The organism is Yeguia hominis (assembly GCF_014384705.1).
In the GTDB taxonomy this organism is placed as follows: Bacteria; Bacillota; Clostridia; order Oscillospirales; family Acutalibacteraceae; genus Yeguia; species Yeguia hominis.
The window spans coordinates 1-57,671 of sequence record NZ_JACRSN010000011.1 but is presented as its reverse complement, the minus strand read 5'-3'; the positions used below and the strand labels follow the sequence as shown (position 1 = coordinate 57,671).

Genomic DNA, 57,671 nt, shown 5'->3' with positions numbered 1-57,671 from the left:
GCCAATCGTCAAAATTCCGCATGCTGCCAAATCTTCATGCCGGCTCCTTCCAGGCTCGAACGGAAGAAATATAGACTTGTCCGGTCTTTGGTGTTTCCTGCAGCGTATATTCCATCCATTTATCCGGCTCATGCTGTGAAACACCAGAAACGCATCCCACTTTTAAGCGAATGGTCTTCCCGTTTGTTTCGACCGTTTCGACCTTCGCAGTATATCCAGCCGAATTCGGAAGCGGCGTGACCAAAAACAGGTTTTGCGCGGCGTCATACGTATAAAAGGCGCCGTCCTGCGGCTGTAAAGCAGCATCCGGACCAAACAGTTTTTTGCAAGCTGATTCCGCATCTGCAAAAGGGACAAGCACCCGGCCCAATTCATCGGTTTCCGGTTCCGACAGAGCCTGCATGGCGTTTCGCACCGCGCAGGCACAAAGATCCCCCGGTGCGGCATCGGAAAGCTGCTCGAACGGTGCCGGGTCATTCCACACCACGGCGTCCAAAAGCGGATCCCATGCATGTAAATCGCCGGTGTTTTGCGCCGCATCCGCAATTTTCCCGCCGACTGCGCAAACCAGCAACACAACGCCAGCCAATGCTGCCAATAGGACTGCGACTCCTGCAGCAAATCCATATTTGTGAACCACAGGCCGTACCGCTTGTTTTCCTTGCGGCTGTTTTTCCGGTTCTTTTGTCTGTTCCGGCGCAGAGAAAGACGCCTCTGTTTTGGGCGCTTCTTTTGGCGCTTCCAACACAAGCGCCGCAGCTGGCTCCTCCGGCTGTTTTTCCGCAGAAACAGGCTGCACCGGAAGCGGTTCGGCGTGCAGGCCCGCATTCGGTTTTTCCGGATAAAAATCCCGGTAATCCACTCGTACTTCCGAAACGACCGGTTCTGCGCGCGGGGTATCCTCTTCGGGATTCATGGTTTTCCCTCCGTTAGCGCGTCTGCCCGTTTCCGCAGACAATAAATTTGGTAGAGGTCAGCTCGCCGACACCCATCGGCCCTCTTGCGTGCAGTTTTTGTGTCGAAATTCCGACCTCTGCGCCGAGACCAAACTCGCCGCCATCTGTAAACCGCGTGGATGCATTCACATATACTGCGGCAGAATCCACCTCGGCTGTAAATTTTTCCGCTGAAGCATAGCTTTCCGTAATGATCGCTTCACTGTGTCCCGTGGAGTACTGCGCAATGTGTGCAATCGCCTCATCCACAGAATCCACCACTTTAACCGCCAGGATATAATCCAGAAATTCGGTTTCCCAGTCTTTCTCCGTTGCGGGAACTGCCTGCGGAAGGATGTTCCGCGTCCGGTCGCAGCCGCGGATTTCCACGGACTTTTCCGAAAGCCGGGCGGCAATCGCAGGAAGCGCCTTTTCTGCAATACCCTGATGGACAAGCAGTGTTTCCATCGCATTGCAGACAGAAGGCCGCGACGTTTTAGCGTTGTAGACAATCTCCGCCGCCATGTCGATATTTGCGGTTGCATCTACATAAATATGACAGTTCCCTTCCCCGGTTTGAATCACCGGTACGCGTGAATGCGCGACAACCGACCGGATCAGTCCGCCGCCGCCGCGCGGAATGAGCACATCGAGATATTCTGTCAGCTCCATCATTGCAACCGCGGATTCCCGGCTGGTGTCCTCGACGATCTGCACTGCATCTGCAGGCAAGCCCGCACTTTCCAGGGCGCCCCGAATCAGCCCGGTGATACAGCAGTTGGAGCGGAACGCTTCCTTTCCGCCGCGCAGGATCACGGCATTTCCTGCCTTCAGGCAGAGCGCCGCCGCATCAGCCGTGACATTGGGGCGCGCCTCAAAAATAATCCCAATGACGCCAAGCGGTACCCGGACTTTTTTCAGCTGCAAGCCGTTCGGAAGCGTTCTGCCATCGACGACTTCGCCGATCGGATCTGTCTGCGCCGCCACTTTCCGAATTCCTTCCGCCATACCGCGAATCCGTTCCGGCGTCAGCATCAAGCGATCCCGAAAGGCTTGGCTCAGCCCGTCCGCATTTTGAAGATCCAACGCATTTGCGTCCAAAATCTCTGCCGCGCCCTGTTCAATTGCATCGGCCGCTGCCAGCAGCGCCGCATTTTTTCGCGCACCTGCTGTCAAAAGGCTCCTCGCCGCAGCCTTTGCGCGTTTTCCCATTTCCTGTAAGTCCACCATACGGCACCTTGTCCTTTCTTTGCAACACCCTTATGATATGCCACCTGTAGGGCTGAAAATTGTCCCAATCTGTACGCCATCAAAAAGTTTATATAAATTTTCCGGCGTTACGCCGCTGAGGACACAGCAGGTAATACCCGCTTCGTTCGCAAGCGCCGCCGCGCGGACTTTCGTATACATACCGCCGGTTCCGCGATTTGAACCCGCTCCGCCTGCAAGCGCAAAGACCTCTTCTGTAATCCCTTCAATATACGGAATTCGTTTGGCATCCGGATCCTTTTGCGGATTTTTGTCATAAAGCCCGTCAATATCCGTCAGGATGACCAGCAAATCCGCATCCAAAAGTGTCGCAACCGTCGCCGACAGCGTATCGTTGTCGCCGATATTTTTTCCGATCAGCTCATCGACGCCAACCGTATCGTTTTCGTTGACAACCGGCACGATCCCCATATTGATCAGTTCCCGAAAGGTGTTCCCGACATTCTGCATGGCATGCTGATTGTGCACAACGTCGCCTGTCAAAAGCACCTGTGCGACCGGCTGGCTGTATTCGCCAAAAAGCTTATCATAAATAAACATCAGCTCACACTGCCCGATCGCCGCCAGCGCCTGCTTCTTTTCGGTCTCTGCCGGACGTTCCCGCAGACCAAGTTTGCCCATTCCTACACCAATCGCGCCGCTTGATACCAGAATGATCTCTTTTCCGGATGCCTGCAGATCGCTTAGCACCCTGCAAAGCGCCTCAATCCGGCGCAGATTGGGTTTTCCGTTTTCATAGGTCAGCGTAGAGGTGCCCACCTTGACAACCACTCGCTTGGCCTGTGTAATTTTTGACATAATTCTCCCTCCAAGATCAAGATCCTACACCATTTGATTCTGTCTGCTGCTGTCCTGCAGATGGATTCCGCGGCAGCAAAAACACCAGCGCTGCTCCGACAAAAACGATTCCTGCCGAAAGCAAAAAACCGCCGGTTAAAGCGTTATCTGAACTGCCCGGATTTCCGATTGCGAGCGGTCCCAGAAAGATGCCAAGGCTGTAAAGCGCCTGAAAAAATCCCATCGCGCTGCCTTTCCTGGTGTCTTCCACCCCGGCAATCGAAAGATTCATGCAAATTGGGAACACCAGATTCCGGGCAAATCCAGAGAGGAACTGAACGAGGTATACGCCCCACAGTGTCTGTACAAACGGAAAGGCCGCACAGGATGCTGCATTGATCAGCAAGCATATGAGCATCACGCCTCTTGTGTTCCGGCGCCGGATTGCCGCAGTCCCGGCGAGCAACGTCGCCGGAATTCCGGAAGCCGCCATGATAGCCGCTAAAATTCCCAATTCTGTATCACTGGCACCCAGCTTTTGCTCTGCCAGCAACGGAGCGAATGTCGTCCCCGCGCCGAACGCCGCAAACTGCAGTAGCGCCGCAATCAGAGAAACCGTCAAAACGGTTCGGTCTTTGCCAACGGAAAGCAATTCCCGTACCGTGACAGCCTTTCCTGCCGTCGATTTTTGTTCTGGAATCCAGAACATCACAAGTCCGCCGATAAGTGAAATTCCGAGCGCCATCCAAAACGGTACCGACGGCCCCAATGTTTCTGACACCGCGCCGCCTGTAAAATTGGCAATCAGGGGTCCTATGACGCTTGTCAGCGTCATGATCGCAATGGCCTTTTGCCCCTGCTCTGCATCGTAATACCCTGCATACAAAATCGTAAAGCTCACCCAGGCGCTGGCGGAAATTCCACTCAGAAGCCTGCCTGCAAACAAGACGCCCGGTGTCGGATACAGTGCCATTGCGGCCGCCGCAATTCCAAGGCATCCGAATCCCAACGTCAGAATAAACACCTTTTGTCGGCCGATCCGGTCGCTGACCATTCCCAGCGGAATGCGTACCAAAAGCTGCGCCAGGCCATATGCGCTCGCGATCACGCCAACTGCCGCAACCGAAGCCCCCGCCGACCGGCAATATGTCGGAAAAGTCGGCACAAAGAAGTAGTTTCCCAGCCAAAACAAAACAGCAGCCAAAACCAGAGCCCGTCTTTGACGCGGCACGCTTTTTTTCAAAATTTCCATCTCCTTGGTCACAGAAGTCATCTCTCTGCGGCCATCGTTTCATTCTACAAAAATCGGAACTTTTTTCAGTATAAACGGCTTTCCACGCCTTTTCCATGCATTATGTAATCAAATTTATACAAAAATTCATGCAAAATCGAAAAAGAACCCATCAACAGGCGGAGTCTAAGAACTTTTTATTTTGTTATTATAGATTATAGCATGAAAGTCCGCGCTTCACAATCATTCTGCAATGCAATCCTTTCGTTTTTTGATGGAACGGTACAAGAAAGGGAAAGACGCCCTTCGGTCCAAGCGTCATAAATCCGGCACACGGATTTTCGTCTGTTACGCTAAGTGACGCAACCAATTTCGAGGGATCCTCTTTTAATTGATTATGGATCGCTATCTGCATTTCGGCTTCCTTTTTTCGATCCTCTCTATCCGTTTCATTTGGCGAGGAATAACATTTTCACTTTCGACTTCGAAACAACTACAAAACTTTCCGATTCTTTTTTGTTGACATAATTGCAACCCACAGGGGCATGTGGTAAAATAACGGTATCAACAGGGGGTGTTCTTTTGAAAAAAGCGATAATCTCTATTTTATGCGTTTGCCTTCTACTTTCCTTTTGTGCCTGTGGGGAAAAACGCCCGGAAGGCGCCGACAAGGAGTTTTTTTACGCGCTTTCTTCGGAACCACAGACCCTGGATCCGCAGGTTGCTTCCGACGCTGCAAGCCTGACGGTCATTACGGCTCTTTTTGAGGGACTTGTCCGCCTGGATGAAAACGGCGATCCCTACCCCGGCGTCGCGGCAAGCTGGAGCGCCAATCGCGATTCCACCGTTTTTATCTTTTCGCTTCGCGAGGATGCCTGTTGGTCCGACATTTCTTCGGATGATCCTGCCGAACCTGTTACGGCTGAGGATTTTGTCTTTGCTTTTCGGCGTGCTGTAAATCCCGATACCAAATCGCCAAACGCTTCCCAATTTTTCTGTATCAAAAATGCACAGCAGATTTATTCCGGTGCAATGCCGGTTGACGCGTTGGGAGTATCCGCCTCTGACACGCATACGCTTACGGTTGAGCTGGAATATTCTCTCCCAGACTTTCCTACCCTGACCGCCTCTGCCGCATTTATGCCCTGCAAAGAACGGTTTTTTAATGAAACAAACGGCCGTTACGGTCTGGAGCGCAAATATGTCTTGGGAAACGGCCCCTTTGCGTTTTCCGGCTATTATGCTTGGGAACATAATGATCATCTTTCGCTCACGCGTTCCGCTGTCTATCACGGCGAAACGGAAGTTCTCCCTGCAAGTCTCTATTTTTACGTCGGTGAGGATGCCGTTGATCTTTCCGACCCGATCAATGCGCTCAGCTCCGGAACCGTGCAGCTTCTGACCATTCCGGCCGCAGCAGCCGCACAGGCAGAATCGGCGGGCATGGTGCTTACCCGAATGAATACTTCGACCTATGGATTGTGTCTGAACACCGCGGATGACCTGATGAAGCACCCGGAAATCCGAAAAGCGTTTTTGCAAACGCTGGATCGGGAGACACTCCTCTCTAAAATTCCGGATGGAATGACGGCTGCTGACGATATTATTTCCCCGGAAATGACCCTTTCCGGATCCAATTATCGAGAAGCCGCCGGTTCCGGCTTCCTTTTGCCGGAAGACCTAGAGGCCGCTGCCAGCGCAAATACCGTTCTGCAGTCGCTCGATTATGAAACCATGCCTTCTGTCTCGGTTCTTTGCGAAGACCGCCCGGAGATCACCGCACTTGTAAATGAGCTGATTGTTTCCTGGAACCGCACCATGGGAAATTATTTTAATATGACGCCAGTCTCCGCAGACGAACTGGAAAATCGGGTTTTCTTCGGCGAGTATCAGATCGCTTTTTATGCGCTTGCGCCAAATGGAAGCACGCCCATGAGCCTTCTTGAACAGTTTTCCTCCGCTTACAGCGGAAATCCCGCACATCTGAAGGATTCTGCCTATGATGCATTGGTCCGTTCGTTCTATACAGAAAGCAATTTGCTTTCTGCCTGCAAATCCGCCGAGACGTATCTGAATACAGAAGGCATTTTTTATCCCGTCTGCTATGACAATGCAGTTTATGCTGCGGCACCTGGCGTACAGGGGATTTCCATCCATCCTTACGGTACGGGAATTGACTTTATTCACGCAGTGATAAAATAAGTGAGCACACAGATCATCATGAAAATTTTGAAAAGGGGGAACTCTTTTGTCTGATCGTGCATCGTTACCGTCCGCTCCAACGCCTTCTGCATCGCGCCCCAGAATCTGGCTGATGGACGAAATCCGCGGATTTGCCGTCTTTTGTATGGTATTTTATCATGCCTTTTACACGCTTGCATTCTTGTTCGAGGTTCCGATCGCCATGACGCTGCTGCGGTTTTTCCGTCCGTTGGAACCGTTTTTCGGCGGGGCATTTATTTTTATTTCCGGAATCTGCTCTCAGCTTTCCCGCTCCAATCTTAAGCGCGGCATAAAACTGGTCCCGATCGCGGTGGCCATTACGCTGGTGACTGCCTGGATTGCGCCGGATTCTATCATTATTTTCGGCGTCATTCATTTCTTTGCTGCCAGTATGATTCTTTTTAGCCTGTTAAAGCCGTTGTTTGACCGCATCCCGACCATATGGGGACTCATCGGCTGTGTTCTCCTCTATCTCATGACCATGTCGATTCAAAAGGGCATTTTCGCTTTTGCAGTTCATTTGCCCGCTTCACTCTATCAGACCGACTGGCTCTGTCCTTTTGGCATTTATTCGCCGACATTTGTTTCTGCGGACTATTTCCCCTTGTTTCCCTGGCTGTTTGTGTTCCTGTTTGGAACGTTTCTCGGCCGATTTGCCGCTGCCGGACAATTTCCGAAGTTTACGTACCAAAGCCGGGTTCCTTTTTTCTCCTGGCTCGGACGCCACGCACTGATCATTTATGTCGTGCATCAACCGATTATTTACGGCATTGCAGAGTTACTCTCGCTCATTTTTAAAAAATAAGCCGGATTTTTCGCAAAAAATCCGGAGAATTCATAAAATTTTATAGAAATGCTCGCGATTTCGATGTAAAATAAAAAGATAAGGCGATTCCAATCCATCGTTTTGCAGCCACATGGATTTTGGCTTTGCGATTCCGATCCAAAAGCATCAAAACAGCAGGGGCTTCGCCGCACGATGGGAAACAAATAAAGGAGGTCGAGCCCTGATGCTCCCCAAAGTCAAAAAGCTGCTGGCAATCTGTTTTGCCGTATTCCTGGTGGTTGCCTGTGTCGTTCCGGTGTCCGCCGCAACAAAGTCCTATGAAATTGAAAACGCACACCTGAACATTGAAATTCCGGACAACTTCTATGCGTTTACGCCGGAAACCAGCATTTTCGATGAAAGCTGGATGCTGATCGGTGTTACAGATCCCACCTCGAAATTAAAGGAATACAAGGAGATGGGCACGCTTGTTCATCTGGCAACCGCAGGCGGAAAGGAAAATATCCTGATTTCTACCAAAACATCTTCTTATACAAAAGAAATCTTTTCCTTTGTCGGTGCGGATGAAGAGACCTTCCGCACCTTTATGGACGACATGATCTCTGCGCAGGACGAAAACGAAAATCTGACTGCAACCGCAGAGCGTTACAATGACGCCGCTTACCCATTTGTCCGCGTGGAATTTCTGCTGGATTCTGACAGCGACTATTTGAGCGAGGTCTGCTACGTCACAGTAATCAACGGATCCTCCTACAGTTTCGACATGTATTCCGCCGGCAAAAAGCTCGGAGAAGACGAAGAAGCGATTTTGCGCGAGATTGTCAACAGCGCAGAATTTACACAGATTCTCGATAATACACCGGTTGATTATACCCCGAAGCAGATCTTCCTTGCCCTTTTGCCGCTGATTATGCTCATTCTGGCTATAATTGCGCTGATTGTCGGATTTGCAATCCGCCGGAAACAGCAAAAAAAGAAACGGGCTGATCTGGCCGCACGCCTTTCTGAGTATCGGATTCAAAAGAAAAAGGAAGCAGAAGAGAATCCGGATGCCCCGGAACCGGAAGAACGCTTCCGGAATTCCACCATTCACTCGGATCAGGCGCTGCACACATTCAGCTACTTCCACTCCTACTGGAAAAACCCGCTTACGATTCCGGTTTTTGCACTCTGCGGACTTGCCGCAATTTGGCTCGCGATTACCTCCACGATGGGCGACAGCATTATTTTCCGTCTGCTCTTCGCTGCTGCTGGAATTTACCTGATCGTGCATATCTTTACGATACCGGGAACGATCTACAAATCGCTGTTCCGGACGTATAAAAAGATGCCGAACCGGATTGCGGTGTTTTCTTTCCGGGATGAAGATTTCCGACTTTCCGGATTGCAGGCAAGCGGTGTTTTCCCGTATTTCCAGATTACAACCGCCTATGAAACAAAAAAGTACTTTTATCTGTATTTTGGACGCGAAAACGCGTATTTCGTCGCGAAAGACAACTTCAAGGTCGGGGATGCCAAAGCCTTCCGCGCCTTCCTGAAAGAAAAGCTTGGAAAAAATTTCAAACGCCGTACGTTCTGAACCAAATTTTCTCCTGTCGGGTAATCCGGCAGGGCCCGTATCACAAAGGAGATGATGACTGTGCATACAGCGAAACGTCTCGCTGCCATTCTGCTTTGCCTTGCTTTGCTTGCTGCGCTTTTTTCCGGCTGCAAATCGAAAGAAAAGCCATCCAGCGAGGACGAAACCACGAATTATCCGGTAACGATCGGGGACTTGACGCTCAGCGAAAAACCGGAACGTGTTGTTGTTCTTTCTGAAAATCTTGCCGATATCATTTTGGCGCTGGGATATGAAGCTTCCTTAAAAGGCAAAAGCCCCGAATGCACGCAAAGTGAGCTTTCGATTCTTCCGGAGGTATCCCTTTCTGACCTTAAGACATTAAAGGATCTGGAGCCGGATCTGGTGCTGGTCGATACAGAACCGGAAAATGCAGAAGAACTTGCCCTGCAAGGCATTCCGGTCGCAGTGGTTCCGCCTGCAACCGGCCGAAGCGATTTTGAACGGGAATACTCCGATGTCGGTTCTTTGCTGAACGGAAAAATTGACGGCGCGGCCTTCGCGGTCAAGCGCGCACAGGATATCTTCCTGGCAATTGACGACATCACCCGAATGGCGCCCTCCTCCAACATCGTGATTACAGCCTGTTATCTCTACGATATGGACGGAACCGCCGCAACGGGCAACACGCTTGCCGGGGCACTAATTTCGGCAACCGGCGCCACAAACGCCTTTGAGAACACCGAACAGGGCGATACCACCTTGGCTGCGCTAAAACTTTCCAATCCGAATTATATCTTTTGCCCAACCGGTTTAAAGGAGCAAATTTTGGCTTCTGAAGAATTGTCCGGTTTGAGCGCTGTAGAAAACGGCCTGGTCTACGAAATGGATCCCACTTATATGATTCGGCAAGGCAGAACGGTGCTGCAGGCTGTCAACTTTATGTCCGGTGTTCTTTATCCGGAGCTTTTGGACAATGCAGCCTCCGACCCTGCCTCTTCTGCGCCTTCCTCCGGAGATGGTGAAAACGGCGATTCCTCTGCCATAGAGCCCAGCTCCAACTCCAGCGATCCGGATTCCTCCAGTGAGCCGTCCTCCAGCAGTTCCTCGGACGCCAGTACGACTTCCGGATCTTCCGATTCGGATTTAAAAGTAGGGGCTAAAGGCGATGATGTTCTGAAACTGCAAAAGCGCCTTGCTGAACTTGGTTATTTTGTATTAGAGCCCACCGGAGAGTTCGGCGAGGGCACGGAACAGGCCCTGATGAACTTCCAGCTGTACAACGGTCTGCTTGCCACCGGTGTTGCAAACGCCGAAACGATCAAAACGCTGTATTCTTCCAGTGCTATTCCTGCTGATCAAACCGGCAGTAACGAGGCTTAAAAGTCTTCTATAAAAACCCAAAAGGCATCCGTTTCGTATACGGATGCCTTTTTGATATGCGGAAACATTTTTGCGGATTGCCCTTTTGAACAGCTGGATTTCTGTTGGTCGTACTTTCCAATTTTAGAAAACTTTTTTTGGCTGGCCTTGCTCTTTTCATCTCATTTTTTTCGCAGCAGCGCAGCCCTCTTTTGCACCCGTATTGCACCAAACGACGCCTTGGCCGGTCCTTATTATATAAAGTCTTCGGGAAATACTCTTCTGGGCCTTTGTATGGCAACCATAAAACGAGGCGCTGTAAGTTAGTTTTCTCAAAAGAAGGACGCTATGCAGCAAAAGACCGCTAAACGTCCCTTTCAGCAAATCCAAATGCCGATTTTTTGTATTGCCGCATTTTATTTCTTGGATTTCAAAAGAGTCCGCGAAATCAGGATATTCTCCATCAAGCTGTTATGGAGACTGTGCAGCTTTTTTGATGGAATCTGTCCGTCTATGGGTTTACAGTTTCCGCACCAAAACATCTCCCTTCCCTACATAGGCCAAAACAGGCCATAAAAATGCACCTCCTGCTTTTCGGCAGAAAGTGCATTTTTTACTGCAAGTTTTGATTTTAGGGCCGGTCGTTACGCGCCGACGTTGACATCGTTTTCCATATCCTTTGCGTTGCTGAGGAGCGATTCCAGAGTAGTCTTTTTGACGACACCGTCTACCGCGCCGTTTACAACCGCCAGATAGGTACGGTCAGATTCTTTGCTCTCATAGAATTCCACCACATCCGCTTCGCCGCTGTCATAGTAACGGTAAGTCAGCGTCAGATACGGTTTGCCTTCCGGCTCTTCTTCTGTCGCATCAAAAAGCTGTACGCCGATCGCAACCTGATAGAATTTCCGGAATGTATCAATCGTCAAATCCTGACCAGCCGTTCCTTTTACCGTCAAAATGTAGCTGGGATCGTCTTCTGTGGATTTTTCCTCGTCCAACGTCCGGCTCAGCGTAAACGTATGCGATACATCCGCGGTTTTGATTTCGACCTTTTCCACATTGTCAATATACGGAAGTAGCAGGAACACGCTCCGCAAATTATGGAGCGTGACATCTGCCCAGCCGGAGGCCGTCGCATTGTCCACAACATAAACGACTTGTACATCGTCGACCATTACGTATGTGCCTGCATCGGTACGGTTTCCAGTCCGCAACGTGTGATGTTCCGTATCGTTGGCCGTAAATTCCAACACGCAAACCGGATTCTCAAAGCCGTATTCCTTCAGAACCGCTTCATCCGGATAAACCGCCGCAACAGAACTCGCAGAGAGCGATTCCAGAGACGTAGTGATTTTTCCGACGTTTTCATCATTACAGCCGAGCTCTCTCGGCTTTTTGATGAGATATGTGCTCATTATTGTGGAATCCGGCTCGTTGACGATTTCAATCGGTTCTGCAAAATTTGCACCGCTGAATTTCAGCGTATTGAAGACATTGGTTGCCGCTGTACCAGCTGCTGCTTCTTCCTCCGTTTGCGGCGCCGTGATCGAAAGGATCGTCGTATCAACCAGCTCCAGCTTTTTCTTTAGAAGGTTTGTCCCCAGCGTCGAGACATAAAGATTGTCCGAATCTGCTGTTTTGATATAGTATCCGCCGTTCGGCGTTTCGTCGCCAACATCATAGGCAAACGTGCTTCCGTCCGTAAAGGTCACTTTTACGGAAATCTGCGGATTGTCAAGGCCATATTCCGCTTTGTTTTCTAATGCGCCGAGATCTTTGGTCGCAGTCAGGGAATGCCCAAAAGACGCAACGGATTTCAGTGCGCTTGTTTTCAGCGAAATAGTTTCCAAACCCTTGATGGTAAAGACCGGTTCGTCGCCATCCGATGCTTCCTGCGGCAACAGCGTGTAGGAACCGTCCGCGTCATCTCGGAATGAAATTTCCATAGAGGCAACATCCGCCGCTTCCTTGGAGACCAAACTGATGGTATCGGCCGATGCGTTGGAGGATTCCTCCTCTGCTGCGCCACGGTTCGGGTCTGTCAGAACCAGAACCAACACCGCTGCTCCGAGCACCAGAACGACTGCTAAAATAATCAAAAGATATTTTATGGACTTCTTCATGCCTTACAGGTGCCTCCTCTTCAGAAACACGACAACACCCGCAACCAAAATCGCGATCGGGATCAGCAGGGTAAAGACGCCGATTCCCAGGAACAGCCGCGTAGAGGTCGGAACCGTGACATCCAGCGTGGTGGTTTCCACCTTGTTCGTATAGACGCCAATGCTGCTGTCCGTTGTTCCCGTGGTGTACCGCGCAAGATCCACAAGATATACTGCGTTGCCGAACGTATTGCTGGAGAGATACGAATCCAACATCATCATCGAGCTACCGAATGCCACAACGCTCTTGTGATAATATTCGCCGTTGACCTTTACCTGCTTGGTTGCAAGCGCAGCCGTATTATAAGACTGCTTGGTTGCAGTTTCCGAAATATCCTCTTCGCTGGTAGCGTCCTGAATATAAGAGGTATCGGAAGAAGTGGCCAGCGCATAGGTGACGACGCTGTTGTTCGATTTGAAAATCGTATTGACCGGACGGCTCTGCGGCGTGACAAAATATTTGTAGCTATCCTCGCCACCCAGATCCACTTCATCGGTCAGCGACGAAATAAAGAACGTCGAATCTGCCGCGATCATATTGTTTTTGTCACTCTCGCGGATGACTTCTGTCGGAACCTCTAAGCCCCACTCCTCAAGGAATGCGGAAAGGTTCGGCAGATCAATCTGGGAAGGATGGAAGGTCACCCAGAGAGACCGGTTGCCCTCGGTGTTATCGTCTAGGAAGGCATCCAGCTTTGCAAGCTCTTCCGCCGTATAATCGGTGCTCGGCGTCGGGAGCATCACAATCTGCGTATCTTCCGGAACTTCCTCTGTCATCGGATCAAAGGTTTTAATTTCGAACTGATTGTTCTCCATCAGCGTCTTGAACGAGGACAGACCGTTTGCAAGCATTTCAGAATGGCTTCCGGCTGCAATCGAAACGACCGGGACATTTTCTGCCGTTACCTGCATGAGCGCCGATGCCAGTGCGCTGTCGACCTGCATATAGTACGTCGCCGCGCCGGTTGTCTGATCCTGCGTGTAGGAATAGAGGTCCGTAATGCCCAGCACCCGGATTCTACGCTCATTTTCGACCAACACGGAACCGGTCGTCAGCGTATAGTTTGCGTACTTGGAATCCGATGCAAAGGTCGGATTCAAATCCAGATCCACATATTTAACGGTAATATTGGAGTTTGCTTCCTGCATTTTTTCTGCAAGCACCGAAACCTGGCTGTACTGCAGACCATAGCTGGAAAGCAACGTATCATTTTTCGCAGCTTCTTCGCCCGCCAAAATGTAAATCGTGGTTGGAATATCTACTTTTTCTGCAGCTTCCAAAGCGTCGTCTGAAAGCGAGAAAATCTTATTCGTAGTCATGTCGATCTGCATGGAGGGGAACCGTGTTTCCAAAATCGAAAACACAACATTGAGCAGAACCACAATCACAATAAAGCCGATGCTGGCCGCTGTTGCCAGCCCGCCGCGTTTAAACCGCGTGCTCTTAAAGAAATTCCCGGTATGTTTTTTGCTCTTTTCTGCTTTTTTCTCTGTTTTGGATTCCTGCGGCTCTTCTGCAGCAGCTGTCTGCGCTGCATCCGTCTCCGGCGTTTCTGCCGCGGCAGCCGGAATCTCTTCCTCACTGGGAATCAGATTTTTATTCTTCTCAGACATGTTTTATCCTCCCTTAACTCCATCTTCTGCTTTCGAGTTTGCGGGCCGTAAGGAAAATAAAGATCGCCGCCACACTCAAAAAGAACACTGCATTGGAAATGCTGAACAGGCCTTGCGTGAACAGGGAGTACCGGGTATTAAAGGAGATCCAGGTCACGACCTTGGAGAGGAACGCACTGCCGGTCGCACCGCCGAGCGAATCAATGATCATTAGAAAAATCGCCACTGCAAATGTACCGATTGCCGCAATGATCTGACTGACCGTCAGGCTGGAAATAAACACGCCGATTGCAATCATCGCCGCGCCGTAAAGCAACGAAGCAAGGAAGTTTCCAAAAATAATGCCCCAGTTCGGATCGGCAATGAAGGTCATTATGATGCAGGGAATCAGGCTGCCGATCATGATGATTGCATAAACTGCGAAGGAAGCCAGAAATTTGCCCATCACAATCGCGGTTACGCTGACCGGCGCCGTCAAAAGCGCCTGATCCGTCTTGTTTTTGCGGTCTTCACTCATGCTGCGCATGGTGATGATCGGGATTACCATCATGCACCAGGTGAACATCACGCCGTACACAGAAGAAATGTACGAAGTCGAGCCGGACATCAGCACCTGGAAGTAAAAATATCCGAAAAACGCCAAAATCAGCGCTACACAGACATAGCCGATGGGGGAAGAAAAATAGGATTTTAAGTCACGTTTTGCAATAGCCAGCATTATTCTTTCCCGCCTTTCTCTTTTTTGCTGCCGATATAGGATTCCGCATCACCGCTTGTCAGGCGCAGGAACACCTCTTCCAGCGTCAGGTCTGTGTTCCGCAGACTCAGCAGCGGCCAGCCCTTCCGCGCCAAAAGCGCAAACAGATTTCTGCGGACATCATGGTCTTCGTCCGTTTCAATGGAGAACTCGAAGACACCTTTTTCTTTTTCACCATAGCAGAGAACCTCTTTGACGTTCTCCATTGCGATCAATGCGTGCTCCACTTCTTTTTCCGGTCCGTCGATCCGCGCGATCAAGCGGAAATCCGTGGAAAGGTTATGTGCCAGCGTATCGGTGTTCCCGTCCGCAACCAGCTTTCCGCGGTTGATGACGATGACTCGTTCGCAGACTGCCTGTACTTCCGGAAGAATATGCGAGCTGAGAATGACTGTGTGGTTCCGTCCGAGACTTTTGATCAGGTTGCGGATTTCAATAATCTGTTTCGGATCCAAACCAACCGTCGGTTCGTCCAGAATCAGCACCGGCGGATTTCCAATCAGCGCCTGTGCAATGCCGACACGCTGTTTATAGCCCTTCGACAGGTTTGCAATCAGACGATTGTACACGTTATCGATTTTGGTCAACCGGCAAATTTCATCCAGGTGCTTATCCTTCGGAAGCGTCGTCTTCTTGAGATCATACATGAAGCTCAGGTACTCTTTGACCGTCATATCCATGTACAGCGGCGGCAGTTCCGGCAGATATCCGATCAACTTTTTGACCTCATTCGGATTATCCAACGTATTGTATCCGCCAACAGTGACAACGCCTTCGCTGGCAGACAAATACCCCGTAATAATATTCATTGTGGTCGTTTTTCCCGCGCCGTTTGGTCCCAAAAAGCCGAGAATGTTTCCTTCCTCTACCGAGAAGCTGATATTATCCAAAGCGATATTGGAACCATAGCGCTTTGTGAGGTTTTTAACCTCTATCATCTCGATCCCTCCTATGTCTTATTTTTTATTTTTAAATGCACCGAAACATTCAAATTGTAGCGCATTTAAGGGTTCAATGCAAGTATTTTGCTATAAAAAGGGCAGAAACCATCCGTTTTCTTTTCCTAAAATGCATAAAACGGGCAAAATTCAACTCTCTTTTTCATAGTATATCGCCCTTTTGTGAATACCACGTGAAGGTCTTCAAAAGTTTTCCCTTTCCAGATGCCTTCTTGACGGAATCCGGATTCCTGTTTACAATAGAAACCGTAATCCCGGCATTTTCCATCTTGCCGGCAACCTTACGTCGAACGGAGTGATCATTTTGGCAGAAATCAAGCCCTTCCGCGCACTGCGGTTCACGGAACAGGCAGGGCCGATTGAAAAGTTGACCTGTCCGCCCTATGACATCATCAGCCCGGAGCAGCGCCGGCAGTATTTGGAGACCAATCCCTATAACATTGTCCGGCTGGAACTTCCGGTCGGAGAGCACCCTTATGAGGAAGCCGGGGAAACCCTAAAAAAGTGGGAAGAATCCGGCATTCTCAAACAGGACACCGCGCCTGCTTTGTACATCTATGAGGAAACTTTTACCGCATACGGACAGAAAAAAAGCTTTAAAGGCTTCATCTGCCGCGTGAAAGCAGAAGACTTCTCAAAGGGCGTCGTGCTGCCGCACGAAAATACACTTAGCAAGGCAAAGGCCGACCGCTTTGAACTGATGAAGGCAACCGGCTGCAATTTCAGTCAAATTTATTCGCTTTATATGGATGATGAACACACGACACTCTCGCGGATCGAACGCCTCTCACAGGGCACACCCAACGTGGAAATGGATGACGGAGAGGTTCTTCACCGGCTTTGGATTGTCAACGATCCTGTGGCAATTGCAGCAATCTGTGAGGATTTTAAAGACCGAAAGCTTTATATCGCAGACGGTCATCACCGCTATGAAACAGCCCTGAATTTCCGGAATTACTGCCATGAAAACGGCCTCTACCAGGAAACCGGAGACTGTGATTATGTCATGATGATGCTCGTGGATATGCAACACGACGGACTGGTTGTCTTTCCGACGCACAGGCTGATCCACAACCTGCCGAACTTTGACAAAGAGGCGCTTCTGAGCAGCTGCCGGGAACACTTTGAAGTTCATGAAATGCCGCGGCTTTCTGAACTTTCCGCCTCGCTCGACGCACTCTTCCGGCAAGGCAAAAAAGCCTTTGCTTTCTACTGCGGCGGAGACTCCTGGACGCTTCTTGTCCTGCGCGACCTATCCATCATGGATCAGGTGCTCTCAGAAGAATGCCCTGCAGTACGCACACTTGACGTTTCGGTTCTGCATACGCTTATCCTCGAGCGCGCGTTCGGGATCGACAAAGAAAACATGGCAAACCAGAAAAATCTCTCTTACACCCGTTCGTTCGACGAGGCGATCCAGGCCGTGCAATCCGGAAACGCACAGGCGGCCTTTTTCCTCAATCCGACACGGATCAGCGAAATTCGGGATGTCGCCGCTGCCGGTGGAAAGATGCCGCAGAAATCGACCTATTTCTATCCAAAACTGATCACCGGACTGGTTATGAATCAAATGAACGAAACTGCTGAATAAACACTTCTTAAAGCTGCCCCGCTTTGACGAGGCAGCTTGTTTTTAAAATAGCCACCTGTGTCTTGGCATCCGGAATTTCATTGCGGAGCACCATCTCCACCGCCGTCTCCAGCGGTACGTACTCAGTCTCCAAGAACTCCCCTTCATCCAGCTTTAACGCTCCATATTGGGAAATCCGGCACGCCCAGATCCGGATAATTTCATCTGTATAACCCGGAGAAGGATACATCTCACCCAAGAACTGATACGCTTCAGCCCGAGTTCCTGTTTCCTCCAGCTGCTCGCGCTTGACGGCCTCAAATGGATCCTCACCCGGCTCCAGTTTTCCGGCCGGAATCTCCAGAACCACCTTCGAATACGGATACCGGAACTGGCGTACAAAAACCATCTCGTTTTTCTCGTTGAGCGCTGCAACACAAACACCGCCCGGATGCTCGACGACCTCGCGCGTTACCTGACGCCCGTTTTCGAGTTCCGCGTCATCCCGGCGCAGATTTAAAATTTTTCCCCGATAAAGATAATTTTTTTGCAGCGTCTTTTCTGTCAGCTTCATGCAAAACGCCTCCCAAAGCAAAACGGTACGATACCAGGAACTCCTGTGATCGTACCTTTTATTATAGCTGTTTTCTGCCCGCCGCTCAACACTTTTCCAAGAAGAAGATGCTCATATCCTGTCCTTTTTTCGCATAGGATAAAGCAAACAAAGCGATTGCGGAGGACATAAGATGGAAGATACGGAATATACCTACCAAAAACTCTGTGAAGACGTTTTAACCCTGCAAAAACGCTTTCCGTTTTTGCAGGTTGACTCGATTGGAAGCAGCTTATGCGGCCGGACGCTCTATCGTCTGGGGATCGGCTCCGGAAGGGACGCGGTTCTATTTGCCGGTGCATTTCACGGAATGGAACGAATTACCTCTGCCCTGCTCATGCGGTTTTTCTGCGCGCTTGCAGAAGCAGTTCAGACTAACGGCGCCCTGCAGGGCGTCCCCGTCCGGCAGCTGCTTGCGAAACGGCATCTCTGCCTTTTGCCCTCCATCAATCCGGACGGCGCGGAGATTTCCATTTTCGGGGCATATCGGGCCGGCGAATATGCTGCTTTTGTACGGGAACACGCAAATGGAAACCTGTCCTGCTGGCAGGCAAATGCCCGCGGCGTGGATCTTAACCACAATTTTGGCGCAGGCTGGACGATCTTACGAAAGTTGGAAATCCAAGAAGGGTACTGCGCGCCTGGGCCAACCCGATTTGGCGGATACGCACCGGAAAGCGAACCGGAAACCTTTTCGCTTACACAGCTCTGCCGGAAAGAACCTTTTCTTTATGTGCTGGCTTTTCATACACAGGGGGAAGAAATTTACTATCGCTACGGAGACCAGACACCGCCCTATGCGCGGAAAATGGCCAAAATTCTTTCAGAAACTTCTGGATACGCTATTTCCGAGCCGGAAGGGATCGCTTCTATGGGCGGATTTAAGGACTGGTTTATCCAAACATTTCAGCGGCCGGGCTTCACCATCGAGGCAGGTCTTGGAAAGAACCCGCTTCCGCCGTCCGATCTGCCGGCGCTTTATCAGCGTCTGGAGCCGATGCTGGTCGCGGCGCTGGAATTACCGATTCCAGTCTCTTCTGTATCATAAGTCCCGCCTTTTTCTCAAAATTGCCCTGTTGCATGAATGCGCCGATTATGGTAAAGTAAAGAAAACGCTTTTTCCATTTGGATCAAGGAAAGGATGATGCATCGTGATCGCTCATCATGCAAACAGGAACTTGAAATTGTTTTACACCGGCATTGTACTGCTGACGTTTTGTCTGCTTTTTTCCGGATGTCAGCTGATTTCTTCCGGAACTTCTTCCTCCGAAACATCCAGTGATTCGGCTTATTCGGAGGTCTCTGGGGATCCCGCTTCGGAAGCTGCGTCTCAAGAACCGGAATCTTCCGAGGTCGTTTCGGAGCCTGCAGAGCCGGAGCATTCCAGCAACGAGGATCCTTCTATTCCGGAGGAACCGGAGGATTCCTCTTCATCCGAAAGCCTGCTTCCGCCCGCTGACACAGAGAATGCGGCGTTCAACGAAAAATTCTCGACCAATGCCATTGACGCCGCCTACGCGGAAGAAATCGACGTCGCCACTTCTATTTCTGAAATGGTCCGCATCTGCGGTGAATACACAGATCTTTGGAGCAAAGAAGTTGATAATGCGTATATGCACCTCCTTGCTGCATCGGATGAAGAACACTATTCCGATTACAAAGCCGATCAGGAAAGCTGGGTTTCCGAAAAAGACGGAAAAATTGCAGAAATCACCGCCGCAGCACAGGAGCAAGGCGGCAGCATGGCACTTTTAAACGGTTCCAGTCAGGTCATGAATTTTTATCGGGCGCGTGCCATGTACCTGTACGAGGAATTGTATCAGTATGATCCAGAGTTCTCGTTTGCGTTCCAGGCAAACGGCTGATTCATCGCGTTCTCTCTATAAACATATGAAAAAGGATACGCCTTTTGGCGTATCCTTTTTGTTTCTCGTTCTTTTCTTTTTTGGTATGTAGCAGAAATGGACAAGGCGGTTTTGTTTTCCACCAGCCTCTGCTTCTTTTGTTGAAAACACGACCGAGAGGACGATCGCATTTGCGCGAATAACGATTTATCCTTCTTCCCAGCGATAACGCTTCATATCCACATGGAATGCATCCCGAAATCTAATGCCTTCTCGTTCCAACAAAAGCGCCTGCTCCGGCCATCCCGGTACCAGTCGGCCATCCTGTGCCACCACGCGATGACAGGGATACTCCCCATAATACGCTGCGTTCCGCAAAACCCTTCCTACGAGCCGTGCGTTTTTCTCCCGCCCGATTAACTTGGCAATCTGTCCGTAGCTTGCAACTCTGCCCTCTGGGATTTCTTCCACAACAGCCAGAATTTCATAGGCCAAATCCTCATCCATCCGCTGTCTCTGCTCCTTTCTTTCCCGTCACGGTGCCGCTTTGATCCCGATCAGGAGAATCCAACGATGATCAAATCCAATTTTCTCATCTTTGCAATAAGGGTAAAAGCCGGTCTTCTGCCCGCCTTGCAGTTCTTCCTGCAACCGGCGGGTAATCTCTTTCTGGATATCGGACGGCGTTTGCGTCAAGTCCAGCCAATTCTGCAGCACGACCGGCATTTTTGTCATCTCACAAGTGGGGATTGTCATTCCATAATACGCGTACATCTCCTGCATTTCCGCCAGGCTTAGGTTTCGGACATGTGAGGGAGCCCGCATCTGTTCCAGCTCATCCTCAACCGCCCGTAAAGGTTCCTCTGCCGCTTCCATATCAATCATAACCAGTTTTCCGCCCGGTTTTAAAACCCGAACTATTTCAGCAAACGGCTTTCCACGGTTGGGAAAATGATGAAACGCCAAGCGCGAGAGCACAATTTCAAAACTGCAATCCGGAAACGGCAATGCTTCCGCATTCCCCATCACATCGGTGATATTTTACAGTCCCGCTTTTTCCGCTTCCTTTTTTCCGGTTTTCAGCATTTGCGGTGTTAAATCCAGACAGGTTACCGCTTGTACAAATGGGGAAATCGCTCGCCCGCAGGCACAGGTTCCCGCTGCAACCTCCAATACGGTATCGGTTTTCGAAGGCGCGATCCGCGAAACAGCCTTCTCCAAATACGGTTGATGCAAAAAATTCATCTTTGTACTTTCGAAATTCTCCGCCTGCTTGGAAAATGACTCCTGAATCTTCGCATCATTTTCAAATCGCATATTTGTCCCCTCTTTCTTTTACGTTTCAAAATACCGCCGTCTGCGAATCAGGGCCGTACAGTTGAAACACATTGACGTTTTTTAAAGTTCCTGCTATCATAATATCACGATTTATGTTTTTTGTATAATAAAGCAAAAAGATATTTTTATCAATAGCTTTGCAACAAGCAAAATGGGTTGGAGTGAGGTTTTATGAAAAAAGGTATATATTGGTTCGGAGTGTTTATGTTAATCCTTTTGGGTGCTTTTTTTTGGTTTGGAATGGTGTGATCATATTAAACGGGTTTTCTTCCGAAAAATATCCTGTTAAGGGAATCGATGTTTCATCGTATCAGGGAGAAATTAATTGGGAAGAGCTGTCAAGAGAAAACATATCATTCGTTTTTATAAAAGCCACCGAGGGAAGCTCGCTTGTTGATAATCGATTTGTTTATAATTTTGAAAATGCGCAAAAGACGCACCTTGCTGTTGGCGCATATCATTTTTTTAGCTATGATAGCCTGGGGGAAACGCAGGCTCAAAACTTTATTGATACAGTAAAACCTTTTAAAGGTATGCTTCCGCCTGTTATCGACCTTGAGTTCTACGGTGATAAAGAAAAAAATCCGCCGAAGCGGGAAGATGCCCAAAGAGAGCTTAATATAATGCTTAAAATACTCGAAGATCATTACGGTCAAAAGCCGATAATTTATGCTACGGAAAGATCCTATGAGCTTTATTTATCAGGTGATTACGAAGAATATGATATCTGGATCAGAAATGTTATTACAAGACCAAAACTTTTGGATAACAGAAAGTGGGTTTTCTGGCAGTATACAAACCGAGAAAGATTAAAAGGTTATAATGGGGATGAGAAATATATTGATATGAATGTTTTTAATGGATCTGAATGTGATTTTTATGTTTGGCTAGAGGATAGGGCAATTGATACTAGGTATTAATATAGAAAGATTTATATTGCTTTAAGGTTAATCTCCTGTTATATAACAAGAGATTAACCTTTTTGTTTATAAATAAAATTAAATAGATCTATGCGAATCGTTTTTCTATAAGGAGTAGAGTAAAATATGATTTCTAGAATAATTGCAATATAAAATGTTATATTACTGAATATTAACACTGGGCAGAAAGTCTGTTCTATCGTATATATATTTAACATAATGTTGATTGAAGGTGTTAAAATTAACAGTAAAAGCACGGTTATACAATAACCGTGCTTTTTATTTCCGTTACTAATTCAGTAAATTTAATTGTGCGTGTTTATAAAGTCCTCATTTTTTCATGTAGTTTTTAAGGTGGATGCAATATAAGGCACGAGTTCTCCAGAGGATAGTTCTACGTCCATAGATATCGTTCCGTGTACCGCATAAGGAATATCTTCACGGTAACACATTATATCAATATATTCTTTGCCATTATAGGTGTAGTTCCCTTTTCTCAATAAAAGTCTTCCATATTTACCTTTTAAGAAACTGTATTCCCACTCGGCATCTTCCACTACTGTTTCTGGCTTCTTAGGGAATTTACCGTTAAAGTAACTTTCATATTCTTCTTTGATATTTTCACTGTTTCCAGGATTATAATTATAGATAGACAAAGTATGCGGTATAGTTTCAAGAGCAGAATCCAAAACATCAAAATCCGATAAGTCAATTGAATTACTGTCATATATCTCAAAAACAAATCCTGATGTACTATAGGGAATCCATCCTTTTGGTAATTTGGCTTCTATGTCGATATAACCATCTGTACCTTTTATCGTTACTGTTTGCATAGGTACATGAGGTTTGTCGACCTTTTCGCTTTCCTGACATGATGTCATACACATTAAAGTGATAACAACTAATATCATGATTAATATTCTTTTGCATCTCATAACACAGCCTCCTTTTTAACGCTTCTTATATTTCCTATGCTGCTGCGAATGGCTTTTTTTATCCTCTTGTTCTTTCCAGAAAAGCACAAGAGAAAGAACGATACCAAATCCTAAAATCACCGGCCACAGCTTCTCAAATCCTCTCCAATAGCTTCCGATAGAAAAGCGCAGCGGTAAAACTCTGATGGCAAGGTAATAAATGAGCATAACGATCATAAGAAGCCAACCTTTTTCAGCTGAAAACAGATTGTTCTTCTTTACCACACTTCTTCCCCAAAGAATAGCAAATACGAAAGGAGCAACAACTGTTATACCCAGCAGATAGACATAGATCAGATAGTTTATCAAAGCATCATTTGCTTCATCAAACAGATACACAAGCGATTGCACCGAAATAATACCGAGCACATAGAGAAAATAAGGCAGCAATATACGCATAACCTTTGAGAAAGGCAGAGTTTTAGTGATTTTTATAAATGCTAAAATCAGGAGGGCAAGAATACCTGCACAGACAAAAGGCGTTGCAAAATACATCTCTTTTCCGTCTTTAAAAAACCAAGCAACACGAAGGTTTATTCCGTTTACCGTATAAAGTTTGACATTGCCGTTTATATCAATATCAGCTTCTTTTACAAATCCTTCCGAAAGACTCATTCGGGAAAATTCCTGCGTGATACCTTGCGGCATCTGAGTGAATTTTCCGTTCAATAAAACATATTCATCCGACGAAAAAGCAACCGTATATTCTCTTCCTGCAGGAAATACCGTTGTTATGTTTTCGGCATCATAATCATAAGTAATATCTATACCGCTGTTTGTTTCACAGAAAATCTCTTCTGGTTTTTCGTTATAGCGAGGAGAGCCGTCAGGATTTACAATAATCGTTTCATGCCTTATAAGGGGCGAAGCTTTTGCGATAAGTGTATCGTTTGAATCGTAAACTTGTATACTCACTAACCCGTCGGCAGATAATATAAGTTCATCATATTCGACTGCGCTGTTTTCTTTACAACCGACAAGAAGTAAAAGAAAAAACAGTGTGGATAAAAAGTAAAGAAGTTTTTTCATTGTTCTTTCCTCCTATTTTTCTTTTATCTTACAAAAACATTCTGTTATTATCGTAAAATCGTCAAGCTTGGGGGAGGCATCATGGATTCAGAAAGTTTCATCAACTCTGTAAACTTAAATCAGGCGTCCGAGTTCCCTTATTTGGTTCTCGATGTCACCAACGACCACAGCGATCCGAGAAATCCGGACTTTCGGGTCATGCACTGGCACGAAGATCTGCAATCTATTTATGTCCTGGACGGCACCGTTCAGATCAAAACATTGGAGTCGACCTTTTCGGCGCAAAAGGGTGATGGCTTTTTTCTCAACCGAAATACGGTTCATTTGGTGACGCGCATTGGGGCATGCCAATATAAAAGCTTTTTGTTTCCGGAATATTTTTTAAAATTCTATTTGGGAAGCCCAACAAATGCACTGGTAGAAGATCTTGCCGGAAAAAGAACCCTGCCGGTTTCTCTGCTTTCTCAGCAAACCGCAAAACATCAACCAGCGCTGGAACAACTGAAGCGCCTTTCCGAACTGACTCCGGATTCATCCGTATTTTACTATTACGAGGTTTTGACGCTTCTTTGTACCCTGTGGCTTGCATTTCGCAAAAGTATTTCCTTTTCGGCAGAAAAAGGAGATCCCATTCTTTCCGGTAGAATGAAACTTTTTTGCAATATATTGAAACACATTACGGAGAACCCGTTTCCCTGGAAGTACTGTCCCGCAGCGCAAATATCAGCAAATCAGAATGTCTGCGCTGTTTTAAAGCCGCGCTGCAAACGACACCCTATCAGTATCTTACGGGATACCGCCTTTCAAAAGCAGCAGCGTTACTGGAAAATACCGATCTTCCGATTACGCAGGTCGCAGACCGCGTCGGTTTTTCACAGCTCAGTCACTTTGGAAAACAATTTAAGGAAAAAACCGGTATTACGCCCAGCCAATATAGAAAAAAATCGTGCGGCAGCTGTTTCTGACGCACGATTTTCGTTTTTCAACTGTTGCTCGTAGTCTGCTGCAAGTTTCGCTTATTTCGCAACCACTTTTTTCAGATGGGCAAAGCGCGGCATACCGTTCTCGTACTTCATCTGCGGAACGCCCTGAATCAGCGGCAATGCATAGTCGATGAACGCATCCGTGATGCCGTTTCCATCTGCATTGATCATCTCATCCGGAACTTTCTTTTCTGTGTTTGCAACGTCAGAAAGATCCATCAGTTTGATTTCGCATACATAGTTGCCGTTTTCATCCTTGCTGCGTGCAAAACCAACCATCTTGTCGGTAATGCCCGAAACTGCGCACTCTACGGCAGCCTTACCGGAACGGAAGGATTCCTGTACGTCTGTTTCAGATGCGCAATGTGCAGCGCAGCGCTGCATCAGAGAAAGCTCGATTGCACGTACTTTTGCGTCAAATTTGCCTTTGATGATATTGGCGAGCGTTGCAGCCAAGCCGCCAAGCTGTTTGTGGCCGAAGGAATCAACTGCAGCATCTGCGGCGCCATACTCGACAATAAACTTGCCGTCTTTATCATGGATGCCTTCCGAAACTGCAATGATGCACTTCTTGTTGGCGTCATAAACGCGCTTGACATCTGCAAGGAACTTGTCCATATCGAAGTCGCGTTCCGGCAGGTAAACCAGATCCGGCCCCTGTCCAAAATGCGTTGCAATGGAAGCAGCAGCCGTCAACCATCCAGCATGACGTCCCATGCATTCGATGATGCAGATCATGCCGGTATCATAAACGCGCGCGTCGTGGTAGATTTCCATGCAGCTTGTCGCGATGAATTTTGCAGCAGAAGCAAATCCCGGGCAGTGATCGGTGCCCCAAAGGTCATTGTCGATCGTCTTCGGCACACCCATGATACGGCACTCATAACCGGCTTTCTGCATATACTTGGAAATTTTATTGCAAGTATCCATCGAGTCGTTGCCGCCGTTATAGAAGAAATAACGGACATCATATTTTTTGAAGATTTCCAGAATGCGCTTGTAGTCGGTATCATCCACTTCGCTGTCCTTGAGCTTATAGCGGCAAGAACCCAGCGCAGAAGACGGCGTATGCAGGAGCAGTTCCAGCTCTGCCGGATCTTCCTGACCCATATCATACAGAACATCGTCAAGTACTCCGCGGATACCATGCGCCGCACCGTATACTTTCGTAATGTTCGGGTTTTCCAGAGCGGTTTTGATGACGCCGTATGCACTTGCGTTGATGACCGAAGTCGGGCCGCCGGACTGACCGATGATGCATGCACCTTTCAGTTGTTCTGCCATAGAAATGACCTCCTTAAAATATCGTTTTGGGGATTCAGAATGATAAAAATAAAAAAAGCGGAAAGCGGGGCAACCATTCCTGTCACCGGCGCGTCCGCCTTTTTGATTTTATTGTCGCGAACGCCCAACACACGGAACGTTCTTGTTTGCGCCGCTACGCAAGTTTTTCATAAAAAACACCTGCGGTGCGCAGCTGCCCACCGCAGGTGTGGTGGACACAAGGGGACTCGAACCCATGACCTCTCGCGTGTGAGGCGAGCGCTCTAACCAGCTGAGCTATGCGTCCCTGTAAAAGAGGAAAATCATCATTGCGTCCGGACAAATCGGCTTGTCCGGACGCAATTCAGAAGTGGTGACCCGGACGAGATTCGAACTCGTGAACCCGCCGTGAAAGGGCGGTGTCTTAACCACTTGACGACCGGGCCATTGGTAGCGGCAAATGGACTTGAACCATCGACACTTCGGGTATGAACCGAATGCTCTAGCCAACTGAGCTATGCCGCCATATCATGCTCCGTATTTATGCGGAGCAGTGATTATTATAGTACATAACCATGGTGTTTGTCAATCCCTAATTCAAAAAAAGTTCTATAAAACAAGATTTTTTCTCATGGCTCTCTTTGCAACTCATTTTGAATTTGTTTTTCGCAAACACAATTCCGATTTTTTACTCAACCGGAGAAAGAATAGTTCGGTGCTTCCTTCGTGATCTGAATATCGTGCGGATGGCTTTCCTTCAGGCCGGCACCTGTAATCCGGACGAACTGAGCTTTTTCGTGCAGTTCTCCAATCGTCGCACACCCTGTGTAACCCATTCCGGAGCGCAATCCGCCGACAATCTGATACACCGTATCCGACAGCGGTCCCTTGTACGGAACGCGTCCTTCAACGCCTTCCGGCACCAGTTTCCTGGCATCTTCCTGGAAATACCGGTCTTTGCCGCCCTTATTCATCGCGCCCAGGCTACCCATGCCCCTGTACACTTTAAACTGACGGCCTTGGTACAGCTCATAATCTCCCGGAGATTCCTTGCATCCTGCGACCATCGAACCGACCATAATCGCACTTGCGCCTGCTGCCAACGCCTTTACAACATCGCCGGAATATTTAATTCCGCCGTCCGCAATGACCGGAATGCCATATTTCGCGGCAACACATGCCGCATCATAAATTGCCGTAATCTGCGGGACACCGATTCCGGCCACCACGCGCGTTGTGCAGATAGAGCCCGGGCCGATTCCCACCTTAATGCAATCTGCGCCAGCATCAATCAATGCCTCCGCAGCAGTAGCCGTCGCAATATTTCCCGCAATCAACTGCAACGACGGATAGGCCTTCTTGACCTTTTTGACCGTCTCCACGACGTGGCTGTTGTGGCCGTGCGCAGAATCGAGTGTTACCACGTCGACCTGCGATTCCACAAGTGCCGCAACACGGTCCAAAACATCATCTGTTGCACCGATTGCCGCGCCGCAAAGCAGACGTCCGTCTCCGTCTCTCGCAGAGTTTGGATACTGTACCGCCTTTTCGATATCCTTAATGGTAATGAGGCCCTTCAAATTACCGTGTGCGTCGACAATCGGAAGCTTTTCAATCCGATGCTTGCGGAGAATCTCCTGTGCTTCTTTGAGTGTTGTGCCAACCGGCGCCGTCACAAGATTTTCTTTTGTCATGACCGCATAAATCGGCTGGGCATAATCCTGCTCCGACATAAAACGCATGTCGCGGTTGGTGATAATTCCAACCAGTTTTCCGTTTTCGCAGATCGGAACGCCGGAAATTTTGTAGCGCGCCATAATATCTTCTGCATCCTGAACCAGATGCGTCGGAGAAAGAAAGAACGGATTGACAATGACCCCATTTTCAGAACGTTTTACACGGTCGACCTGATCGGACTGCTTTTCAATCGACATGTTTTTGTGAATAATTCCAACGCCGCCTTCTCTGGCAATTGCAATTGCCATGGCAGACTCTGTTACGGTATCCATTGCAGCGGTCAGGATCGGCGTATTCAGACGAAGCGTCTTTGTCAAATTGGTTGAGATATCCACACTTTTCGGCAAAACATTTGATTCCGCCGGAATCAACAGCACATCGTCAAAGGTCAGTCCTTCTTTTACAAACTTGTCCGCATAATTTGTATTCAGCATCGTTCCATTCTCCTTTACCGCCGCAATTTTGTATCAGCAAAACAGGGTATTTCTATTATTTTACCATGAATCGCAGGAGCGTTCAAGATTATTTTTCTTTTCGGATAACATCCATACCCATATATTTCCGCAAAACTTCCGGAATGGTAATGCTGCCGTCCGCATTCTGATACTGCTCGGTAATTGCCGGAATCAGACGGCTGGTTGCCAAGCCGGAAGCGTTCAGGGTATGCACCAAATGCAGCTTCTTGTCTTCACCGCGGTATTTCATGTTGCCGCGCCGTGCCTGGTAATCGCGTGCATTGGATGCGGAGCTAACTTCTTTATAAATGCCCATACTCGGGATCCAAACCTCAATGTCATATGTTCTGGCCATTGAGAACGAGCAATCCCCTGCTGCAAGTTTGCTGAGCTGATAATGCAATCCCAGCTTCTGTACCAGCGTTTCGGCTTTGCGCACCAGCTCCGCAAAGGCCTCATCGGAATGCTCCGGCGTGGTGTACTGCACCATTTCGACCTTATTAAACTGATGTCCACGGATCATTCCGCGCTCTTCCGCGCGATAGCTTCCCGCTTCACGGCGATAGCAGGGGGTATACGCAATGTACTTTTTGGGCAGCTCATCCAAAGTCAGAACTTCATCGCGATGGAGGTTGACCAGCGCGGTTTCTGCTGTCGGCAACAGGAATTTGCGGTCTGAAGAGTTGGAATTTTCAATCCAATAGACTTCATCTGCAAATTTTGGGAATTGTCCTGCCACATATCCGCAGTCATAACCGAGCATATGCGGCACCAAGAGCAACTCATACCCGTCTGCCAAATGTTCTTCAATAAAGAAATTGAGCAATGCCCATTCCAAACGCGCACCGAGTCCGCGATAAATCCAAGATCCGGATCCGGCCAGCTTTGCGCCGCGTTTATAGTCAATCAGACCCAGACTCTCGCAAAGATCCACATGGTTTTTCGGTTCAAAATCAAAAACCGGTTTTTCTTTGAACTGGTGTAGAACACGATTGTTCTCTTTTCCGCCAGCACAGACATCTTCGTCGGGCAGGTTGGGCAGCGCAAGCAGCAATTCATGCTGTTTTGCTTCCAACGCGGAAAGATCTTCGTCCGCCTTTTTAATTTCGGCAGAAAGCGCCTTCATTTCTGCCATAACCGCAGAAACATCGCCGCCTTCCTTCTTGATTTGCGGAATTTTCTTTGTCGCAGCATTTTGCTCCGCCTTCATTTTTTCCACTTTTCCGGTTTCTTCTCTGCGTTTTGCATCGATTCCCAAAATCTCATCAATGACAGAGCTGAGGCCTTCTACCTTTTTTTCGATAGCTACTTTTACAAAATCCGGATTTGTGCGAATCAATTTAATATCGATCATGTTTCCCACTCCTTAAATTCATCTTTCCGCAATTTCGCGGAAAGTCTCATTCTTTTCCAAAATTTTTGAGCAGATCCTGCAAATCTTCTTCCCCATAAAATTCAATTTGCAAGACACCTTTTTTCGCAGTTCCTGTTACCGTTACACGGCGGCCGAGCTGCTCTTTCAGGGCAAGTTCTGCCTCTTCAAAATATCGACTGCGTTGAGATCGCGGTTTTTCCTTTTTGGGCGCTGCCGCACGTTTTGCCATGGCTTCCAAATCCCGAACCGTCATCCCGCGCTCTGCAGCCTGCTTCGCGGCCTCTATAATTTCTTCTTCGTTTTCAAATGCAAGCAGCGTCCGTGCGTGACCGGCAGTCAAAATACCTGCGGAAACCATATCGCGGACTTCTTCCGGCAAACCCAACAACCGAAGCGCATTGGTCACTGCCGGGCGCGATTTTCCGACCGCCTTTGCGACCTCTTCCTGTGTCATTCCGTAGGTATCAATCAGTAACTGATAGCCTTCTGCCTCTTCCAGCGGCGTTAAATCTTCTCGCTGTAGATTTTCTACCAGTGCAAGTTCCGCCATTTCATGATCCGACATTTCCCGGATAACTGCCGGAACTTCCGTAAGGCCTGCAATTCTGGCCGCACGCCATCTGCGTTCTCCGGCGACAAGCTGGTATCCGCCATCCAAAAGCGGCCGCACCAAAAGTGGCTGCAACACACCATGCTGCGCAATCGATTCGGCAAGATCCTGCAATGCTTCCTCGCTGAACTCTTTTCTTGGCTGATCGCGGTTCGGCTCAATATCTCGAATTTGCAATGTAACCGAATGGTTGCGGTCCTCCATATCATTTTCTGCAAAAATTGCATCTAGGCCCTTTCCAAGCCCTCTTTTCTTCATGAATTCGTCCCTTTCCTATTTTTAGATCTGTATTTCGAATGTTATCTGCGATTTTGTTTCAGAACTTCGTCTGCAAGCGCCAAATAGGAGGCGGCTCCTTTTGAAGAACGATCAAAATAGAAGATCGGACTTCCAAAACTTGGAGCCTCTGACAAACGGACAGTCCGCGGAATAACCGTTGAGAATACTTTTTTAGGAAAATACTTTTTTACCTCATGCACGACCTGTTGTGTCAAATTCAATCTGCCGTCATACATGGTGAGCAAGACGCCTTCCACATCTAACAGTGCATTGTATTGCCGTTTGACACGGCGTACAGTATTCATCAGCTGTGACAGGCCCTCCAGTGCATAATACTCGCACTGAATCGGAACCAGCAACGTATCCGCAGCGCAAAGTGCATTTGTCGTGATCAGTCCCAGAGACGGCGGACAGTCAATAAACAAATAGTCATACTGTTCCCGCAGCGGCGCCAACGTGTTTTTCAGAATTGCTTCTCTTTTTTCGATTCCAACCAGCTCAATTTCTGCTGCCGCAAGATCCATACCAGCCGGAATAACACTCAAATTTTGATATTCCGTCTGCACAATCGCATCTTTTGCCGAAATTTCGCCGATTAACACTTCATAGGTCGTTTTTTTCTTTCCTCTGCGATCAATTCCCACGCCGCTTGTAGCATTCCCCTGCGGGTCAATGTCCACCAAAAGCACCTTTTTTCCCCGAAGTCCAATTGCAGCCGCTAAGTTAACTGCGGTTGTCGTTTTGCCAACGCCGCCTTTTTGATTCGCAATCGCAATTATTTTTCCCATATTACAAAACATGCGGAGTTGTATCAGTTTACAAGTCTCCGCAACCCTCCTTGCGGCTTTTTCCGGACTACAGAACTCTTTTTTTAATGATCAAAGCACTTCTGCTACGGTAATTCTTATTATATCACCTTTTCCAATATAGTGGAAGCTTAAAATTATTTGTTTCACGTGAAACAAATAATTTTTTGACAGGCAAAAAAACGCGGAAAAGTTTATCTGTTAAAAAAGAATTTTCAAATTGACACTCAATTAAAACAACCTAAAATTTATAAAAAGACTGGAAGCAAAATCACTCTGCTCCCAGCTTTTTCTTTGTATTATACGGATTTTAGCAATGAAAGGCGTTTTGTACCTTCTGCCTTTTGAATTCGGATCCGATATTCAATACATGTCTCCGTCTCCTGACGTTCAGCTACGGCGTCAATTCCCGCATTTTTCATTGTGTCCACGGCATGGTCAATGGTGTTCATGAAAATTCGAATATCTTTCGCGACAAATAGTCGTCGTTTCGGCAGCTTTTTCACGACTGGATGTACATTCAGCATATCTTCTACCATTGCTTCTGTTTGTGCAACCGTCATTTCTTTCTCAATTATACGATTTAAAGCAGCATTCCGTTGATCGCTATTTTTTATACGCAACAACGCACGTGCATGCCGCTCACTGAGTCCGTTTTTCGCAATTTTTGTTTGTTCTTCCGCAGTTAGCTGTAAGAGCCGAAGTTTATTGGCCAGTGTCGATTGACTTTTTCCAAGTCGGTGCGCCGCTTCTTCCTGTGTAATATTCCATTCTTCTATGAATCGTTTTAGCGCTTCTGCTTCTTCAAACACGCCCAAATCTTTGCGTTGCAAATTTTCGATTAATGCGTAAGTTGCAGACTGCCGATCATCACAGGCAGCCAAAATGCAGGCAATTACCTGACATCCAGCCAATTTACTTGCACGCAATCTGCGTTCTCCAGCAATCAATTCATATTCGGACCCTTTTTTACGAACCGTAATCGGCTGCAAAAGTCCATTTTCACGAATGCTGTCTGCTAATTCTTGCAACTCCATCTCCGAAAAATACTTTCTGGGTTGTGAGGGGTTTGCATGTATTTTTTCAATTGGAATTCGGTAAATTCGATTTTTATCCTGCAGCATAAAAATAGTCCTCCCTTAAATGGCAAAAACATCCTGTTTTTACCAGCATATCACAGAGAGGACATATCTTTTGTTGTATTTTGTCTGTTACAATGGATTCTTTGTAATTTTGACACCGCGTCTCGGATATTTTTCGGGGGTCTGTCGTCTTTTTTCTATAACAATGAAAGTTCGGGTAATTTCATTAGAAATCGATTTTGTCACGATATTGGAAATCGATCCGCCGAGCAATTGAATTGCAGACTTCGCAGCATGTGCTTCGTCTATTCCGCCAGGACCCTTCATTGCAATAAAAGCGCCGCCTTGTTTTAAAAGTGGCAGACAATACTCAGCAAGGACATTCAGCGGTGCCACCGCGCGGGCCGTTACAATATCAAAAGTTTCCCGGTATCGTGGGTTTCTTCCGCACTCTTCTGCTCGCGCGTGTAAAAGCTCCGGCGAAAGAAAAAGCTTTTGGCAGAGCGCCTCTAAAAAAGTCAGCCTCTTTTGCAAGCTGTCAATCAGAACCATTCGAATATCCGGATGTAAAATCATAATTGGAACTCCAGGAAATCCGGCGCCGGTTCCGACATCTGCAAAGGAAAACACTTCTTTTTCAGGCAAAAAGGGTGCAAGCAAGAGGCTATCCAAAAAATGTTTGACCACAATTTCTTCCGGATCTGTAATGGCAGTCAAATTCATTTTTTCATTCCACATTATAAGCTCTTGCATATAAATTTGAAACAGATCGAGTTGATGTTCGGAAAGAGGAACTTGTTCTCTTTCCGCTTTTTGCTTCAGGGACTCGCGAATATCTGTCATGTTGTTTTCTCCCTTTTTGCCAGCTTTGTCATATAAATAAGCAAAACAGAAATATCAGCTGGGCTAACCCCGGAAATTCTCGAAGCTTGTCCGACGTTCATCGGACGGATCTTTTGAAGTTTTTCTTGTGCTTCGGTTCGCAGCCCCACAATCTGTTGGTAATCAATATCGCGCGGCAGCGTTTTTTCTTCTAACCGCCGCATCTCAGCGATGTCTGCCTTTTGGCGTTTGATATATCCCTCATATTTGATTTCAATTTCGACATTTTCAAAAACAGCTGCAGGAAGATCCGGACGCTGTACATCAATTGGCGCCAAATCTGCATAAGAAAGCTCCGGCCGGCGCAATAAATCCGTTAAACGTACGCCCGTTGTCACCGGGGATGTTCCACGTGAAACCAAAATAGCATTGAGCTCTCCCGTTGGTGAAAAGACTGTCTGATCTGCACGCGCGCGTTCCTGCTTTTTCAGCTCCTGTTTGTTTTGAAATTTCGCCCAGCGATCGTCGCTGATCAGTCCCAGCTCTCTTCCATAAGGCGTCAAGCGTTCATCCGCATTATCCTGACGCAAAACAAGCCGGTATTCTGAGCGGGAAGTCATCATCCTATAAGGATCATTTGCGCCTTTGGTCACAAGATCATCGATCAGTGTTCCAATATAGGAGGTCGCACGATCCAAAATAAAAGGTGACTGCCCCTTCACCTTTCTTGCAGCATTGACGCCGGCGACAAATCCTTGGACTGCTGCCTCTTCATAACCGGAACTGCCGTTAAACTGTCCTGCTCCATAAAGGCCGGGGAATTTTTGAAATTCCAGTGTTGCGTCCATTTGGGTGGGATCCACGCAATCGTACTCAATTGCATATGCAGAACGCATAATCTGCACATGTTCCAATCCTTTAATCGAATGATAAAACGCAATTTGGACATCTTCCGGAAGTGAAGACGACATCCCCTGCAAATACATTTCTTCTGTGTCCATGCCGCACGGTTCGATAAACAATTGATGGCGTTTTTTCTCGGAAAAGCGTACAATTTTATCTTCAATACTTGGACAATATCGCGGACCAATGCCTTCAATTTTTCCGCCATAAAGTGGAGAACGATGAATATTTTCTAAAATAATTCGCTTTGTTTCCTCATTGGTCCAACTAACATAGCAAACTGCTCGATTTTTTCCGGGTTCTTCTGTCTCATAAGAAAATGGAACGACCGGCTCATCGCCATATTGTGCCTCCAGGTCGGTAAAGTCAATACTGGACCGAAGTACTCTTGCAGGCGTTCCTGTTTTAAAGCGTCTGAGAGAAAGCCCCAATTTTTTTAAGGACGCACCTAAAAAAGACGCTGGAAACATTCCATCCGGTCCGCTGTCATAGCTGACGTCTCCAACATAAATTCGTCCACCCAAAAAGGTGCCGGTTGCAAGAATAACCGCTTTTGTCTGATAAACAGCATCCATACGGGTTACAACAGACCAGCTCTTATCTTCATTCTGAAAAATTTCCGTCACTTCCGCCTGTTTAACCTGCAAATTCTGCTGCAATTCCAGCTTATGCTTCATGATTTTACTGTATTCCCGACGATCGATTTGCGCGCGCAGAGAATGTACCGCCGGACCTTTTCCAAGATTTAGCATCCGGCTCTGCAAAAAACAGGCATCCGTCGTTTTTCCCATTTCACCGCCCAATGCATCGAGTTCCCGGACAAGATGTCCCTTTGCTGTTCCGCCGATACTCGGATTGCAAGGACAATTTCCAACCGCATCCATATTAATGGTAAAAACAAGAACCGACGCACCCAATCGGGCTGCCGCCAGACCCGCCTCAATTCCGGCATGTCCGGCTCCTATTACCGCAATATCAAAAATTCCAGCCGCATAACGCACCTATAAACGCTTCCCTTCTCAAAAGGAATTTATTTTCCAACGCAAAATTTTGAAAACACTTCATCAACAACTGTTTCAGACACTCTCTCACCGGTAAGTTCCAAAAAGGCAGAAATCGCACCCTCAACCGAAACCGTAACCGCATCAAAGGTCATTTCGGCAAGCACTGCTGTTTTTGCTTCCTCTAAACAGATTTCTGCTCTGCGAACTGCATCACGCTGCCGCTCTGTATACAGCATACCCTCTGAAGGATTCAAATGATTGGTATTTAAAATATCCGAAACCGCAGATTCAAGGGCAGAGAATCCCTCTCCTGTCTCTGCTGAAATATACACTAAGTATTTAAAATGTTTTTTTATACAATTTATATCTATTACTTGCGGCAAATCGACTTTATTGATCACTGCAATCGCAGGAAGACTGCCAATGGATTGAATTAAGTCCAGGTCTTCCTTTTCCAAATTTTCTGAAGAATCAAATACTGCAAATACAAGCTGCGCGGATTCCAATCTTTTCTTCGCGCGATCCACACCGATTTGTTCCACTGGATCTGCAGTTGTTCGAATTCCTGCCGTATCCGCAAGGCAAAGCGGAATTCCCCCTACCAACACGACTTCCTCCACGACATCCCGTGTGGTACCGGCATATTCCGTTACAATCGAACGTTCACAACCGGCCAATAAATTCATCAGCGTTGATTTTCCGACATTCGGACGTCCCACAATAACTGTTTTTACGCCTTCACGCAAAGCACGTCCGGCATCAAACTGGCTCAATAGCGTCTGACATTCCGAAAGTGCAAAATTAAGATCGGAAAGGAGGTCATCGGAAGTAATTTCCGGAACTTCGTCTTCCGGATAGTCCGCCCAAGCAGAAAGATGCGCCGCAGAAGCAACGAGACGTGACCGAATTTTTTGAATTCGCCGTGCAAGCGCGCCGCCGTTTCCTTCTGCTGCTGCGCGTGCAGCACTCTCACCCTGTGCAGAAATCATCTGCATCACGGCCTCTGCCCGCGTCAAATCCATTTTTCCGTTCAAAAAAGCCCGCCGCGTAAATTCTCCGGGATCTGCAGGAGCGGCACCCGCTGCAAATACCGTCGCGAGAAGCTGCTTTAAGACATACATGCCGCCATGACAGGAAAGTTCGACAACATCTTCACCCGTAAAGCTTTTTGGCGCTGTAAAAATTAAAGCAATTGCTTCGTCAATCCGTTTTCCTTCTGCATCGAAAACAGTTCCATAAAGAGCATGATATCCCGGCGTTTCCATCACAGAATGAGACCCTGCCGGAACAAATACGCGAGAGGCAATTGTTTTGGCATCCGACCCCGAAATTCGAATAATTCCTATTCCACCAGGCGCCTGTGCGGTAGAAATTGCCGCGATTGTCCTTCCATTTTCCACGGTTTTATCTCCATTCATCTCGAATTCTCAAAAGAAGTGGGGCGACTCGTTTCCGAACCGCCCCCACCGTAAAGATCATTCTTTATTCGCTACATCGATTTTTCCATATAAAAGCGCTGCACCGGCATCTGTCTTATTTTCTACCGGCTTTTCTCCAGCAGGCTTGTTCGCAGATGCCGAAGAACGAGGTCCGCGCCGATTGTCATTTGACCGTCCGCCGCTTTTTCCGCCGCGAGATTTGCCTTTATAACCACCACGGCGGCGATCATCATAACCACCGCGACGTTTCACTTCTCCGTCCACTGGACCTACAACAACATGGCGTGCGCTCTCTTCGCCTTCACTCCAGGACTTCGCACCTTCTACTGTCTGCACAGCAGTATGAATAATCCGGCGCTCATAGGGATTCATAGGCTCTAAAGAGAAGTTCCGTTTATTGCGGACCGCCTTTTCGGCCATTCTCCGTCCCAGATTTTCGAGTGTTTCCTTACGCTTTTCACGGTAATTTCCGACATCAAGCGTAATCCGATAATAGGAATTATCGACATGATTTGCAACCAAACCGGAAAGATACTGCAGCGCATCCAATGTTTCGCCGCGATGGCCAATGATAAATCCAATATCTTCGCCTGTCAATTGCAGCTGGGCACCATTTTCTTCCTCATGAATCGTAATTTCCGTGCCGTGGATTCCCATCTGTTCCAAAATGGATTTCAGATATTCTGCCGCCGCAGTAGCAGGGCTGGTCTTGATGAAAGCACGCACTCTCGCCGGACTTCCGCCGAAAATACCCAAAGTCTTTTTCACAGGGAAATTCAGAATATCGATTTCTGCCTCGTGTGACGGAACCCCCAATTCCTGACACGCCTTTTCAAAAGCCTGTTCTACGGTATCGCCAGTTGCGATCGCTTCTCTTAACACGAACATACACCCCCACATAAATCCTTCATGATTGATCATTGCAAAATTTCGTTCAAACACGCAAACACATTATTTATTTTTTTGATCCAAGATAATCGTCGGATTTTTTAACTGTTCCAGTTTTTTTCTTCTGTTTCGCAACAGGATTCTTCTTTTGTCCCTTCTCATTCTGAGATGGCTGACGCGCAAATAAATACTTTTCTTCCAAAGCCTTTTGTTCTGCATACGGAAGCGGCTTTACTGCGGCTTCATCCTGTACACGGAGCGCTGCGCGTTGTGCCTCCGCCTTTGCGCTTAATGCCGCAGGTCCGTAAAACACATTGGTGATCACGGACTGTACAAATCCTGTCAAAGAAGAAAGCACCCAGTAAAAACCAATTGCGGCAGGCATTACATAGGAAAAATAAACACTGATGAGGGGAAGCAAAAACATGCTGTATTTCATGCATCCCTGCTGTTGCTGCATTCCGGGCGAACGCTTTGTCATATAAAACTGCTGCGCCCATGCAGATACCAGACAAAGCACCGGAATCAGCCAGAGCATGGAAGAAAATGCGCTTCCCTTCGGTGTTCCAAGCAGATCCAACCCCAAAAACTGAAAGCTGTTTGACAGCTCTTCGATTTTTATAAGCTGTGATTCCGTAAATATTTCTGCAAGCGCCGGTTTTAACTCCGAAAAATGCTTTACAATTTCTATCTCGCTGTAAAAATTGTTTGCAGCAAAATTGGAACCGATTCCCGGAAGATGAACCAGAACGTCAGAGGCTTTCTGCACCACATCCGCGCTGATATGCAAGACGTTTTTCAGCGGAAAAACCACCGCGTAATAAAGACCGAGCATAATCGGGAACGGAATTAAAGTCGTCAAACACCCGCTGGCAGGATTGATGCCCTCTTTTTGATACAGATTCTGCAGTTCCTCGTTGTATTTTACTTTATTGTCTCCATACTTTTTCTGGAGCTCTTTCTGCTTGGCGGCAAGTTTTCCCTGCGCAGCCATTGACTTTTGCTGCTTGATGGAAAACGGGAACATAATCAGTTTCAGGATGATGGTAAAGAGAATAATTGCAACGCCGTAATTTCGGACGATGATATAAAAGAACCAAAGCAAATATCCTAGGATATTACCGAAAAAATTAAAAATCTGCACCAAAACGCAAATCAACTCCTTGTGTTTCCATCATTGAAACGATTCTTTTTTCTTTTTTCCGGAACAGGATCATATCCGCCGCGGCTAAAGGGATTACAGCGCAAAATCCGCCAAACAGCCAGCGCAGTTCCCTTAAAAATACCGAACCGTTTTAAGGCCTCTACCGCATAAGCTGAACAAACCGGATAAAATTTACAGGTCGGGGCTTTTTTCAGAGGAGAAAGATAATTCTGATATCCCCGTATCAGCCAGATCAGCGGTTTACCCATTCGGATGGATAACTTTTCCTGACAGCCGCAATCATCCTTCTTTTTCAAAATTGATTACTCCGATTTTCCGAAGCTGCTTTTCCATTTCCGGCAGCAATTCCGTACTTTTTATATATGCGGTCTTTGTGCGTGCGACAAAAATCAGATCTGTCCCCTTTTTTATCCGCGGCGCCAAAGTCCGGAACGCTTCCCGGATAATGCGGCGAGATCGATTACGCAAAACGGCATTTCCAACCTTTTTCCCGGTTGTAATTCCAATCCGTACGCATCCTTCGCGATTTCTGCCTGCATAAGTTACCAGCGTTCGTCCCACAACAGACTTTCCTCTTGTATACAACCGGCGAAAATCACGATTTTCACAAATAGAATGATATAACTTCATACAGCAACCACGCATTTTTTCTTTGCAAACAAAACGTACAGACTTTTGATAAAAAGAAAGGCCACACTACGGTGGCCTATAACGACGATATTTTTATCATCGCCATACAATTTGCCGCAAGCTTATAGGAGCAACGTACCTTAGTAGGTCAAACGTGCTCTTCCCTTTGCTCTGCGGCGAGCCAGAACTTTACGGCCGTTTCTGTCCGCCATTCTCTTTCTGAAACCATGCTCCTTTTTCCGATGGAGCTTCTTCGGCTGATAGGTTCTCAGCATTTCGGAACCCTCCTTTCGGGGTACAAACCTTGCGATACAATATTATATAGAAAGAATTGATTTCTGTCAACCTGCTTTTATAAAAAAAACACGGTATCTTCTTGATTTTTTCTCCTTTTTTAAAATGTTTTTCGTGATTTTTTCGAAGATAAAGAGGATTCAATTTTTTCATACCACAAGATACAGTTTTATCTTTCTCAATAAAAAAATAAAAGAATTTTTGAAAGCGAAATAACTTTTTTGGAAAGTTGAAAACCACTATTTTTTGTGTTATCATAATATCATTGCTTTTTATGCCCATTTTTATTTGATCTTAAATTTAAGAATCCTAGATTTTCTGCTTTTTCTCTGAGAAAAGCAGCAGTCTGAAAGAACTAAAGGAGATGAAAGAATGGATTCTTTCACAGAAGCGTGGGAATATGTCTGCCAGTATTGCAGAGAACGAATTGCGGAGGTTGCCTATCAGACATGGATCAGCCGAATTCAGCCTGTCAATATGGATTTTGCCTCTGGCGTCGCAATTTTGGAAGTTCCAAATGAATTTCATAAAAAAACCCTGCAACGCTGTTATTTTCATCTTTTAGAAGAAGCATTTCAGCAAATTTTCGGCTCTGATATTGAAATCCGCCTCTTTTTGCCGGAAGAACTCTCTACTGAAGAAAAAGAAGAAAAAAAGCAGAATACAGACGACTACGAATACACGTTTGAAACGTTTATTGTCGGCTCTTCCAATAAATTTGCCCATGCCGCTGCAATGGCCGTTGCCACTAAGCCGGCCGCACTCTACAATCCGTTCTTTATTTACGGAAATTCCGGACTCGGAAAAACACACCTTTTGAATGCAATCCGCAATGAAATTTCAAAATCGTTTCCCGAAATGAGCATTATCTATATTAAAGGAGATGAATTTACTAACGAGCTCATTGAAGCAATCAAGCGCGGTACACAGCCTGAATTTCATCAGAAATATCGAAAAGCGGATGTTCTTCTGATGGATGATATTCAGTTTATTGCAGGACGGGAATCTACACAGGAAGAATTTTTCCATACATTCAATACGCTGTATGAATCCAAAAAGCAGATTGTTCTGACGTCGGACAGGCCCCCAAGAGATATTGCAACACTGGAAGACCGTCTGAAAACCCGGTTTGAATGGGGCCTTACTGCGGATATTCAGCCGCCGGATTTTGAAACGAGAATTGCCATCATTAAAAGAAAAGCGGAAACCCTGCAGTTTGACGTACCGGATAATGTGAGCGAATATATTGCTAACAAAATTAAAAGTAATATTCGGCAGCTGGAAGGAACCATTAAAAAGCTCTATGCCTATTATCTTTTACAGGGAAAGGCGCCCAGTATCAATATGGCACAGGCTGCGATCAGCGACATTATCAATAACGATCAGCCGACACCAGTGACCATTGAGAAAATTATTGAGGAGGTTGCCCGTACTTTCGGCGTCACACCGGAAGATATTCGTTCGGAAAACCGGCGTGCGCAGATTTCCAATGCCCGGCAGGTTGCGATTTATGCGGTCCGGGAAATCACACAGATTCCTTACGAAGCAATTGGAAAAGAATTTGGAAATCGGGATCACTCTACCATTGTCTATGCACTGCAGCAGATGGATAAAAAAATTGCAAAAGATTCCAAAACCAAGGCGACGGTCGAAGATATCATAAAGAATATCCGAAACCTGTAGTCAATTCTTTTTCCTATTTTTCTTTTAACAAGTTTTCAACTTTCCCCACAGAGTTTTCCACAGCGCTGTTTAAAAGATTTTAGTTTTCCATTCTTTTCACTTTCTTCAAACAATCCAAAATGAAAAACTCCACTGCGTTTTTTGAGTAATTTCCTTGCTTTTTTGAATTTTTAAACAATTCAAGGCCCTCTACTACTACTGCTGACTTAAAAAAGATTAGAATACATAGAAATGATTCCGATCATTTCAGGAAGGTGCAAACTTATGAAACTGACATGCAATCGGCAAGAACTGACGCAGGCGCTTTCCAATGTACAGCGTGCTGTTTCTTCAAAATCCTCCATTCCGGCGCTCGAAGGCATTTTACTTCGCACCGATGGATCCATGCTTATCATCTGCGGATATGACTTAGAAATTGGAATGACAACCGGCATCGAGGCTTCCTGCAGCGAAACCGGCAGCGTTGTCCTCAATGCGAGACTTTTTGCAGATATTATCCGTCGTTTACCGGAGGACTCCGTTCTGATTATGAGCGACGAAAAAAATGTAACAACCATCGTAAGCGGACAAAGCCAGTTCTCAATTCCGGGAATTCCGGCAGAAGAATATCCGGAACTTCCAGTTGTTACGGATACCGTTTCGATCTCTCTGCCTCATAATATTTTAAAAAGCATGATTCGGCAGACAATTTTCGCCGTAGCAGAAACAGATACCAATCCGGTTCACACCGGAACCATGTTTGAAATCAGTGATCAGACGATCCGGCTAATTTCTGTAGACGGATTCCGTCTGGCCGTCCGTTCAGAACCGATTTCCTGTACGGAAGAAATGAAATTTGTTATCCCCGGAAAAACACTTTCTGAAATTTCAAAACTGCTGCGGGACGACGATGAAGATGTTTCTCTCAAAGTAAGCCGGCGTCACATTCTCTTTGAAATCGGAGATTATATTGTTCTTTCCCGCCTTTTGGAAGGCGATTTTCTGGATTATCGCGCTGCAATTCCCAAAACAAGCGCAACAGAAGTTGTTTTGCAAACCCGAGCATTTATGGACAGCGTCGAGCGCGTTTCGCTGCTGATCAACGACCGGCGCAGAATTCCGGTTCGCTGTATTTTTGAAAATCAGGAAGTTAAAGTTTCCTGTGAAACAGAAATCGGCCGCGCAAATGATCAATTTCCTGCTGAAATTTCCGGAGAAGGCGTGGAAATGGGATTTAATAACCGATATCTTCTGGATGCACTGCGCAATTCAGAAGATGACGAGGTGAAAATTCAGCTCAACGGACCGATTAGCCCGATGACGATTCTTCCAAAAGAAGGGGACGCTTTCCTTTTCTTAGTACTTCCGGTACGTCTGTAAGCGGATTAAAGGTGTGATGCGTACTTGAAAATCAGTCAATTTGCATATCAAAATTTCAGAAATCTGCAGGACGGAATGTTTTCTCCGCAAGAGGGTGTCAATGTTATTTACGGGAAAAACGCCCAGGGAAAGACGAATTTGTTGGAAGCCATGTGGATTTTTACCGGAGGACGCTCTTTTCGCGGAGCAAAGGACGCAGAATTTCTTCGGATGAACGCTTCTCAGAAAAAAGTCACGCTTTCCATGCAATTTTTTTCAGGAGAACGGGAACAGCAGGCGGAACTTTTTCTAGAAGACGGAAAACGGACGTCTTCTTTAAACGGCGTGAAGCGCAAAGGGTCAGCTTGTCTCGTAGGAAATTTCTGCGCGGTCATTTTTTCTCCGGAACATTTATCGTTCGTAAAGGGCGGACCACAGCTGCGCCGCAGTTTTCTCGACAGTGCAATTTGTCAGATAAAACCGCTTTATTCCAAGTTGTTGTATCGATATCAGCATACGCTGCAGCAACGAAATTCTCTGCTGAAGGACATTCCTCGTCACCGGGAATTATTGGATACTCTTGAAATCTGGGATGAGAAGCTTGCCCACTACGGCAGTTCTATTTTGCAGGAACGGCTGTCCTATACAGAACGGATTGGCGCTGCTGCACAGAAAATTTATGAAGGAATTTCCGGCGGCAAAGAGGCCATTACACTTTCTTATCAAAGCTCTGCAGGAATGCCGGTTCCTGCGGAACAGAATTTTTATGATTATCTGATTTCTTCTTTGCAGCATCGGCGCGCAGAAGATCTTTCCTGCGGATTTACACTTTCCGGCCCTCATCGGGACGATTTGGATATTTTTATTGATGGAGCGTCCGCGCGCGCTTTTGGATCACAGGGACAGCAAAGAAGTATTGTCCTGGCAATGAAATTTGCAGAAGCACAAATTTTATCCAGTGTATTAAATGAGCCGCCAATTTTGTTTTTGGATGATGTGATGAGTGAATTGGATACCTTCAGGCAGGATTATCTTTTCAATCATCTGCACGGACATCAGGTTTTTATAACTTGCTGTGATCCGGAAAATATCCGTTCTTTTGAGAATGGTTCCCTGTTTCGGATGGAAAAAGGGGTACTGCTACAGGAGGAAACATCATGTATTTGCATTTAGGACAGGATACCGTAGTCCGTACCGATGAAATCATCGGCATTTTTGATATGGAAACTTCGACGATTTCAAAAATTACGAGAAATTATTTGGGCATTGTCCAAAAAAAGGGATATGTCGTCAATGTTTCGGAAGAACTTCCGAAAGCTTTCGTGCCATGTATCGATAAGGATGGAAAAAAAACAGTTTATATCTCTCAAATTTCTACTTCAACGCTTTTAAAACGGACAAACTATATTCATGACCTTTCCAACGTTTAAAAGAGCGGAATATCGGAAAGAAGGTACGCGAATGAAAAGTTTTCGAAAACCTGTATGCCCTTATTGCGGAAAAAAAGTCGACCTGATGACGACATGGATGCTGCGCAGACAGGGCGAATATCGGTGTCCCCGCTGCAGAGGGGTATCCACCATTGTTTTGGATATGAAAACGTCTTTTTTGGCGGTTGCTGCGGTGATTACAGCTTTACTGATTTTTCTGATTATTCGAGTTATTCTTCAGAAAGTGACGCTTTGGACAATTTTTTGGGTTTTAATTCCATTTCTTATTTTCTATATTCTCAGCGTATTTCTGGTGCGGCTAAAACGCCCGGTTGTACGAAAGGTTCCAAAAAGAGACGCTGGAAAAAGAAAACCGTCGCGTTCCGTACCGCCTTCAGCCCGTTGGAATGAAGGAGATTCTATGGAACATACGCGAATTTTATAACGTTTTTTACGATCAGATTTATGGAATGTCATATTGCCACAGGAGGTTTTAAATTTTGAAAGACTTCAGCGAAATTACGCAGGCACAACAAAATTATGATGAGAATCAAATTCAGGTATTGGAAGGACTGGAGGCTGTTCGGAAGCGTCCGGGAATGTATATCGGATCAACAGGACCGCGCGGACTGCATCATCTTGTCTATGAAATCGTCGATAACTCGATCGATGAAGCTTTAGCCGGATTTTGTGATCGGATTGAAGTTAAAATTCTTCCCGGAAATATTATCAGCGTAGAAGACAACGGCCGCGGTATTCCAGTAGGAATTCAGCAGAAAACCGGACTTCCTGCAGTGACGGTTGTCTTTACGATTCTGCATGCCGGCGGAAAATTCGGCGGTGGCGGATACAAGGTTTCCGGCGGACTCCACGGCGTTGGCGCATCGGTTGTCAATGCGCTTTCTATCTGGCTTGAGGTAGAGGTCTATCACGAAGGACACCGGTATTTTCAGCGTTTTGAACACGGAAAAGCGATAACGAAACTGGAAGATCGCGGTCCCAGCGCAGATCCGAACCGTACCGGAACGGTTGTTCGCTTTTTGGCGGATCCGGAAATTTTTAAAGAGACAACGGAATATGATTATGAAACACTGCAAACGCGTCTGCGGGAACAGTCTTTTCTTAATGCCGGAATTCGGATTGTTTTGACAGATACACGTGATCCGGAAAATATTTTGGAAAGTGATTTTCACTATGAGGGCGGCGTCAGCAGTTTTGTTGATTATATCAACAAAAAGAAATCTGCAGAAGTTGTGCATCCGGATATTATCCATTTTATCGGCGCTGCGGCCGACGGAAATGCAACTGCGGAAATTGCAATGCAGTATAATGACAGTTATAACGAATTATTATTGTCATTTGCAAATAATATTCACACAACAGACGGCGGTACCCACGAGGATGGCTTTAAACGCGCTTTGACCCGTGTGATGAATGATTATGCCAGAAAATATAATATTATCAAAGAGAACGATAAAAATTTTTCCGGCGAAGATGTTCGAGAAGGACTGACGGCGGTCATCAGCGTAAAATTAAAAGAAGCGCAGTTTGAAGGTCAAACGAAAGCCCGCCTCGGAAATACAGAAATCAGCGGACTGGTCAGCGGATTGATCAATGAAAAACTGACCACTTATCTTGAGGAAAATCCTGCGACGGCGAAAGCTATTTTTGAAAAGGCGCTTGCTGCCTCCCGTGCACGGGAAGCGGCAAGAAAAGCCCGTGATCTTGTACGCCGGAAATCTGCGCTTGAGTCTGCTTCTCTTCCGGGAAAACTTGCGGACTGTCAGTCAAGAAATCCGGAAGAAACCGAAATTTATATTGTCGAGGGAGATTCTGCAGGCGGCTCCGCAAAAGGCGGACGCGATCGGAAATTCCAGGCAATTCTTCCTTTGTGGGGGAAAATGCTCAACGTTGAAAAAGCCCGTCTCGACAAAGTATATGGAAATGAAAAGTTAATGCCGGTTGTCACTGCGCTCGGCTGCGGAATCGGAGAAGAATTTGATCTAAGTAAACTGCGCTATGGCAAAGTCATTATTATGGCCGATGCGGATGTCGACGGATCACACATTCGGACGCTTCTTTTGACGTTTTTTTTCCGGTTTATGCGTCCTCTGGTCGAAGAAGGCCATATTTATCTCGCACAGCCTCCGCTGTATCGGGTCAGCAAAGGCAAAAATCATTATTATGCCTATACGGATTCGGAACGCGACGTTTTGATGGAACAGCTTTCCGGAAACTATGAAATCCAGCGCTATAAAGGTCTTGGTGAAATGGATTCCGAACAGCTTTGGGAAACGACTATGAATCCGGACACCCGAATGATGCTTCGAATCGAAGTGGAGGACGCTGCGCTTGCAGATGAAGCGTTTACCATTTTGATGGGAGATAAAGTCGAACCCCGCCGGGAATTCATCGAAAAAAATGCAAAATATGTGCAGAATTTGGATATTTGAGGACTTACTATGAAATTTCGCTACATATTGGAACAAAAGGATCTATATCAGGTGCTAAAGGAAACCGGGTATATAAAAACTGTTGGAAAACGTGCGGTTTTGGAAACCGGAATTTTATCTATCCTGTTTATTGGCTTTTTGATTTGCTTTTTTGTGACAAAAGATTTTCGAAATTTGTTTTTCGCAGTCATCAGTGCGGTTTTTGGAATTGTGATTTGGATTGTTCCGGAATTTCTTCTTCAGCGAAAAGCAAAGTCGGAAGCGGAAAGCAAAACGGTATTTGAGGGGACTTTGGAAGACGATTTTCTTTCCATTACCTGTCATGGTGAAACGCTCAAATTTCCGCTCAATCAGACTTGTCTTTATCGAAATTGCGGGGAATTGCTGATTTTTTATACAGCAGAAAAAAAGATGGCAGTATTTCCGCTGCATTGTTTGGAAAATGAGAAAAGAGAGCCGTTTTTAAACGCTGTACGGGAAGGATTTCTGCCGTATTCCCAGTAAACTCCGAAAAGAAAGGGAGGAAAAAGGTGCCGACATTTTATGAGGGAGAACCGATTGCAACCTTTACTTTTCAAGTGGAAGAATCTGACTTTCAGGAAGCCTTGTTTTTAGAACTGAATTTTCGGTCTAATATGCACAGACAGGAAGTGAAAGTCGGAATCTGTGCGACACTGGCAATTCTTTTTGCGGCAATGATTCCGATTTTCTACGGAAGGTTCAGAAGTTTCTGGATGCCGATGATTGCTGTAGGCTTTGTCGTGATTTTGGGGCTGTTCTTTCTTTTTTGGCAGCCTAAAAGTCTTCGGCAACTCGGCGCGGAATTTTATCGTTCGAATCAGCTGCTCTCTAAAAAGCAAACAGCTTCGGTCTATCGGGACAGCCTGATCTATCAGAATGACTGTGAAACAATCACACAGTATTGGACGGATTTCGATCGGTGTATAGAAAATAAATCCGGCCTTCTTTTGGTCGGCGGAGAGCATCGTTTGCTGATTTTAAAGACAGACGTTCTTTCCGAAGAAAAACAAAAACAGATATCAGAACATATGCAAGCAGTGTTTGCTTCCAAATATCATCGGGTAAAACGATAATGGAGGTGTTGCACGTTGGAATCGATTACCGTAAGTTATCTTCCGACAAAAGAAGATTACGTTGCATATAAAACCGCTATGGATAAGGCTGCCTGGAAAGAACAGAACAACCGGTTTATCCGATTGCTGCAAATTTTGGGATCTGCCGTCTTTCTATACGGACTGATCAAATTGGCAATGGCAGTTTTATCGGGCGGCCGGATGGGCCAGAATTTTTTAAATGCCATTTTGATTCTAGGCGGCGTCTATTTGATTCTTTACCCCGATATTTTGCGTCCCGCACTTGTAAAAAAGGCGGCGGTAGCTTATTATGATACACATGGAGAAAAAATGATTTCTGCGCAAATGCAATTTACAGCAGAAACTCTGAAAATGACAACAGACCGCTATGCTGCGTATTTTCCCTATACAATGCTCTGGCGTGTCTATGAAGATCAAAAAATCATTCTTTTTTATACAGGTATCGGAGAAGCACGATATCTTCCGAAGCGGGTTTTGTCAGCGGAAGAGCTGGAAACCCTGCATGTGTTTCTCCGGTCCGTACAAAAAATATAGAAAGATCAAAATTATTAGAGAGTAATCGGAGATAAAAACCGAATTTCAAACAGGAAGGTGCCTTCATGGACGAATTACAGCAGGAGCAGCAAGCAGAACGAATTCAAAATGTCGATTTGGAAAAGGAAATTAAAAAGTCCTTTTTAGCGTATTCCATGTCCGTTATTGTTTCGCGTGCACTTCCCGATGTGCGGGATGGATTGAAGCCGGTTCACCGCCGGATTTTGTATACCATGTACGAGAACAGCCTCTGGCCGGAGAAACCTTACCGAAAGTGTGCAGATACGGTTGGAACCGTATTGGGACGATATCATCCGCACGGTGACGCGTCGGTCTATGACGCGTTGGTTCGTCTGGCACAAGATTTTTCAATGCGGTATATGCTGGTGGACGGACACGGAAACTTTGGTTCGGTGGACGGAGATCCCCCGGCGGCTTATCGTTACACAGAGGCCAGAATGAGCAAGCTGTCTGTCGAAATGCTGACAGATATTGATAAGGAGACCGTTGACTTTTCTCCGAACTATGACGACCGTTTAAAAGAACCGAATGTGCTTCCCTCCCATTTTCCGAATCTTTTGGTAAACGGATCAACCGGAATCGCGGTTGGTATGGCGACGAATATTCCGCCGCATAATATGGGTGAAGTCATTAATGGAATGTGCCGTCTGATCGACAACCCGGATATTCCGCTGGACGAATTGATGGAAAGCATTCAGGGACCGGACTTCCCGACCGGCGGCGTGATTATGGGCCGCAGCGGAATTCGTGCGGCTTATGCGACCGGACGCGGTCGAATTACGGTAAGAGCCCGGACAGAAATTGAGGAAGGAAAAGACGGCCGATCCAAAATTATTGTTACGGAAATTCCGTATCAGGTCAATAAGGCGCGCCTGATTGAAAATATCGCGGATTTGGTAAAAGAAAAACGGATTGAAGGTATTACAAACGTAGAAGACCATTCTGACCGCAACGGCATGTATATTGTCATCGATGTGCGCCGGGACGCTTCTCCGCAAATTGTGCTCAATCAGCTGTTTTCTTATACGCAACTCCAGACTACATTCGGCGTAATTATGCTGGCGATCGTCAACGGTGAGCCGAAAACGCTGACGCTGAAACAAATTTTACAGGAATATATCGATTTCCAGGAAAGCGTCATTGTGCGGCGCACGCAGTTCGATCTGCGCAAGGCGCAGGAACGGATGCACATTTTGGAAGGTCTCAAAATTGCCGTTGACAATATCGACGAAATCATTCGGATTATCCGCACATCGAAAGATCGTCCGGAAGCCCGTATGAGAATGACAGAACGGTTTGGACTCGACGATATTCAGACACAGGCAATTGTACAGATGCCGCTTGGAAGCCTGACCGGTCTGGAAAGACAAAAACTCGAGGATGAAATTCATACGCTCGGCGAAAAAATTGAAGATTATCTGGATATCCTTGCAAACCGCAGCCGCGTTTTGGCAATCATCAAGGATGAAGCACTCGTCATGAAGAAAAAATTCTCGGATGAACGCCGGACAGAAATTATGGCCGTATCCGGAGAAGTCGATATCGAAGATTTGATTCCGCAGGAAGAGTGCGTCCTGACGCTGACAAACTTCGGTTATGTCAAGCGCCAAAAGGTCGATATGTACAAGCTGCAGCGCAGAGGCGGGCGCGGTGTCAATGGTATGACACGGCGTGACGAGGATGTGGCAACTGAAATGTTTGTCATTAACAGCCATGACTATGTAATGTTCTTTACCGATCTCGGACGGGTATATCGGCTGAAATGCTATGAGGTTCCGGAAGGATCTCGTACCGGACGCGGCATGAATATTGCAAATCTCTTGCCGCTTGCTCCGGGAGAAAAAGTGACCTCTATGATTCGAGTCCCGCAATTTGAAGAGGGAAAATATCTGGTAATGGTCACGCGCAATGGCGTCATCAAGCGGACTGCCCTGGAAGCCTATAACACGGCGCGGAAGGGCGGTTTGATTGCGCTGACGCTGGACGAAGGCGACGTATTGAGCTGGGTCAAGATGACAGACGGAAATTCTGAACTGATTGTTGCGACGAAGAAGGGAATGGCAATCCATTTTGCAGAGACGGATGTCCGCGAAATGGGACGGACTGCGCGCGGCGTAAAAGCTATTACACTTCGGGAAGGCGACTGTGTCGTCGGAATGTCCCGTGTCCGTGAAAACGGATTGGTACTGACCGTTTCTGAAACCGGATACGGACGGCTTTCTCCGGTTTCGGACTACCGGATGCAGAGCCGCGGCGGTAAGGGAATTATCAATTATCACACCGAAAAATACGGGGAAGTTGCGGCAATTCGGACAGTGGATCTGGACGATGATGTCATCATGATTTCGGCAGACGGCGTAATTATCCGGATTATGGCCAGCTCGATCCGCGTTTGTGCGCGTCCGAGTAAGGGCGTTCGCGTCATGCGGATTACCGGAGAAGAAAATAAGGTTGTGACCATTGCCCGCGCACCGCACGATGAAGAAGAAGTCGACGATGTAGAAGTAGAAGACGACGGTTTTGCTGAAGATGCTGCAGACGCAGTCGTCGAGGAACCGGAAGAAGAAATTCTGCCGGTGGATGATGCAGAAGAATAAATTAGGAAAGTTTTGCCTCACACGGATTTTCTGTGTGAGGTAAAATCGTCTGGAAGAAGAATTGCTAAAGGAGATCAAGAAATATGAAAATTATTATTGTCGGTGACGGAAAAGTCGGTCTGACTCTGACAGAACAGCTTTCCAGTGAGGGACATGATCTGGTCGTCATCGACAGCAATGCAGAGGTCCTGCAGGATTCCTTGGAATCTTTTGACGTGATGGTAGTCAGCGGAAACGGTGCGAGTTTGCGTGTATTAAAAGAGGCTGGTGTGCAGGATGCAGACCTTTTGATTGCGGCGACTTCTCTGGATGAAATCAATCTTTTAAGCTGCATGACGGCGAAAAAGCTGGGATGCGGAAGAACGATTGCACGGGTTCGAAATCCGGAGTATAAAGAGCAAATTGCGCAGTTTGGCCATGACTTTGGCATCAGTATGGCCATTAATCCGGAAGAGGCAGCAGCGCGTGAGATTTATCATATGCTGCAATTTCCTTCTTCTATTAAGCGGGAATTTTTTGCTAAAAGCAAAATTGAGCTGGTAAAGCTGAAAGTCCCGGCAAATTCTTTGGTGGTCGGCCAGCCTTTGACCAATTTATATAAGCTTTCCAAATTAAAAGTCCTCGTCTGCGCTGTCGACCGCGGCGGAGAAGTCTTTATTCCCGGAGGAAACTTCATCCTCCGCGCAGGAGATCTCATTTATGTCACAAGTGAAACGGCAAAGCTGGCAGCACTCATTAAATTTTTGGGAATTGAAACACAAAAAATTCGAGATGTCATGCTGATTGGCGGCGGACAGATCGCCTATTATCTTGCAAAATGGCTTTCCGCCTCCAATATGAATCTGAAAATTATTGAGAAAAATTACGAGAAATGCGTCCGGCTTGCGGAAAATTTTCCAAGGGCATTGGTCATTCACGGAGATGGCAGTGCATATAAGCTTCTGGAAAAAGAAGGTATCGGAAAAATGGATTCGGTGATTTCTTTGATTGGAATTGACGAATTTAACATGATTATTTCGATGTATGCGCAAAATCTCAATGTTCAGAAAGTGATTACCAAAATTGACAGAACGGAAAATTCTGAAATTATCAAAAAGTTTGGAATGGAATCCATCGTGTGCCCGAAACTAATTGCCTGCAACGACGTTTTGCGGTATGTCCGTGCGATGGATATCCGTTCTGAAAATACCATCCGAACGCTGCTGCGCCTTTTGGATGGACGTGTGGAAGCGCTGGAATTTACCGTAACAGAAGATACGATGAACCTAAATACGCCCTTAAAAGATGTTCCTCTGATTCGGGAAACCCTGGTTGCCTGTATTGTACATCGAGGAAGAGTCTTATTCCCCGGTGGTGACGATCATATTGAACGGAATGATTCCGTTATCATTATTTCGTCGGCAAAAAACCGGATTAAAAGACTGAATGATATTTTTGTGAAATAAGGAGCCGGAAAGAAACGATTATGAATTTCAGGATGCTTTCCAAATTAACTGGATATATCTTATTTATTGAAGCTGCAGCCATGACGCCTGCACTGGGATTTTCCATGATTTATGGAGAAAGAACCGCAATACGGGGTTTTATAACTGCGATGCTTCTGACAGTAATTGTGGGTGCTTTGTGTATGCTTCCGAAGCCTCGTATAAAACAACTATATGTCGCAGAGGGATTTGCAGTTACGGTCATTTCTTGGATCCTGATGGCTTTTTTCGGATCGCTGCCATTCCTTTTCAGCGGTGTAATTACAAACCCCATTGATTGCTTTTTTGAGACGATGTCCGGCTTTACGACGACGGGAGCCAGTATTTTGCCGGAAGTGGAATCTCTGCCGAGAGGCATTTTGTTTTGGCGGTGCTTTACGCATTGGATTGGCGGCATGGGGGTTCTGGTCTTCTTATTGGCGTTACTGCCAAACAGCGGCGGAAAGGGATATTCTCTGCATTTATTGCGTGCAGAAAGCCCCGGTCCCGACGTCGGAAAGCTGACGCCGAAACTCCGCCGCAGTGCGATGATTCTCTATATTATTTATATCGTGCTGACGATTGTTCAGATGATTTTTTTGCTTTGCGGCGGAATGCCGGTATTTGACAGTATTTGTACCGCAGTGGCAACTGCCGGAACCGGAGGATTTGGCATCAAGAATGCAAGCCTTGCAGGATATTCTCCGTATTTGCAAATGGTAACAGCGGTATTTATGATGCTGTTTGGAATCAATTTCAGTATTTTTTATTTTATTTTAATTCGGGAAGTCAAAGCGATACTGCACGATGAAGAATTATGGCTTTATCTTGCACTGGTTGTTGTTTCGACAACGGTTATCTTACTCGACATTCTTCCGCTCTATCAGAATGTTTCACAAGCATTCCGCGATGCCTTTTTTCAGGTAACCTCCGTGATGTCTACGACCGGATTTGCAACGACAGATTTTGATAAATGGCCGGATTTTTCAAGAGGCGTCCTGCTTTTGCTGATGATGATAGGCGGTTCTGCGGGTTCTACCGCGGGCGGGTTTAAGGTATCAAGAGTGTTAATTCTGATCAAATCTCTTAGGCAGGAAATTAGCCGGACACTGCATCCCGGCGCGGTCAGAATCGTACGGCTGCGCGGGCGTCCGATTGAAAAAACCGTACAGAGCACGGTCGGCGTCTACACAACCGCTTATTTTGGATTAATTGTGCTGTCTTTTATCTTGGTGCTTTTGGACAATAAAGGGCTGTTTACAAGTTTGAGCGCAGTCATTACGTGTTTTAATAATGTTGGTCCGGGATTTGATCTGGTTGGTCCGACAAAGAATTTTTCAATTTTTTCCGGATTTAACAAATTGGTTCTCTCTCTGGATATGCTGCTCGGACGGCTTGAAATTTTTCCTGTTTTGGCGATTCTTTCTCCTTCAATCTGGAAAAAAAGTCTTTCCAATCTCCGGGAAGGAGAAGATTAAATTAAAATATTTTTGGAAAGCTCGCGTAGGGTGTGGCAGGAATGCTGCATCTGCGCGCTTTCTTTTTCATTGAGCGGAAGAACAAGCACTTCTCGAATGCCCTGCCGGTTTAAAATACAGGGAACGCCGGCGTAAACCCCGGATTCTCCATATTCTCCGTTGAGCGCAGCAGAAACAGTCAGAATGCTGTTTTCGTCTCCAAGAAGCGCTCGGGTAATTCGAAGCAAAGAAAGTCCGATTCCGTAATACGTTGCTTTTTTTGCCTGGATAATTTTTTGAGCCGAATTACGGACTTCATTTTCAATTGCATAAAGCGGTTCCTTCTGAAATTTTCCGTGCGAGGTATCGCAAATTTCAGCGAGAGACTTTGTCGCGAGATAGGCTTGCGACCATGCGACAAATTCGGTCTCGCCGTGTTCTCCTAAGACATAGGCGTGGACATTTCGTGGATCAACGGAAAAATATCCGCCGACCAGATAACGCAGGCGCGCGGTATCCAAAGCAGTGCCGGAACCGAGAACCCGTCCGGCGGGAAGGCCGGAAAGTTTGTGTGCAATTTGCGCCATGATATCTACAGGATTGGTTGCAATGAGCAGAATTCCATGAAAACCGGATTCCATCAGCGGTTCGATGATGGATCGAAAAACTTCCGCATTTCTTTGCAGAAGCGCCGTCCGTTCTTCTCCTGGTTTTTGTGCAACGCCGGCGCAGATGACGGCAATGTCCGCATCTTTGCAGTCCGGATAGGTTCCGGCGGATATTTTCATATGAGAGCCCGAAAAGGCAAGCCCATGATTCAAATCCATCGCTTCTCCTTCAGCACGGGTTTTGTCGAGATCGCAAAGAATCAATTCATCGCAGGCATTTTGATTTAATAGGGTATAGGCATAACTCATGCCGACCATTCCGGTTCCAATGATAACAATTTTTCGGCTATTCATGATTATTTTCTCCTTTTACAGGACTTTTTTAGAAGCAGATACCGATCTTATTTTGTCCGCAAAGTAAAAAATTACGAATGAAAATTGAAGAAACGACGAATTTGTGATAAGATATTCCTGATTTTTTAGATACGGATTGTCGTGCGGATCGAAAAGCGGGGATGAATTTGAAAAATCTGATTTTGTCGGCAAATATTGTGCTGCCTCTGTTTATCATTATGGGCCTCGGCTATGGTGCAAAACAGCTGAAGCTGATTGACGACCATGCCATTGAAAAAATGAATAATCTGACCTTTCGGATTTTTGTCCCGGTGATGATTTGCGAAAATATTATGACGGCGGATGTCAATTTAGAGGCAAATCCGTGGATTTTCGTGTTTGTTGCGTGCGGTCTTGTGTTTTTGTTTTTGGTGAGTTGGCTGTTTGTATCGCATTTTGAACCGGATAGCAAAAAGAAATCCGTGATGATCCAGGGTATGTTCCGGGGAAATTATGTATTGTTCGGAATTCCGCTGGTAAAAGCCATTTGTCCGGACCAGGATACGGCAATTGCCTCCCTTTTGGTCGTGGTGGCGGTTCCGATGGTAAATGTTCTTTCTGTAATTGTGTTGGAAGTCTATCGCGGCGGAAAAATGAATCCGAAAAAAATTCTCAAAGGCATTTTAACCAATCCGCTGATTTTATCCTCGTTTCTCGGATTTTTGCTTTTAAAACTGCAAATTTCCTTTCCGCATGTAATCATGAAGCCGATTTCTGATATAGCAGGCATTGCGACGCCGCTGGCGCTGTTTATTTTGGGCGGTTCGTTTACCTTTTCCAAAGTGGAAGGGAATCTTCGTCAGCTTACGGTTATGCTGATCGGAAAACTGATTGCTGCGCCGGCAATTTTTGTAACGTTGGCTGCGTTGATTGGATTTCGCGGACCGGATCTGGCCAGTTTGATGGTTGCATTTGCCGCGCCGGCTGCGGTGAATTCTTATACGATGGCACAGCAAATGGGGGGAGATGCAGAACTTGCCGCAGAACATGTCGTTTTTTCTTCTGCGTTTTCGATTGTCACGATTTTTTTGATGGTTTTTGTCGGCAAACAGCTGGCTTTATTTTAAGAAATGAAAATTTTAAAATTGATTTGGCAAACTAGAGCCAAAGCTCATATGAAGTATCAATTTTTTGAAATACAGTTTTAATTTTCAACAGAAGGATGGACGGATTGTGGAAAAACAGGAAAAATTACTTCTCATTGTCAATCTGCACGCAGGCATGATGAAGATTAAAGCAGCGCTGCCCGATATCATTGACCTATATTGCAGACAAAATCAGGACGTAACCGTATACACAACCAGCGGAAAAGGAGACGCGACGCGAATTTGCAGGGAACGCGGCATGCTTTTTGATGCCGTTGTTTGCTGCGGCGGTGACGGAACGCTCAATGAGGTTCTTTGTGGACTTTTACCGCTTGAAAATCCGCCGATGGTCGGATATATTCCCGCGGGCACGACAAACGATTTTGCATCCAGCATGAAGATTCCCTCAAATCTGCTGGAGGCCGCCCGGCGCGCAGTGTGTGGTACGCCGACACCGATTGATGTCGGACAGTTTAATTCGCGGTATTTTTCCTATGTTGCCTCGTTTGGAGCCTTTACAGAAAGCTCTTATGCGACACCGCAGTATGTGAAAAACGCGCTTGGACATCTGGCCTATATCATAGAAGGGATGAAGGATCTGCATACCATTCATCCTTATCAGATGAAAATTACAGTTGAAAATCAAACTTGGGAGGATGAATATCTCTTCGGATGCGTCAGCAATTCTACATCCATCGGCGGAATTGTGAAACTCAGCGAATCGGCCGTGGATATGCGTGACGGAAAATTTGAGGTCATGCTGATTAAGAGTCCGAAAAATGCGGCAGAGACGCAAAAAATTATTTTAGGCATTTTGACACACCAATTTGATGGGGAAGTGATTAAATTCTTCCCAACTTCAGAGATTGCATTTTATTCGAAAAATCAGCTTCCCTGGACGCTTGACGGCGAATATGAAGCGGGTTCTACAGAAATTCAGATTCGAAATTTGCATGAAGCAATCCAGATGCGCATTTAAGAAGAGAACAGCTTTTTTGAAAAATAGAAGATTCGCTTGCTTTTACAGGAGGCGGAAGGTATAATTATTCTCAGAATTCCGAATATATGGACGGAGGAAAATACATGAATTTGAAAAAAGTATCGATTTTAATGCTGGCGTTTTGCCTGCTCGTAATTTTTACTGCCTGTGGTGCCGGAGATTGGAGAAACCAGTCTTCTGAACCTGCAAATGCCGATGAAAGCAGTTCTTCTGCGCCCGCCGAAGTTTCTCAGGATGACTATGAAGACTCATTGGACGGTCTTTGCAAGTATCTGAAAGATTCGGAAATTATCAGTGGGGATGCAACTGAAATGCGTGCGGATATGATCGGTGCAGAAGCTGGAAACATGTACGTGCATTCCTTTGAAGGCGGAAGCGTTACGGTAGAGCTTTATGCTTATGATTTGGATCATTTAAACGATACGGGAAAATCCATGCTGGATTCTATCAAGAAAAACGGAACATTTACGCTGCTCGGAACAGAAACGCCTGCAATTCTTTCGGATAATGGAAAATATCTGATGATCTACAAAGATGCGAAAAATGACGATGTCAATGTTGCACAGAAAGCGCGTGCGGAAAAGCTGTTCCGTGAATTTAAAAAATGAGTCCGAACGATGACAAAAATTCGGGAAAAGGATCTTTGCTGTGAGCGTTTTGAGTTTTTGCTATAAAGAAAGCCTTGCAATCCATTTTCATGTGGACTATCCTCATCAAAACGGACAGTGAAAAAAAGCACCTCCTGTTGTAGAATAGAAACTACAACAGGAGGTGCAGTCATGTCGAGAGGAGATACGAAAGCAGAGGCGCTCAGCGAAGAAGTGTTCCGGCGAA

51 protein-coding genes, 3 tRNA genes and 2 pseudogenes are annotated in these 57,671 nt (G+C 46.5%); 25 read left to right on the top strand and 31 right to left on the bottom strand.

All coding sequences use genetic code 11. The features are described 5' to 3' along the window. Window positions 1-34: 34 nt before the first annotated feature. The 4 genes from IAG03_RS08410 to IAG03_RS08395 are packed head-to-tail and all read right to left on the bottom strand — an operon-like array spanning window position 35 to window position 4,224. Window positions 35-916, bottom strand: a complete 882-nt coding sequence (locus IAG03_RS08410; protein ID WP_249319669.1) for a hypothetical protein — start codon at window positions 914-916, stop codon at window positions 35-37. Between the two features lie 13 nt (window positions 917-929). Next, on the bottom strand, window positions 930-2,165 hold the full coding sequence (locus IAG03_RS08405) for a glutamate-5-semialdehyde dehydrogenase (protein WP_249319668.1): 1,236 nt from the start codon (window positions 2,163-2,165) through the stop codon (window positions 930-932). Window positions 2,166-2,195: 30 nt separating this feature from the next. After that, window positions 2,196-3,002 carry a glutamate 5-kinase gene (gene proB / locus IAG03_RS08400; protein ID WP_249319667.1) on the bottom strand — a complete coding sequence of 269 codons (807 nt, stop codon included), beginning with the start codon at window positions 3,000-3,002 and terminating at the stop codon, window positions 2,196-2,198. A 16-nt stretch (window positions 3,003-3,018) separates the two neighbouring features. Continuing rightward, window positions 3,019-4,224 carry an MFS transporter gene (locus IAG03_RS08395; RefSeq protein ID WP_249319666.1) on the bottom strand — a complete coding sequence of 402 codons (1,206 nt, stop codon included), beginning with the start codon at window positions 4,222-4,224 and terminating at the stop codon, window positions 3,019-3,021. A gap of 570 nt (window positions 4,225-4,794) precedes the next feature. Between IAG03_RS08395 and IAG03_RS08390 the strand changes: the two genes are divergently transcribed. From IAG03_RS08390 to IAG03_RS08375, 4 genes are all read left to right on the top strand, one after another. Then, window positions 4,795-6,414 (top strand): peptide ABC transporter substrate-binding protein, encoded by a 1,620-nt coding sequence (locus tag IAG03_RS08390; RefSeq protein WP_249319665.1) that lies wholly within the window; start codon window positions 4,795-4,797, stop codon window positions 6,412-6,414. A gap of 46 nt (window positions 6,415-6,460) precedes the next feature. Beyond that, entirely contained in the window at window positions 6,461-7,240 is a 780-nt protein-coding gene (locus IAG03_RS08385) for a heparan-alpha-glucosaminide N-acetyltransferase (RefSeq protein ID WP_249319664.1), read from the top strand. Window positions 7,241-7,445: 205 nt separating this feature from the next. Next, entirely contained in the window at window positions 7,446-8,801 is a 1,356-nt protein-coding gene (locus tag IAG03_RS08380; RefSeq protein ID WP_249319663.1) for a YcxB family protein, read from the top strand. A gap of 60 nt (window positions 8,802-8,861) precedes the next feature. Then, complete coding sequence (locus IAG03_RS08375) at window positions 8,862-10,163, top strand: peptidoglycan-binding protein (RefSeq protein WP_249319662.1); 1,302 nt, start codon at window positions 8,862-8,864, stop codon at window positions 10,161-10,163. A gap of 623 nt (window positions 10,164-10,786) precedes the next feature. Here the strand turns inward: IAG03_RS08375 and IAG03_RS08370 are convergent. Genes IAG03_RS08370 through IAG03_RS08355 form a run of 4 tightly spaced genes read right to left on the bottom strand, consistent with a single transcriptional unit; the run spans window position 10,787 to window position 15,616 of the window. Then, on the bottom strand, window positions 10,787-12,268 hold the full coding sequence (locus IAG03_RS08370) for a DUF4340 domain-containing protein (RefSeq protein WP_249319661.1): 1,482 nt from the start codon (window positions 12,266-12,268) through the stop codon (window positions 10,787-10,789). 3 nt (window positions 12,269-12,271) lie between these two features. Continuing rightward, entirely contained in the window at window positions 12,272-13,921 is a 1,650-nt protein-coding gene (locus IAG03_RS08365) for a GldG family protein (RefSeq protein ID WP_249319660.1), read from the bottom strand. Between the two features lie 13 nt (window positions 13,922-13,934). Further along, entirely contained in the window at window positions 13,935-14,639 is a 705-nt protein-coding gene (locus IAG03_RS08360; protein ID WP_249319659.1) for an ABC transporter permease, read from the bottom strand. Beyond that, entirely contained in the window at window positions 14,639-15,616 is a 978-nt protein-coding gene (locus tag IAG03_RS08355; RefSeq protein ID WP_249319658.1) for an ABC transporter ATP-binding protein, read from the bottom strand. Before IAG03_RS08355 ends, IAG03_RS08360 begins: the two co-directional genes overlap by 1 nt. 325 nt (window positions 15,617-15,941) lie before the next feature. On the opposite strand from IAG03_RS08355, the gene IAG03_RS08350 reads away from it, so the two are divergent. After that, window positions 15,942-17,228: a DUF1015 domain-containing protein gene (locus tag IAG03_RS08350; protein ID WP_249319657.1), complete on the top strand. Its 1,287-nt coding sequence runs from the start codon at window positions 15,942-15,944 to the stop codon at window positions 17,226-17,228. Window positions 17,229-17,235: 7 nt separating this feature from the next. Here IAG03_RS08350 and IAG03_RS08345 read toward each other — a convergent pair whose 3' ends face one another. Continuing rightward, a complete protein-coding gene (locus IAG03_RS08345; RefSeq protein WP_249319656.1) occupies window positions 17,236-17,781 on the bottom strand; it encodes an NUDIX domain-containing protein in 546 nt (181 codons plus the stop codon). 172 nt (window positions 17,782-17,953) lie between these two features. On the opposite strand from IAG03_RS08345, the gene IAG03_RS08340 reads away from it, so the two are divergent. Together IAG03_RS08340 and IAG03_RS08335 are read left to right on the top strand one after the other, a co-directional pair. After that, the gene (locus IAG03_RS08340; protein ID WP_249319655.1) at window positions 17,954-18,868 is read left to right on the top strand and encodes a M14 family metallopeptidase; all 915 of its coding nucleotides are present in this window, start codon (window positions 17,954-17,956) and stop codon (window positions 18,866-18,868) included. A 103-nt stretch (window positions 18,869-18,971) separates the two neighbouring features. Continuing rightward, complete coding sequence (locus IAG03_RS08335; protein WP_249319654.1) at window positions 18,972-19,685, top strand: lysozyme inhibitor LprI family protein; 714 nt, start codon at window positions 18,972-18,974, stop codon at window positions 19,683-19,685. 186 nt (window positions 19,686-19,871) lie between these two features. Here IAG03_RS08335 and IAG03_RS08330 read toward each other — a convergent pair whose 3' ends face one another. Together IAG03_RS08330 and IAG03_RS08325 are read right to left on the bottom strand one after the other, a co-directional pair. Beyond that, on the bottom strand, window positions 19,872-20,171 hold the full coding sequence (locus tag IAG03_RS08330) for an MGMT family protein (RefSeq protein ID WP_249319653.1): 300 nt from the start codon (window positions 20,169-20,171) through the stop codon (window positions 19,872-19,874). A gap of 27 nt (window positions 20,172-20,198) precedes the next feature. Then, window positions 20,199-20,981: pseudogene (locus IAG03_RS08325) on the bottom strand (class I SAM-dependent methyltransferase). A gap of 251 nt (window positions 20,982-21,232) precedes the next feature. On the opposite strand from IAG03_RS08325, the gene IAG03_RS08320 reads away from it, so the two are divergent. Further along, window positions 21,233-21,922 carry a glycoside hydrolase family 25 protein gene (locus tag IAG03_RS08320; RefSeq protein ID WP_249319652.1) on the top strand — a complete coding sequence of 230 codons (690 nt, stop codon included), beginning with the start codon at window positions 21,233-21,235 and terminating at the stop codon, window positions 21,920-21,922. A gap of 338 nt (window positions 21,923-22,260) precedes the next feature. Here the strand turns inward: IAG03_RS08320 and IAG03_RS08315 are convergent, their stop codons facing one another. Both IAG03_RS08315 and IAG03_RS08310 read right to left on the bottom strand, forming a co-directional pair. Then, window positions 22,261-22,857 (bottom strand): hypothetical protein, encoded by a 597-nt coding sequence (locus IAG03_RS08315; protein ID WP_249319651.1) that lies wholly within the window; start codon window positions 22,855-22,857, stop codon window positions 22,261-22,263. 15 nt (window positions 22,858-22,872) lie between these two features. Next, on the bottom strand, window positions 22,873-23,925 hold the full coding sequence (locus IAG03_RS08310; protein ID WP_249319650.1) for a hypothetical protein: 1,053 nt from the start codon (window positions 23,923-23,925) through the stop codon (window positions 22,873-22,875). Window positions 23,926-24,006: 81 nt separating this feature from the next. Here IAG03_RS08310 and IAG03_RS14550 point away from each other — a divergent pair. Together IAG03_RS14550 and IAG03_RS14545 are read left to right on the top strand one after the other, a co-directional pair. Beyond that, window positions 24,007-24,381: pseudogene (locus IAG03_RS14550) on the top strand (cupin domain-containing protein); the annotation flags it as partial. 200 nt (window positions 24,382-24,581) lie between these two features. Beyond that, a complete protein-coding gene (locus IAG03_RS14545) occupies window positions 24,582-24,890 on the top strand; it encodes a helix-turn-helix domain-containing protein (protein ID WP_249319648.1) in 309 nt (102 codons plus the stop codon). Between the two features lie 51 nt (window positions 24,891-24,941). Here the strand turns inward: IAG03_RS14545 and IAG03_RS08295 are convergent, their stop codons facing one another. From IAG03_RS08295 to rpmH, 17 genes are all read right to left on the bottom strand, one after another. Then, the gene (locus IAG03_RS08295) at window positions 24,942-26,192 is read right to left on the bottom strand and encodes a 6-phosphofructokinase (RefSeq protein WP_249319647.1); all 1,251 of its coding nucleotides are present in this window, start codon (window positions 26,190-26,192) and stop codon (window positions 24,942-24,944) included. Between the two features lie 209 nt (window positions 26,193-26,401). Continuing rightward, window positions 26,402-26,478 (bottom strand) — tRNA-Val (locus IAG03_RS08290). Between the two features lie 64 nt (window positions 26,479-26,542). Beyond that, window positions 26,543-26,617: transfer RNA gene (locus tag IAG03_RS08285), tRNA-Glu, on the bottom strand. Between the two features lie 2 nt (window positions 26,618-26,619). Next, window positions 26,620-26,696, bottom strand: a tRNA-Met gene (locus tag IAG03_RS08280). A 167-nt stretch (window positions 26,697-26,863) separates the two neighbouring features. After that, complete coding sequence (gene guaB, locus IAG03_RS08275; protein WP_249319646.1) at window positions 26,864-28,342, bottom strand: IMP dehydrogenase; 1,479 nt, start codon at window positions 28,340-28,342, stop codon at window positions 26,864-26,866. A gap of 88 nt (window positions 28,343-28,430) precedes the next feature. Then, the gene (gene serS / locus IAG03_RS08270; protein WP_249319645.1) at window positions 28,431-29,717 is read right to left on the bottom strand and encodes a serine--tRNA ligase; all 1,287 of its coding nucleotides are present in this window, start codon (window positions 29,715-29,717) and stop codon (window positions 28,431-28,433) included. 46 nt (window positions 29,718-29,763) lie between these two features. Beyond that, window positions 29,764-30,606 (bottom strand): ParB/RepB/Spo0J family partition protein, encoded by an 843-nt coding sequence (locus IAG03_RS08265; RefSeq protein ID WP_249319644.1) that lies wholly within the window; start codon window positions 30,604-30,606, stop codon window positions 29,764-29,766. A gap of 41 nt (window positions 30,607-30,647) precedes the next feature. Next, complete coding sequence (locus IAG03_RS08260) at window positions 30,648-31,415, bottom strand: ParA family protein (protein WP_249319643.1); 768 nt, start codon at window positions 31,413-31,415, stop codon at window positions 30,648-30,650. 317 nt (window positions 31,416-31,732) lie between these two features. After that, window positions 31,733-32,557, bottom strand: a complete 825-nt coding sequence (locus IAG03_RS08255; protein WP_249319642.1) for a ParB/RepB/Spo0J family partition protein — start codon at window positions 32,555-32,557, stop codon at window positions 31,733-31,735. Between the two features lie 87 nt (window positions 32,558-32,644). Beyond that, window positions 32,645-33,358, bottom strand: coding sequence for a 16S rRNA (guanine(527)-N(7))-methyltransferase RsmG (gene rsmG, locus IAG03_RS08250; protein ID WP_249319641.1), 714 nt, complete (start codon window positions 33,356-33,358; stop codon window positions 32,645-32,647). Beyond that, the gene (gene mnmG, locus IAG03_RS08245; RefSeq protein ID WP_249319640.1) at window positions 33,355-35,241 is read right to left on the bottom strand and encodes a tRNA uridine-5-carboxymethylaminomethyl(34) synthesis enzyme MnmG; all 1,887 of its coding nucleotides are present in this window, start codon (window positions 35,239-35,241) and stop codon (window positions 33,355-33,357) included. The genes rsmG and mnmG overlap by 4 nt, the downstream gene beginning before the upstream one ends. A 29-nt stretch (window positions 35,242-35,270) precedes the next feature. Then, window positions 35,271-36,644: a tRNA uridine-5-carboxymethylaminomethyl(34) synthesis GTPase MnmE gene (gene mnmE / locus IAG03_RS08240; protein WP_249319639.1), complete on the bottom strand. Its 1,374-nt coding sequence runs from the start codon at window positions 36,642-36,644 to the stop codon at window positions 35,271-35,273. Window positions 36,645-36,719: 75 nt separating this feature from the next. Then, window positions 36,720-37,571 carry an RNA-binding cell elongation regulator Jag/EloR gene (gene jag / locus IAG03_RS08235; protein WP_249319638.1) on the bottom strand — a complete coding sequence of 284 codons (852 nt, stop codon included), beginning with the start codon at window positions 37,569-37,571 and terminating at the stop codon, window positions 36,720-36,722. 67 nt (window positions 37,572-37,638) lie between these two features. Continuing rightward, window positions 37,639-38,715: a YidC/Oxa1 family membrane protein insertase gene (locus IAG03_RS08230; RefSeq protein ID WP_249319726.1), complete on the bottom strand. Its 1,077-nt coding sequence runs from the start codon at window positions 38,713-38,715 to the stop codon at window positions 37,639-37,641. An 11-nt stretch (window positions 38,716-38,726) separates the two neighbouring features. Continuing rightward, a complete protein-coding gene (yidD, locus tag IAG03_RS08225; protein ID WP_249319725.1) occupies window positions 38,727-38,984 on the bottom strand; it encodes a membrane protein insertion efficiency factor YidD in 258 nt (85 codons plus the stop codon). 31 nt (window positions 38,985-39,015) lie between these two features. Beyond that, the gene (gene rnpA / locus IAG03_RS08220; protein ID WP_249319637.1) at window positions 39,016-39,366 is read right to left on the bottom strand and encodes a ribonuclease P protein component; all 351 of its coding nucleotides are present in this window, start codon (window positions 39,364-39,366) and stop codon (window positions 39,016-39,018) included. Window positions 39,367-39,506: 140 nt separating this feature from the next. Beyond that, on the bottom strand, window positions 39,507-39,641 hold the full coding sequence (rpmH, locus tag IAG03_RS08215) for a 50S ribosomal protein L34 (protein WP_191538552.1): 135 nt from the start codon (window positions 39,639-39,641) through the stop codon (window positions 39,507-39,509). A 391-nt stretch (window positions 39,642-40,032) separates the two neighbouring features. Here rpmH and dnaA point away from each other — a divergent pair, with 391 nt between their 5' ends. From dnaA to IAG03_RS08155, 12 genes are all read left to right on the top strand, one after another. Further along, on the top strand, window positions 40,033-41,343 hold the full coding sequence (gene dnaA / locus IAG03_RS08210) for a chromosomal replication initiator protein DnaA (protein WP_249319636.1): 1,311 nt from the start codon (window positions 40,033-40,035) through the stop codon (window positions 41,341-41,343). A 264-nt stretch (window positions 41,344-41,607) separates the two neighbouring features. After that, complete coding sequence (gene dnaN / locus IAG03_RS08205; protein ID WP_249319635.1) at window positions 41,608-42,702, top strand: DNA polymerase III subunit beta; 1,095 nt, start codon at window positions 41,608-41,610, stop codon at window positions 42,700-42,702. A 24-nt stretch (window positions 42,703-42,726) separates the two neighbouring features. Next, the gene (gene recF / locus IAG03_RS08200; RefSeq protein WP_249319634.1) at window positions 42,727-43,854 is read left to right on the top strand and encodes a DNA replication/repair protein RecF; all 1,128 of its coding nucleotides are present in this window, start codon (window positions 42,727-42,729) and stop codon (window positions 43,852-43,854) included. Beyond that, window positions 43,839-44,111, top strand: a complete 273-nt coding sequence (gene remB / locus IAG03_RS08195) for an extracellular matrix regulator RemB (RefSeq protein ID WP_249319633.1) — start codon at window positions 43,839-43,841, stop codon at window positions 44,109-44,111. The genes recF and remB overlap by 16 nt, the downstream gene beginning before the upstream one ends. A gap of 93 nt (window positions 44,112-44,204) precedes the next feature. Continuing rightward, window positions 44,205-44,522: a hypothetical protein gene (locus IAG03_RS08190; protein WP_249319632.1), complete on the top strand. Its 318-nt coding sequence runs from the start codon at window positions 44,205-44,207 to the stop codon at window positions 44,520-44,522. An 89-nt stretch (window positions 44,523-44,611) separates the two neighbouring features. Next, window positions 44,612-46,564 carry a DNA topoisomerase (ATP-hydrolyzing) subunit B gene (gyrB, locus tag IAG03_RS08185; protein ID WP_283243077.1) on the top strand — a complete coding sequence of 651 codons (1,953 nt, stop codon included), beginning with the start codon at window positions 44,612-44,614 and terminating at the stop codon, window positions 46,562-46,564. A gap of 9 nt (window positions 46,565-46,573) precedes the next feature. Then, window positions 46,574-47,068, top strand: coding sequence for a VirB3 family type IV secretion system protein (locus IAG03_RS08180; protein WP_249319631.1), 495 nt, complete (start codon window positions 46,574-46,576; stop codon window positions 47,066-47,068). Window positions 47,069-47,094: 26 nt separating this feature from the next. Next, window positions 47,095-47,658, top strand: a complete 564-nt coding sequence (locus IAG03_RS08175; RefSeq protein ID WP_249319630.1) for a YcxB family protein — start codon at window positions 47,095-47,097, stop codon at window positions 47,656-47,658. A 15-nt stretch (window positions 47,659-47,673) separates the two neighbouring features. Further along, complete coding sequence (locus IAG03_RS08170) at window positions 47,674-48,213, top strand: YcxB family protein (protein ID WP_249319629.1); 540 nt, start codon at window positions 47,674-47,676, stop codon at window positions 48,211-48,213. Window positions 48,214-48,278: 65 nt separating this feature from the next. After that, window positions 48,279-50,831 carry a DNA gyrase subunit A gene (gene gyrA, locus IAG03_RS08165; RefSeq protein WP_249319628.1) on the top strand — a complete coding sequence of 851 codons (2,553 nt, stop codon included), beginning with the start codon at window positions 48,279-48,281 and terminating at the stop codon, window positions 50,829-50,831. A gap of 83 nt (window positions 50,832-50,914) precedes the next feature. Continuing rightward, complete coding sequence (trkA, locus tag IAG03_RS08160) at window positions 50,915-52,276, top strand: Trk system potassium transporter TrkA (protein ID WP_249319627.1); 1,362 nt, start codon at window positions 50,915-50,917, stop codon at window positions 52,274-52,276. A 20-nt stretch (window positions 52,277-52,296) separates the two neighbouring features. Further along, window positions 52,297-53,772 carry a TrkH family potassium uptake protein gene (locus IAG03_RS08155; protein WP_249319626.1) on the top strand — a complete coding sequence of 492 codons (1,476 nt, stop codon included), beginning with the start codon at window positions 52,297-52,299 and terminating at the stop codon, window positions 53,770-53,772. Here the strand turns inward: IAG03_RS08155 and IAG03_RS08150 are convergent. Continuing rightward, on the bottom strand, window positions 53,769-54,713 hold the full coding sequence (locus IAG03_RS08150; RefSeq protein ID WP_283243076.1) for an L-lactate dehydrogenase: 945 nt from the start codon (window positions 54,711-54,713) through the stop codon (window positions 53,769-53,771). The two genes, IAG03_RS08155 and IAG03_RS08150, sit on opposite strands and share 4 nt — an antisense overlap. A gap of 167 nt (window positions 54,714-54,880) precedes the next feature. On the opposite strand from IAG03_RS08150, the gene IAG03_RS08145 reads away from it, so the two are divergent. The 3 genes from IAG03_RS08145 to IAG03_RS08135 all read left to right on the top strand — a co-directional run bounded on the left by IAG03_RS08145 (window position 54,881) and on the right by IAG03_RS08135 (window position 57,445). Continuing rightward, window positions 54,881-55,819, top strand: a complete 939-nt coding sequence (locus IAG03_RS08145) for an AEC family transporter (protein ID WP_249319625.1) — start codon at window positions 54,881-54,883, stop codon at window positions 55,817-55,819. Between the two features lie 106 nt (window positions 55,820-55,925). After that, complete coding sequence (locus tag IAG03_RS08140) at window positions 55,926-56,816, top strand: YegS/Rv2252/BmrU family lipid kinase (protein WP_249319624.1); 891 nt, start codon at window positions 55,926-55,928, stop codon at window positions 56,814-56,816. A 104-nt stretch (window positions 56,817-56,920) separates the two neighbouring features. Then, the gene (locus IAG03_RS08135; RefSeq protein WP_249319623.1) at window positions 56,921-57,445 is read left to right on the top strand and encodes a hypothetical protein; all 525 of its coding nucleotides are present in this window, start codon (window positions 56,921-56,923) and stop codon (window positions 57,443-57,445) included. Window positions 57,446-57,671: the final 226 nt, after the last annotated feature.

What these genes read in the sequence shown, in the direction of transcription:
- IAG03_RS08260 (WP_249319643.1), bottom strand. Translation starts at nt 31,415, where the DNA reads ATGGGAAAAATAATTGCGATTGCGAATCAAAAAGGCGGCGTTGGCAAA.
- serS (WP_249319645.1), bottom strand. Translation starts at nt 29,717, where the DNA reads ATGATCGATATTAAATTGATTCGCACAAATCCGGATTTTGTAAAAGTA.
- IAG03_RS08190 (WP_249319632.1), top strand. Translation starts at nt 44,205, where the DNA reads ATGGATGCTGCGCAGACAGGGCGAATATCGGTGTCCCCGCTGCAGAGG.
- IAG03_RS08135 (WP_249319623.1), top strand. Translation starts at nt 56,921, where the DNA reads ATGAATTTGAAAAAAGTATCGATTTTAATGCTGGCGTTTTGCCTGCTC.
- trkA (WP_249319627.1), top strand. Translation starts at nt 50,915, where the DNA reads ATGAAAATTATTATTGTCGGTGACGGAAAAGTCGGTCTGACTCTGACA.
- rnpA (WP_249319637.1), bottom strand. Translation starts at nt 39,366, where the DNA reads ATGAAGTTATATCATTCTATTTGTGAAAATCGTGATTTTCGCCGGTTG.
- remB (WP_249319633.1), top strand. Translation starts at nt 43,839, where the DNA reads ATGTATTTGCATTTAGGACAGGATACCGTAGTCCGTACCGATGAAATC.
- yidD (WP_249319725.1), bottom strand. Translation starts at nt 38,984, where the DNA reads ATGGGTAAACCGCTGATCTGGCTGATACGGGGATATCAGAATTATCTT.
- IAG03_RS08355 (WP_249319658.1), bottom strand. Translation starts at nt 15,616, where the DNA reads ATGATAGAGGTTAAAAACCTCACAAAGCGCTATGGTTCCAATATCGCT.
- IAG03_RS08180 (WP_249319631.1), top strand. Translation starts at nt 46,574, where the DNA reads ATGAAATTTCGCTACATATTGGAACAAAAGGATCTATATCAGGTGCTA.
- IAG03_RS08315 (WP_249319651.1), bottom strand. Translation starts at nt 22,857, where the DNA reads ATGAGATGCAAAAGAATATTAATCATGATATTAGTTGTTATCACTTTA.
- jag (WP_249319638.1), bottom strand. Translation starts at nt 37,571, where the DNA reads ATGTTCGTGTTAAGAGAAGCGATCGCAACTGGCGATACCGTAGAACAG.
- IAG03_RS08360 (WP_249319659.1), bottom strand. Translation starts at nt 14,639, where the DNA reads ATGCTGGCTATTGCAAAACGTGACTTAAAATCCTATTTTTCTTCCCCC.
- IAG03_RS08150 (WP_283243076.1), bottom strand. Translation starts at nt 54,713, where the DNA reads ATGAATAGCCGAAAAATTGTTATCATTGGAACCGGAATGGTCGGCATG.
- guaB (WP_249319646.1), bottom strand. Translation starts at nt 28,342, where the DNA reads ATGCTGAATACAAATTATGCGGACAAGTTTGTAAAAGAAGGACTGACC.
- IAG03_RS08255 (WP_249319642.1), bottom strand. Translation starts at nt 32,557, where the DNA reads ATGCTGCAGGATAAAAATCGAATTTACCGAATTCCAATTGAAAAAATA.
- proB (WP_249319667.1), bottom strand. Translation starts at nt 3,002, where the DNA reads ATGTCAAAAATTACACAGGCCAAGCGAGTGGTTGTCAAGGTGGGCACC.
- rpmH (WP_191538552.1), bottom strand. Translation starts at nt 39,641, where the DNA reads ATGCTGAGAACCTATCAGCCGAAGAAGCTCCATCGGAAAAAGGAGCAT.
- IAG03_RS08410 (WP_249319669.1), bottom strand. Translation starts at nt 916, where the DNA reads ATGAATCCCGAAGAGGATACCCCGCGCGCAGAACCGGTCGTTTCGGAA.
- IAG03_RS08380 (WP_249319663.1), top strand. Translation starts at nt 7,446, where the DNA reads ATGCTCCCCAAAGTCAAAAAGCTGCTGGCAATCTGTTTTGCCGTATTC.
- IAG03_RS08155 (WP_249319626.1), top strand. Translation starts at nt 52,297, where the DNA reads ATGAATTTCAGGATGCTTTCCAAATTAACTGGATATATCTTATTTATT.
- rsmG (WP_249319641.1), bottom strand. Translation starts at nt 33,358, where the DNA reads ATGACAGATATTCGCGAGTCCCTGAAGCAAAAAGCGGAAAGAGAACAA.
- IAG03_RS08265 (WP_249319644.1), bottom strand. Translation starts at nt 30,606, where the DNA reads ATGAAGAAAAGAGGGCTTGGAAAGGGCCTAGATGCAATTTTTGCAGAA.
- IAG03_RS08370 (WP_249319661.1), bottom strand. Translation starts at nt 12,268, where the DNA reads ATGAAGAAGTCCATAAAATATCTTTTGATTATTTTAGCAGTCGTTCTG.
- gyrA (WP_249319628.1), top strand. Translation starts at nt 48,279, where the DNA reads ATGGACGAATTACAGCAGGAGCAGCAAGCAGAACGAATTCAAAATGTC.
- IAG03_RS08365 (WP_249319660.1), bottom strand. Translation starts at nt 13,921, where the DNA reads ATGTCTGAGAAGAATAAAAATCTGATTCCCAGTGAGGAAGAGATTCCG.
- IAG03_RS08340 (WP_249319655.1), top strand. Translation starts at nt 17,954, where the DNA reads ATGGAAGATACGGAATATACCTACCAAAAACTCTGTGAAGACGTTTTA.
- dnaN (WP_249319635.1), top strand. Translation starts at nt 41,608, where the DNA reads ATGAAACTGACATGCAATCGGCAAGAACTGACGCAGGCGCTTTCCAAT.
- IAG03_RS08330 (WP_249319653.1), bottom strand. Translation starts at nt 20,171, where the DNA reads ATGGATGAGGATTTGGCCTATGAAATTCTGGCTGTTGTGGAAGAAATC.
- dnaA (WP_249319636.1), top strand. Translation starts at nt 40,033, where the DNA reads ATGGATTCTTTCACAGAAGCGTGGGAATATGTCTGCCAGTATTGCAGA.
- IAG03_RS08405 (WP_249319668.1), bottom strand. Translation starts at nt 2,165, where the DNA reads ATGGTGGACTTACAGGAAATGGGAAAACGCGCAAAGGCTGCGGCGAGG.
- IAG03_RS08310 (WP_249319650.1), bottom strand. Translation starts at nt 23,925, where the DNA reads ATGAAAAAACTTCTTTACTTTTTATCCACACTGTTTTTTCTTTTACTT.
- IAG03_RS08345 (WP_249319656.1), bottom strand. Translation starts at nt 17,781, where the DNA reads ATGAAGCTGACAGAAAAGACGCTGCAAAAAAATTATCTTTATCGGGGA.
- IAG03_RS08295 (WP_249319647.1), bottom strand. Translation starts at nt 26,192, where the DNA reads ATGGCAGAACAACTGAAAGGTGCATGCATCATCGGTCAGTCCGGCGGC.